Origin of the sequence: Bradyrhizobium sp. CCBAU 45394 (assembly GCF_028128655.1) — a bacterium.
GTDB classification, from domain to species: domain Bacteria; phylum Pseudomonadota; class Alphaproteobacteria; order Rhizobiales; family Xanthobacteraceae; genus Bradyrhizobium; species Bradyrhizobium diazoefficiens.
Genome location: NZ_LBIX01000009.1, coordinates 110,269 through 165,486, shown reverse-complemented (window position 1 = coordinate 165,486; position 55,218 = coordinate 110,269). Strand labels below are relative to the sequence as shown.

57 protein-coding genes (2 of these 57 cut by a window edge) are annotated in these 55,218 nt (G+C 65.3%); 31 read left to right on the top strand and 26 right to left on the bottom strand.

The window, feature by feature from the left end; translation table 11 throughout:
* A protein-coding gene (locus WN73_RS06890; protein ID WP_182872232.1) for an ABC transporter ATP-binding protein crosses the window boundary here: on the top strand, positions 1-1,526 show its 3' portion. Its footprint begins 7 nt before the window's first position; only the last 1,526 of its 1,533 coding nucleotides appear in the window; its start codon lies beyond the left edge, outside the window; its stop codon occupies positions 1,524-1,526.
* A gap of 13 nt (positions 1,527-1,539) precedes the next feature.
* Entirely contained in the window at positions 1,540-2,019 is a 480-nt protein-coding gene (locus WN73_RS06885) for a nucleoside deaminase (protein WP_110116803.1), read from the top strand.
* A gap of 195 nt (positions 2,020-2,214) precedes the next feature.
* Here the strand turns inward: WN73_RS06885 and WN73_RS06880 are convergent, their stop codons facing one another.
* Complete coding sequence (locus tag WN73_RS06880; RefSeq protein WP_097532429.1) at positions 2,215-3,321, bottom strand: hypothetical protein; 1,107 nt, start codon at positions 3,319-3,321, stop codon at positions 2,215-2,217.
* A 583-nt stretch (positions 3,322-3,904) separates the two neighbouring features.
* Here WN73_RS06880 and WN73_RS06875 point away from each other — a divergent pair.
* The 4 genes from WN73_RS06875 (at position 3,905) to WN73_RS06860 (ending at position 8,610) form a co-directional block, all read left to right on the top strand.
* On the top strand, positions 3,905-5,476 hold the full coding sequence (locus WN73_RS06875) for an ABC transporter ATP-binding protein (RefSeq protein WP_011088896.1): 1,572 nt from the start codon (positions 3,905-3,907) through the stop codon (positions 5,474-5,476).
* Complete coding sequence (locus tag WN73_RS06870) at positions 5,460-6,551, top strand: ABC transporter permease (protein WP_271552148.1); 1,092 nt, start codon at positions 5,460-5,462, stop codon at positions 6,549-6,551. Before WN73_RS06875 ends, WN73_RS06870 begins: the two co-directional genes overlap by 17 nt.
* On the top strand, positions 6,538-7,455 hold the full coding sequence (locus WN73_RS06865; protein ID WP_028174404.1) for an ABC transporter permease: 918 nt from the start codon (positions 6,538-6,540) through the stop codon (positions 7,453-7,455). Before WN73_RS06870 ends, WN73_RS06865 begins: the two co-directional genes overlap by 14 nt.
* A 78-nt stretch (positions 7,456-7,533) precedes the next feature.
* Positions 7,534-8,610 (top strand): BMP family ABC transporter substrate-binding protein, encoded by a 1,077-nt coding sequence (locus tag WN73_RS06860; RefSeq protein ID WP_028174403.1) that lies wholly within the window; start codon positions 7,534-7,536, stop codon positions 8,608-8,610.
* 106 nt (positions 8,611-8,716) lie between these two features.
* Here the strand turns inward: WN73_RS06860 and WN73_RS06855 are convergent, their stop codons facing one another.
* Positions 8,717-10,066: an 8-oxoguanine deaminase gene (locus WN73_RS06855; protein WP_271552147.1), complete on the bottom strand. Its 1,350-nt coding sequence runs from the start codon at positions 10,064-10,066 to the stop codon at positions 8,717-8,719.
* Between the two features lie 153 nt (positions 10,067-10,219).
* On the opposite strand from WN73_RS06855, the gene WN73_RS06850 reads away from it, so the two are divergent.
* Genes WN73_RS06850 through WN73_RS06840 form a run of 3 tightly spaced genes read left to right on the top strand, consistent with a single transcriptional unit; the run spans position 10,220 to position 15,187 of the window.
* Positions 10,220-11,047, top strand: a complete 828-nt coding sequence (locus WN73_RS06850) for an FAD binding domain-containing protein (RefSeq protein WP_060908378.1) — start codon at positions 10,220-10,222, stop codon at positions 11,045-11,047.
* The gene (locus WN73_RS06845; protein ID WP_271552146.1) at positions 11,044-13,767 is read left to right on the top strand and encodes a molybdopterin-dependent oxidoreductase; all 2,724 of its coding nucleotides are present in this window, start codon (positions 11,044-11,046) and stop codon (positions 13,765-13,767) included. The genes WN73_RS06850 and WN73_RS06845 overlap by 4 nt, the downstream gene beginning before the upstream one ends.
* Before the next feature lie 22 nt (positions 13,768-13,789).
* Complete coding sequence (locus WN73_RS06840; protein WP_271552145.1) at positions 13,790-15,187, top strand: nucleobase:cation symporter-2 family protein; 1,398 nt, start codon at positions 13,790-13,792, stop codon at positions 15,185-15,187.
* Here the strand turns inward: WN73_RS06840 and uraD are convergent, their stop codons facing one another.
* The 4 genes from uraD to WN73_RS06820 all read right to left on the bottom strand — a co-directional run bounded on the left by uraD (position 15,188) and on the right by WN73_RS06820 (position 17,802).
* Complete coding sequence (uraD, locus tag WN73_RS06835; protein WP_182872236.1) at positions 15,188-16,075, bottom strand: 2-oxo-4-hydroxy-4-carboxy-5-ureidoimidazoline decarboxylase; 888 nt, start codon at positions 16,073-16,075, stop codon at positions 15,188-15,190. It lies immediately after the preceding gene.
* A 7-nt stretch (positions 16,076-16,082) separates the two neighbouring features.
* Positions 16,083-17,018, bottom strand: a complete 936-nt coding sequence (gene puuE / locus WN73_RS06830; RefSeq protein ID WP_011088905.1) for an allantoinase PuuE — start codon at positions 17,016-17,018, stop codon at positions 16,083-16,085.
* On the bottom strand, positions 17,019-17,432 hold the full coding sequence (locus WN73_RS06825) for a DUF3830 family protein (protein WP_028174396.1): 414 nt from the start codon (positions 17,430-17,432) through the stop codon (positions 17,019-17,021). It lies immediately after the preceding gene.
* 91 nt (positions 17,433-17,523) lie between these two features.
* The gene (locus WN73_RS06820) at positions 17,524-17,802 is read right to left on the bottom strand and encodes a hypothetical protein (protein ID WP_179883794.1); all 279 of its coding nucleotides are present in this window, start codon (positions 17,800-17,802) and stop codon (positions 17,524-17,526) included.
* Between the two features lie 2 nt (positions 17,803-17,804).
* Here WN73_RS06820 and WN73_RS06815 point away from each other — a divergent pair, with 2 nt between their 5' ends.
* Positions 17,805-18,242, top strand: coding sequence for a hypothetical protein (locus WN73_RS06815; RefSeq protein WP_231166552.1), 438 nt, complete (start codon positions 17,805-17,807; stop codon positions 18,240-18,242).
* A gap of 1,148 nt (positions 18,243-19,390) precedes the next feature.
* On the opposite strand, the gene WN73_RS06810 is transcribed toward WN73_RS06815, so the two are convergent.
* On the bottom strand, positions 19,391-19,831 hold the full coding sequence (locus WN73_RS06810) for a hypothetical protein (RefSeq protein WP_311995895.1): 441 nt from the start codon (positions 19,829-19,831) through the stop codon (positions 19,391-19,393).
* 302 nt (positions 19,832-20,133) lie between these two features.
* Between WN73_RS06810 and WN73_RS06805 the strand changes: the two genes are divergently transcribed.
* Complete coding sequence (locus tag WN73_RS06805) at positions 20,134-20,382, top strand: DUF2798 domain-containing protein (RefSeq protein ID WP_027546509.1); 249 nt, start codon at positions 20,134-20,136, stop codon at positions 20,380-20,382.
* 89 nt (positions 20,383-20,471) lie between these two features.
* Here WN73_RS06805 and WN73_RS06800 read toward each other — a convergent pair whose 3' ends face one another.
* The 3 genes from WN73_RS06800 to WN73_RS06790 all read right to left on the bottom strand — a co-directional run bounded on the left by WN73_RS06800 (position 20,472) and on the right by WN73_RS06790 (position 23,721).
* The gene (locus WN73_RS06800) at positions 20,472-22,259 is read right to left on the bottom strand and encodes a chloride channel protein (RefSeq protein ID WP_011088910.1); all 1,788 of its coding nucleotides are present in this window, start codon (positions 22,257-22,259) and stop codon (positions 20,472-20,474) included.
* Positions 22,260-22,271: 12 nt separating this feature from the next.
* Complete coding sequence (locus WN73_RS06795; protein WP_271552144.1) at positions 22,272-22,925, bottom strand: class II aldolase/adducin family protein; 654 nt, start codon at positions 22,923-22,925, stop codon at positions 22,272-22,274.
* A 169-nt stretch (positions 22,926-23,094) separates the two neighbouring features.
* Complete coding sequence (locus WN73_RS06790; protein WP_271552143.1) at positions 23,095-23,721, bottom strand: MarC family protein; 627 nt, start codon at positions 23,719-23,721, stop codon at positions 23,095-23,097.
* Positions 23,722-23,865: 144 nt separating this feature from the next.
* Here WN73_RS06790 and WN73_RS06785 point away from each other — a divergent pair, with 144 nt between their 5' ends.
* From WN73_RS06785 to WN73_RS06770, 4 genes are all read left to right on the top strand, one after another.
* On the top strand, positions 23,866-24,435 hold the full coding sequence (locus WN73_RS06785) for a YciE/YciF ferroxidase family protein (RefSeq protein ID WP_097532440.1): 570 nt from the start codon (positions 23,866-23,868) through the stop codon (positions 24,433-24,435).
* A 188-nt stretch (positions 24,436-24,623) separates the two neighbouring features.
* Positions 24,624-25,007, top strand: a complete 384-nt coding sequence (locus tag WN73_RS06780; RefSeq protein WP_011088914.1) for an Hsp20/alpha crystallin family protein — start codon at positions 24,624-24,626, stop codon at positions 25,005-25,007.
* Between the two features lie 8 nt (positions 25,008-25,015).
* Positions 25,016-27,406, top strand: a complete 2,391-nt coding sequence (gene lon / locus WN73_RS06775; RefSeq protein ID WP_271552142.1) for an endopeptidase La — start codon at positions 25,016-25,018, stop codon at positions 27,404-27,406.
* Positions 27,407-27,411: 5 nt separating this feature from the next.
* On the top strand, positions 27,412-27,567 hold the full coding sequence (locus tag WN73_RS06770) for a hypothetical protein (RefSeq protein WP_192816599.1): 156 nt from the start codon (positions 27,412-27,414) through the stop codon (positions 27,565-27,567).
* Positions 27,568-27,638: 71 nt separating this feature from the next.
* Here WN73_RS06770 and WN73_RS06765 read toward each other — a convergent pair whose 3' ends face one another.
* The 7 genes from WN73_RS06765 to WN73_RS06735 form a co-directional block, all read right to left on the bottom strand.
* Complete coding sequence (locus WN73_RS06765) at positions 27,639-27,941, bottom strand: HU family DNA-binding protein (RefSeq protein ID WP_008139488.1); 303 nt, start codon at positions 27,939-27,941, stop codon at positions 27,639-27,641.
* A gap of 344 nt (positions 27,942-28,285) precedes the next feature.
* Positions 28,286-29,518: an acetyl-CoA C-acetyltransferase gene (locus WN73_RS06760; protein ID WP_271552141.1), complete on the bottom strand. Its 1,233-nt coding sequence runs from the start codon at positions 29,516-29,518 to the stop codon at positions 28,286-28,288.
* A 264-nt stretch (positions 29,519-29,782) separates the two neighbouring features.
* Positions 29,783-31,246: a GH1 family beta-glucosidase gene (locus tag WN73_RS06755; protein ID WP_271552140.1), complete on the bottom strand. Its 1,464-nt coding sequence runs from the start codon at positions 31,244-31,246 to the stop codon at positions 29,783-29,785.
* A 161-nt stretch (positions 31,247-31,407) separates the two neighbouring features.
* Positions 31,408-31,815: a hypothetical protein gene (locus tag WN73_RS06750; protein ID WP_271552139.1), complete on the bottom strand. Its 408-nt coding sequence runs from the start codon at positions 31,813-31,815 to the stop codon at positions 31,408-31,410.
* Between the two features lie 61 nt (positions 31,816-31,876).
* Positions 31,877-32,044 carry a hypothetical protein gene (locus WN73_RS06745; protein ID WP_165448169.1) on the bottom strand — a complete coding sequence of 56 codons (168 nt, stop codon included), beginning with the start codon at positions 32,042-32,044 and terminating at the stop codon, positions 31,877-31,879.
* 157 nt (positions 32,045-32,201) lie between these two features.
* Positions 32,202-33,119 carry an SDR family NAD(P)-dependent oxidoreductase gene (locus WN73_RS06740; protein ID WP_271552138.1) on the bottom strand — a complete coding sequence of 306 codons (918 nt, stop codon included), beginning with the start codon at positions 33,117-33,119 and terminating at the stop codon, positions 32,202-32,204.
* Between the two features lie 72 nt (positions 33,120-33,191).
* On the bottom strand, positions 33,192-34,265 hold the full coding sequence (locus WN73_RS06735; protein ID WP_028174386.1) for an alkene reductase: 1,074 nt from the start codon (positions 34,263-34,265) through the stop codon (positions 33,192-33,194).
* Positions 34,266-34,369: 104 nt separating this feature from the next.
* Between WN73_RS06735 and WN73_RS06730 the strand changes: the two genes are divergently transcribed.
* Positions 34,370-35,245, top strand: a complete 876-nt coding sequence (locus WN73_RS06730; protein ID WP_271552137.1) for a LysR family transcriptional regulator — start codon at positions 34,370-34,372, stop codon at positions 35,243-35,245.
* A gap of 84 nt (positions 35,246-35,329) precedes the next feature.
* Here WN73_RS06730 and WN73_RS06725 read toward each other — a convergent pair whose 3' ends face one another.
* From WN73_RS06725 to WN73_RS06710, 4 genes are all read right to left on the bottom strand, one after another.
* Positions 35,330-35,563 (bottom strand): hypothetical protein, encoded by a 234-nt coding sequence (locus WN73_RS06725; protein WP_027546492.1) that lies wholly within the window; start codon positions 35,561-35,563, stop codon positions 35,330-35,332.
* Complete coding sequence (locus tag WN73_RS06720; protein WP_028174385.1) at positions 35,560-35,859, bottom strand: hypothetical protein; 300 nt, start codon at positions 35,857-35,859, stop codon at positions 35,560-35,562. Before WN73_RS06720 ends, WN73_RS06725 begins: the two co-directional genes overlap by 4 nt.
* A 126-nt stretch (positions 35,860-35,985) precedes the next feature.
* Positions 35,986-38,460, bottom strand: a complete 2,475-nt coding sequence (locus tag WN73_RS06715) for a TonB-dependent receptor (protein WP_271552136.1) — start codon at positions 38,458-38,460, stop codon at positions 35,986-35,988.
* A 148-nt stretch (positions 38,461-38,608) separates the two neighbouring features.
* On the bottom strand, positions 38,609-39,967 hold the full coding sequence (locus WN73_RS06710) for a histidine kinase (RefSeq protein WP_271552135.1): 1,359 nt from the start codon (positions 39,965-39,967) through the stop codon (positions 38,609-38,611).
* Between the two features lie 209 nt (positions 39,968-40,176).
* Here WN73_RS06710 and WN73_RS06705 point away from each other — a divergent pair, with 209 nt between their 5' ends.
* Both WN73_RS06705 and fghA read left to right on the top strand, forming a co-directional pair.
* Complete coding sequence (locus WN73_RS06705; protein ID WP_027546488.1) at positions 40,177-40,797, top strand: response regulator; 621 nt, start codon at positions 40,177-40,179, stop codon at positions 40,795-40,797.
* A gap of 77 nt (positions 40,798-40,874) precedes the next feature.
* The gene (gene fghA / locus WN73_RS06700) at positions 40,875-41,720 is read left to right on the top strand and encodes an S-formylglutathione hydrolase (RefSeq protein WP_271552134.1); all 846 of its coding nucleotides are present in this window, start codon (positions 40,875-40,877) and stop codon (positions 41,718-41,720) included.
* Between the two features lie 49 nt (positions 41,721-41,769).
* Here the strand turns inward: fghA and WN73_RS06695 are convergent, their stop codons facing one another.
* A complete protein-coding gene (locus tag WN73_RS06695) occupies positions 41,770-42,339 on the bottom strand; it encodes a DUF3280 domain-containing protein (RefSeq protein ID WP_271552133.1) in 570 nt (189 codons plus the stop codon).
* A gap of 59 nt (positions 42,340-42,398) precedes the next feature.
* Here WN73_RS06695 and WN73_RS06690 point away from each other — a divergent pair, with 59 nt between their 5' ends.
* From WN73_RS06690 to WN73_RS06665, 6 genes are all read left to right on the top strand, one after another.
* Positions 42,399-43,580 carry an ABC transporter substrate-binding protein gene (locus WN73_RS06690; RefSeq protein WP_271552132.1) on the top strand — a complete coding sequence of 394 codons (1,182 nt, stop codon included), beginning with the start codon at positions 42,399-42,401 and terminating at the stop codon, positions 43,578-43,580.
* 191 nt (positions 43,581-43,771) lie between these two features.
* Positions 43,772-44,740, top strand: a complete 969-nt coding sequence (locus WN73_RS06685) for a YVTN family beta-propeller repeat protein (protein WP_028174379.1) — start codon at positions 43,772-43,774, stop codon at positions 44,738-44,740.
* A complete protein-coding gene (locus tag WN73_RS06680) occupies positions 44,737-45,546 on the top strand; it encodes an ABC transporter ATP-binding protein (RefSeq protein WP_110116822.1) in 810 nt (269 codons plus the stop codon). The genes WN73_RS06685 and WN73_RS06680 overlap by 4 nt, the downstream gene beginning before the upstream one ends.
* On the top strand, positions 45,543-46,391 hold the full coding sequence (locus WN73_RS06675) for an ABC transporter permease (RefSeq protein WP_110116823.1): 849 nt from the start codon (positions 45,543-45,545) through the stop codon (positions 46,389-46,391). Before WN73_RS06680 ends, WN73_RS06675 begins: the two co-directional genes overlap by 4 nt.
* The gene (locus WN73_RS06670) at positions 46,388-47,002 is read left to right on the top strand and encodes a hypothetical protein (protein WP_271552131.1); all 615 of its coding nucleotides are present in this window, start codon (positions 46,388-46,390) and stop codon (positions 47,000-47,002) included. The genes WN73_RS06675 and WN73_RS06670 overlap by 4 nt, the downstream gene beginning before the upstream one ends.
* Before the next feature lie 136 nt (positions 47,003-47,138).
* Entirely contained in the window at positions 47,139-47,438 is a 300-nt protein-coding gene (locus tag WN73_RS06665; protein WP_011088933.1) for a copper-binding protein, read from the top strand.
* A 135-nt stretch (positions 47,439-47,573) separates the two neighbouring features.
* Here the strand turns inward: WN73_RS06665 and WN73_RS06660 are convergent, their stop codons facing one another.
* Entirely contained in the window at positions 47,574-48,131 is a 558-nt protein-coding gene (locus WN73_RS06660) for a PQQ-dependent catabolism-associated CXXCW motif protein (RefSeq protein ID WP_028174375.1), read from the bottom strand.
* A complete protein-coding gene (locus WN73_RS06655) occupies positions 48,128-49,009 on the bottom strand; it encodes a substrate-binding domain-containing protein (RefSeq protein WP_038966732.1) in 882 nt (293 codons plus the stop codon). The genes WN73_RS06660 and WN73_RS06655 overlap by 4 nt, the downstream gene beginning before the upstream one ends.
* Before the next feature lie 129 nt (positions 49,010-49,138).
* Between WN73_RS06655 and WN73_RS06650 the strand changes: the two genes are divergently transcribed.
* Positions 49,139-50,065: a quinoprotein relay system zinc metallohydrolase 2 gene (locus WN73_RS06650; protein ID WP_271552164.1), complete on the top strand. Its 927-nt coding sequence runs from the start codon at positions 49,139-49,141 to the stop codon at positions 50,063-50,065.
* Between the two features lie 70 nt (positions 50,066-50,135).
* The gene (locus tag WN73_RS06645) at positions 50,136-50,954 is read left to right on the top strand and encodes a quinoprotein dehydrogenase-associated SoxYZ-like carrier (protein ID WP_271552130.1); all 819 of its coding nucleotides are present in this window, start codon (positions 50,136-50,138) and stop codon (positions 50,952-50,954) included.
* 120 nt (positions 50,955-51,074) lie between these two features.
* Here WN73_RS06645 and WN73_RS06640 read toward each other — a convergent pair whose 3' ends face one another.
* A complete protein-coding gene (locus WN73_RS06640) occupies positions 51,075-51,434 on the bottom strand; it encodes a hypothetical protein (protein WP_038966733.1) in 360 nt (119 codons plus the stop codon).
* A gap of 87 nt (positions 51,435-51,521) precedes the next feature.
* On the opposite strand from WN73_RS06640, the gene WN73_RS06635 reads away from it, so the two are divergent.
* The 5 genes from WN73_RS06635 to WN73_RS06615 are packed head-to-tail and all read left to right on the top strand — an operon-like array spanning position 51,522 to position 55,189.
* Complete coding sequence (locus tag WN73_RS06635; protein ID WP_271552129.1) at positions 51,522-52,502, top strand: ABC transporter substrate-binding protein; 981 nt, start codon at positions 51,522-51,524, stop codon at positions 52,500-52,502.
* Between the two features lies 1 nt (position 52,503).
* Positions 52,504-53,241 (top strand): ABC transporter permease, encoded by a 738-nt coding sequence (locus WN73_RS06630; RefSeq protein WP_011088940.1) that lies wholly within the window; start codon positions 52,504-52,506, stop codon positions 53,239-53,241.
* Positions 53,231-53,971: an ABC transporter ATP-binding protein gene (locus tag WN73_RS06625; protein ID WP_162603703.1), complete on the top strand. Its 741-nt coding sequence runs from the start codon at positions 53,231-53,233 to the stop codon at positions 53,969-53,971. The genes WN73_RS06630 and WN73_RS06625 overlap by 11 nt, the downstream gene beginning before the upstream one ends.
* A gap of 46 nt (positions 53,972-54,017) precedes the next feature.
* Positions 54,018-54,815, top strand: coding sequence for a pentapeptide repeat-containing protein (locus tag WN73_RS06620; RefSeq protein ID WP_271552128.1), 798 nt, complete (start codon positions 54,018-54,020; stop codon positions 54,813-54,815).
* Positions 54,816-54,841: 26 nt separating this feature from the next.
* Positions 54,842-55,189 carry a hypothetical protein gene (locus WN73_RS06615; RefSeq protein WP_182872250.1) on the top strand — a complete coding sequence of 116 codons (348 nt, stop codon included), beginning with the start codon at positions 54,842-54,844 and terminating at the stop codon, positions 55,187-55,189.
* 10 nt (positions 55,190-55,199) lie between these two features.
* Here the strand turns inward: WN73_RS06615 and WN73_RS06610 are convergent, their stop codons facing one another.
* A protein-coding gene (locus tag WN73_RS06610) for a hypothetical protein (protein WP_011088944.1) crosses the window boundary here: on the bottom strand, positions 55,200-55,218 show its final stretch. 191 nt of this gene lie beyond the right edge of the window; the window shows 19 of its 210 coding nt (coding positions 192-210); its start codon lies beyond the right edge, outside the window — the gene reads right to left on this strand; it ends in the stop codon at positions 55,200-55,202.

Here is a 55,218-nt window from a genome sequence, read left to right as displayed (position 1 = left end):
TCGGCGAAACGCCTCCGCCCTCAGGCGCGTTCGGCGTCGACGCCATCGCCATGACCATGCGCTTCGGCGATTTCCTGGCGCTCGACAATGTCGAGCTGAAGGTGCGGCCGGGGTCATTCCATGCGCTGCTCGGCGAGAATGGCGCCGGCAAGTCGACGCTCGTCAAGTGCATCATGGGCTATTACCACGCAACCGAGGGCGACATCATCGTCGGCGGCCGCGAGCAGGCGATCGCCAACCCGAAAGACGCTCACGCCCTCGGCCTCGGAATGGTCTACCAGCACTTCACGCTGGTGCCGGCCATGACGGTCGCCGAAAACCTCGTTCTGGCACGTGACAATGTGCCGGCCGTGGTGGACTGGTCGAAGGAGATGAAGCAGCTCGAGGCCTTTCTGGCGCGGATGCCCTTCAAGGTGCCGCTCTCCGCAAGAGTCTCCGACATCTCGGCCGGCGAACGGCAGAAATGCGAGATCCTGAAACAGCTCTATCTGAAGCGCCGCTTCCTGATCCTGGACGAGCCCACCTCGGTGCTGACGCCGGCGGAGGCGGACGAGGTGCTCGGCATGCTCCGCGACATGGTCGTCAAAGGCGAGCTGACGATCCTGATGATCACGCACAAGTTCCGCGAGGTCATGGCCTTTGCCGACGAGGTCACGATCCTGCGCCGCGGCAAGCTCGCCGGAGCCGGCAAGGTTGCCGAGCTGACGCCGGACGCGATGGCGCGCACCATGATCGGCGCCGAGGAGCTGACGGTGCAGCCGCCGCGCACCGGCGAAGCCGGCCAGGCGCGGCTGGAGCTGGAAAAAATTCGCGCGCTCGACGACGCCGGCGCCATTGCCGTCCATGACGTTTCCCTCACCGTGCGCGCCGGCGAGATCGTCGGCATCGCCGGCGTCTCCGGCAACGGCCAGCGCCAGCTCGTCGAGGTGCTGGCCGGCCAGCGCGAGGCCGAGAGCGGCGAGGTCCGCGTCGCCGGCGATCCCTATCACGCCAGCCGCGAGGAAATGCGGCGCCACAAGATGTCGCTGCTGCCCGAGGAGCCGCTGAAGAACGCCTGTGTCGGCGGCATGAGCGTCGCCGACAACATCGCCTTCCGCGAGTTCGACCGCGCACCGTTCGCCAGCGGCGGCTGGTGGCTCAATCGCAGCGCCTTCCGCAACGACGCCATGAAGAAGATCGGGCAGTACAAGATCAAGACTCGAACGCCCGATACGCCGATCTCGGCGCTCTCGGGCGGCAATGTCCAGCGCGCCGTGCTGGCCCGCGAGCTCGGCGGCGACGTCGAGGTGCTGATTGCCGCCAATCCCTGCTTCGGTCTCGACTTCGCGGCGGTGGCGCAGATCCACGCCGAGATCATGGCGGCCCGCAACCGCGGCGCGGCGGTGCTGCTCGTCAGCGAAGACCTCGATGAACTGCTCGAACTGTCCGATCGCCTCGTGGTAATGTTCCACGGCGAGTTCGTGTATGAAGCACGAACCAGCGAAGCCGATCTCACCGTGGTCGGCCGGCACATGGCGGGACACTGACTGCGGAGGACCGATGGACGGCGCACGCGACGAGCACTTTCTGCGTCTGTCCTTTGCGGTCGCCCGCCGTTCCCTCACCCATGGCAACCATCCCTTCGGCTGCGTCGTCGTCGGTGCGGACGGCAAGGTGCTGATCGAGACCGAGAACGGCTACATGCCCGATTGCGACGGCACTGCGCATGCCGAGCGCCTCGCGGCCACGCAGGCCTGCCGCACGCTCAGTCGCGAGGTGCTCGCAAAGGCCACGCTCTACTCCTCGGCAGAACCTTGTGCGATGTGCGCCGGGGCGATCTACTGGGCCGGCATCGGCCGCGTCGTCTACGGCCTCAGCGAGCACCGCCTGCGCGGCGTCACCGGCAACCACCCGGAGAACCCGACCCTCGATCTGCCCTGCCGCACGGTCTTTGCCAGCGGCCAGCGACCGACGGAAGTCGTCGGGCCGCTGCTGGAGGACGAGGCCGAGGTGCTGCACGACGGCGTGTGGACGAAGTAGCCGCCACCACAAACTCGGAAGCGTAGGGTGGGCAAAGGCGCTCTTGCGCCGTGCCCACCATTTGAATGCAATCGAAGCAGAAGTGGTGGGCACGCTTCGCTTTGCCCACCCTACGGCAGCGTCTTCCCGTAAATACAAATGGCGCCGCACGGGTCATGCGCGGCGCCATCGTTGCAGCTTGGAGTCTTCAGCCGATTAGAACTTCACAGTGATGCCACCGTAGACCGTCGATTCGGTGCAGCTCTTGGTGCTCTGGCCGGTCGCGGCGACCGTGCAGACACCCGCCATGGCGTTGTGGTCGAGACCGAACTTGTTCTGCCAGTAGCGGTAGGCAACCCAGAGGTCGACGAAGTGCGAGTACTTGTCACCCCAGACCGCCTTCGAGGCATCGAAGGTCAGGCGGATCGGTTCGCTGTTCAGCTCGGTCTTGGACTTGGTGCTGAAGATGCCGGTGCCAGACAGCGCGGGAAGGCCGTTCGAGTCGCCCTTCGGTCCGTACCAGCCAGCGCGGCCGCTGATCGACCAGAATTGCATGTTGGGCGGCAGGAAGCCGAGGTCCATGTAGTAGTTGATCTCGACGGCCCAGGTCGGGTTGTAGCTGACATTGCCGTCCGAGTTACACGTCACGCCCGCAACGCCCGGTCCGAACAGGCCGCACTGGGTGAAGGCGTTGTGGTTCGAGAACTCCCAGTACATCAACGGAGCGACGTTGATGTAGCCCTTGTAGGGAAGGTCGAAGGCGAACTGGAGACCGGCGACGACGTCGCGCTTGGCGGGCGCGAGGAAGGTGTTCTCGGTGTTGGCGTCCATGCCGACTTCGAACGAGATGTTGTGCAGCGGCCCCATGGTGAAGGCCTTTGTGTTGAAGATCTCGTTCCAGCCGAAGGTCGAGCGGAACAGGCCATAGATCTCGGTCGCACCCGCGCAGTCGCTGGCGGTGCCGCCGATGTTCACGCCGGGCGCGACGCAAGGGCTGGCGGGGTCATTGTGACCCGACTTGAACATCGAGATGGTGAAGAAGTTGGTGCCGTAGGCCCAGAGGTCGAAGTGGGTGAAGGAGTAGACCTGCTTGGCTGTGGTGCCGTTGATGCTGCCGTCGGGGCGAACACTCCACATGCCGGGGTCGGTGCCCTTGGGCATCCAGGAGAACGTGACGCGGTTGTCGATCACCAGGAAGAACGGGAGGTCGGCCGGCTTCTTGGCAGCCTTGACCGGCAGATCCGCCGCCTGGGCCAGGCCAGAGGTAGCGAGCGTAGCAAGTGACAGCGCGGCGGCTGCAATTGCCTTGAAGCGAAACGACATCCTGAATACCCCCAAGTTTGGACACGTAAAAATGAACGTCCCTTGGGTGCGACACTTGCGCCGATCTCCCGGGGTGAGAAGCCTCAACTTTTTTCAAGGCATGCCGCTTGTTTCGGCAGCCGGTGGCTCTTCTCCGCGGAGTTTTGAGGATTCTTGTGCGCTCCCACCTGCCTGCATGCGGCAAGGCAAGGCGGGCCATTGCCGAACATTCCCGTTTGATTTTGTTCGCCTTTCATGTCGGAGCGAAAGGGCAGACATGATGATCGGCGGCCGTCGTCACGTCGGTCCGCAAATGCATACGCGTGGTGGCGCGACTTTGCTCAACTTCAGGTCAAGCCTGCACAGCCGGTTCCGATTTGGCTTGAACCGTCACAAATTTGCAACAGACGTCACGCGCAAGCCGCGCCCGCAAGGACAGTCCTGAGGCGCTGGAGCACGATCCGCGCACGGCGAGAGCGGCGACTCGCCGTCATCAACCGCCTGCCGAAGCGTTGAGCAAGGGATGACGCTTTTTCACACCTTACGCGGCGGTTCAAACTAGCTCACTATTGAGGCACTTCACCCCATGCAAGCGCATCAGCGAATGTTAGATCCGACGCCTAACGGCCTGCATTCCGGCGAGTCCCCGCTGCTTCAGACGCTCGGGCTCACCAAGCGCTATGGGGATTTCCTCGCCAACGACTCCATCGACATCGATATCTGGCCGAAGGAAATCCACGCGCTGCTGGGCGAGAACGGCGCCGGCAAATCCACGCTCGTCAAGGCGATCTACGGGCTGATCCAACCCAGCGCCGGCGAGATTCGCTGGCAGGGCGAACGAATCGTGCTGTCGGGCCCGTCGGAAGCTCGCAGCCGCGGCATCGGCATGGTGTTCCAGCATTTCTCGCTGTTCGACAACCTCACCGTTGCCGAGAACGTCGCGCTCGGCCTCGATGGGAAAGAATCCTTCAAGGACATGTCGGCACGGCTGGAGCAGGTGTCGAAGACCTATGGACTGCCGCTCGACCCCAGACGCGAGGTCTGGCAATTGTCGGTCGGCGAGCGCCAGCGCATCGAGATCGTCCGTGCGCTGATGCAGGATCCGAAATTCCTGATCCTGGACGAGCCCACCGCCGTCCTGACGCCGCAGGAGGCCGACCAGCTCTTCATCGTGCTGGAGCGGCTGAGGGCCGAAGGCCGCGCCATCCTCTACATCAGCCACAAGCTGGAGGAGGTGAAGCGCCTCTGCGACACCGCCACGATCCTGCGCGGCGGCAGGAAAGTAGACACCTGCAATCCCCGGCTCGAGACCGCCGCCTCGCTCGCGCGCATGATGGTCGGCGGCGAGATCAAGGAGGTCAAAGCGCCCGCCGGCCGCAAGACCACCGTGCCGCGGCTCGTCGTCAACGACCTCTCGCTCGCGCCGAGCGAAGCGCACGGCGTTCGGCTGGAGCACATCTCGTTCGAGCTGAAGGGCGGCGAGATTCTCGGCATCGCCGGCGTCGCCGGCAACGGCCAGGACGAGCTGTTCGCCGCGCTCTCCGGCGAGCGCCTGTCCAAGGACCCCGGCACGGTGGTGATCGAAGGCATCGCCGCCGGGCATCTGTCGATCACGCAGCGGCGCAAGCTGGGTGCCGCTTTCGTTCCCGAGGAGCGGCTCGGTCACGGCACCGCACCGCGCATGAAGCTGTCGGAGAACGCGCTGCTGACCGGGCACGCCGCCAGCGGCATGGTTCATCGCGGCTTCATCGACACCGCCGCGACGCTGAAGACCGTCGATCGCGCGACCGAAACCTTCGACGTGCGCAAGGCCAAGCGCGATCCGGAGGCTGCGAGCCTTTCCGGCGGCAATCTGCAGAAGTTCATCGTGGGACGCGAGATCCTGCGCAATCCGGCGGTGCTGGTGGTCAGCCAGCCGACCTGGGGCGTCGACGCCGGCGCCGCCGCGGTGATCCGCCAGGCGCTGCTCGATCTCGCAACCGCGGGCGCGGCCGTGCTGGTGACCAGCCAGGACCTCGACGAGCTCGCCGAGATCGCCGACCGCATCGCCGTGATGTTCCACGGCCACCTGTCGGCGCCGCTCGCAACAAGCGAAGCGACCCGCGAAAAACTCGGCCTTTTGATGGGCGGCAGCAGCCTGGAGCCGAAGGAGGCCGCGCATGCAGTTGGTGCTTGAGAAGCGCGCCGAGCGCTCCAACACGATCGCTCTGGTCTCGCCGCTGATCGCGATCGGCCTGACGATCGTCACCATGACCATCCTGTTCGCGATCCTCGGCAAGAATCCGCTCCTCGCCCTGCATGCCTATTTCATCGCGCCACTGACCGACGGCTATTCGCTCCAGGAGATCGCGGTGAAGGCGACGCCGCTGGTGATGATCGCGATCGGCCTGTCGCTCTGTTATCTCGCCAATGCCTGGAACATCGGCGCCGAGGGGCAATTCCTGATCGGCGCGGTCGCCGGAAGCTGGATCGCGGTGGAGACGCAAGGCACTGACGCCGGGGCCTGGGTATTGCCGGCCATGCTCGTGCTCGCAGCCGCTGCAGGCGCGCTCTATGCGCTGATCCCGGCGATCTGCAAGGTGAAGTTCGGCGCCAGTGAAATCCTGACCAGCCTGATGCTGGTCTATGTCGCCGACCTCTTCCTTGATTATCTCGTGCGCGGCCCCTGGCGCGATCCGCACGGCTTCAACTTCCCGACCACCGCCGAATTCGATCCGGTGGCGACGGTGCCGCTGCTGATCGAAGGCGGCCGGCTGCATCTCGGCTCGATCATCGCCCTGCTCGTCGTTGCGGCGGCAGCGATCCTGCTCGGACGAACCATCAAGGGTTTCGAGATTCGCGTAGTCGGCGCAGCGCCCCGCGCGGCGCGGTTCGGCGGATTCAACGCCGACCAGCTGATCATCCTGACCTTCGCGGTTTCCGGCGCGCTCGCGGGCCTTGCCGGCATCATTGAGGTCGCGGGTCCCGTCGGGCATCTCCAGCCCGGCATCTCGCCAGGCTACGGTTTTACGGCGATCATCGTCGCCTTCCTCGGCCGGCTGAACCCGCTTGGAATATTAATTGCAGGTCTTTTTCTCGCATTGACCTTTATCGGCGGCGAGCAGGCGCAGATCGCGATGAAGATCCCGTTGGATGTCACCAAGGTGTTTCAGGGCATTCTGTTGTTCTACGTGCTCGCCTGCGACTCCCTCATCCTCTACCGCTTCAAGCTGGTGTTCCCGAACCGACAGGTGGCCAGTGGAACTGGTTGAAGCCATCATCCTTGCGGTGCTCGCCGCCTCGACGCCGCTCCTGATCGCGGCGACCGGCGAGCTCGTGACCGAGCGCTCCGGCGTGCTCAATCTCGGCGTCGAGGGAATGATGATCGTCGGCGCGGCCTGCGGCTTTGCCGGCGCCTGGCTGACCGGCTCGATTCTGGTCGGCGCGCTGTTCGGCATCGTCGCGGGCGCGCTGATGTCGCTGATCTTCGCGCTGATGGCGCTCGGGCTGGCCGTCAACCAGGTCGCAACGGGCCTCGCGCTGACCATTCTCGGCATCGGGCTCTCCGGCCTGATCGGCGCCGGCTTCGTCGGCGAGCGCATCACGCCGGCTGCGCATCTCGCCCTTCCCGGCCTCACCGACATTCCGCTGGTCGGCCGCGTGCTGTTCGGCGAGGACGCCTTCGTCTATTTCTCCATCGCGCTGATCATCGGCGTCTGGTGGTTCCTGTACCGCACGCGGGCGGGCTTGATCCTGCGCGCCTGCGGCGACAATCACGTCTCGGCGCATGCGCTCGGCTATCCCGTGCTGCGCATCCGCACCTTCGCCGTGATGTTCGGCGGCGCCTGCGCCGGCCTTGCCGGCGCCTATCTGCCGCTCGCCTACACGCCGTTCTTCATTCCGGGCATGACCGCGGGTCGCGGCTGGATCGCGCTGGCGCTGGTGGTGTTCTCGTCCTGGCGGCCGGGCCGGCTCGTGGTCGGTGCTTATCTCTTCGGCGCGGTGACCATCCTGCAACTGCACGCGCAGGGCTGGGGCGTCGGCATTCCTTCGCAATTCATGTCGGCGCTGCCTTACCTCGCGACCGTCATCGTCCTAGTCCTGTTGTCCCGCGCGCGCACCGGCGGCTCGACCGCGCCGGCCGCGCTCGGCACCGTGTTCGTGCCTGACCGCTGAGTTTTCATTTCCGCGGCGGGCGCGATGGGGCGCGCACGCTGCGGATCGTGGCTTTCCCCGACTATCTGGAGATTGATGATGAGAAAATCACTTCTTGCGCTGGCTGCCGGGCTTCTGCTTGCCGGAAGCGTCAGTGCCGCCTCCGCCGCCGACAAGCTGAAAGTCGGCTTCATTTACCTCGGCCCGGTGGGCGACCTCGGCTGGACCTACCAGCACGAACAAGGACGCCTGGCGCTGGTGAAGGAACTGGGCGACAAGATCGAGACCACGACGCTCGAGAACGTCCCTGAAGGTCCCGACGCCGAGCGCGCCATCGAGCAACTCGTCCGCGCCGGCAACAAGCTGATCTTCACCACCTCGTTCGGCTACATGGACCCGACGCTGAAGGTCGCCAAGAAGTATCCGAACGTGCATTTCGAGCACGCCACCGGCTACAAGCGCGACAAGAACATGTCGACCTATTCGGCCAAATGGTACCAGGGCCGCTACATCCAGGGCCTGATCGCGGCCAAGATGTCGAAGTCGGGCGTGCTCGGCTATATCGGCTCGTTCCCGATTCCCGAGGTCGTCTCCGGCATCAACGCGACGATCCTCGCGGCGCAGACCATCAATCCGAACATCAAGGTCAAGATCATCTGGGCCAACACCTGGTTCGACCCGGGCAAGGAAGCCGACGCCGCCAAGGCGCTGATCGACCAGGGCGCCGACGTGATCATGCAGCACACCGACTCGCCGGCGGCAATGCAGATCGCCAGCGAACGCGGCAAGCTCGCCTTCGGCCAGGATTCCGAGATGATCAAGTTCGGGCCCAAGACCCAGCTGACCTCGATCCTCGACACCTGGGGCCCCTACTACATCGAGCGCGTCAAGGCCGAGCTGGCCGGCACCTGGAAGTCCGAGGACACCTGGGGCGGCCTCGACAGCCACATGTTCGCGATGGCGCCCTACACCAACATGCCCGACGACGTGAAGAAGATGGCCGAGGATGCCCAGGCCGCGATCACCGCCGGCAAGCTGCATCCGTTCAAATGCCCGATCGTTGGGCAGGACGGCAAGGAGGTCGAGTGCAAGGGCGGCGCCAATCTCGCTGACGGCCAGATCCTTGGCATGAATTTCTACGTCAAGGGCATCGACGACAAGCTGCCGGGCAAGTAGCACGCTTCTTGCATTGCCTGGACCACCTGCTCCTCCCGGAGGAGGTTCGGAGGGGGTAGCCACAAGCACCCGGCACTTGTGGTTGCCCCCTCTTTTTAGTCCGCCCCTATCCCGCCTGCATCGCCCGCGCCGCGGAACTGTGGCGGCGGATGAGATCGGCGACATCCAGTCCCGGAATCGCGCCGTCGATCACGGCCCATTGTCCTGCCACCATGACCCGGTCGGCCCGGTGCGCCCCGCACAGCACCAGCGCGGCCAGGGGATCGCCATGGCCGGAGAAACGCAGCTCGTCGAGCCTGAACAGCGCCAGATCGGCCGCCTTGCCCACGGCAATCTCGCCGAGTTCCGGCCGACCGACACAGGCCGCCGAGCCCTTGGTGGCCCAGCGCAGCGCATCCTTGTGGCTGACCTTCGTCACCCCGTAGCGCGCCCGTTGCAGCAGGAACGCGGCCCGCACCTCCTGCATCAGATTCGACCCGTCGTTCGAGGCCGAGCCGTCGACGCCGATGCCGACCCCGACACCGGCATCCTCCATCTCGCAGACCGGACAGCAGCCGGACGCCAGAAGCTGGTTGCTACAGGCGCAATGGCTGATGGTCGTCCTGGCCTTGCCGAGCCGCTTGATCTCGTCGGCGTTGAAAAAGATGCCGTGGGCGAGCCAGGTCCGCGCGTTGAGCCAGCCGCATTGCTCGAGATAGTCGAGCGGACGGCAGCCATACATCTGCTGGCAGAATTTGTTCTCGTCCTCGGTCTCGGCGAGATGGGTGTGCTGGCGCACGTCGAGCTTGTCGGCGAGATCGGCGGTCGCGCGCATCAGGGAGGTCGTCACCGAGAACGGCGAGCAAGGCGCCAGTGCGATCTGCACCATCGCATCCGCACCGCGCTGGTGATGTTTCGCGACGACGCGTGCGCTGTCGGCGAGGATCGTGTCCTCGTCCTGCACGACGCTGTCCGGTGGCAGGCCGCCGTCGCGCTGCGACAGGTTCATCGAGCCGCGCGTCAGCAGCACGCGCACGCCGAGCCGTTTTGCGACTCCGACCTCGATATCGACGGACTCCTCGAGCCCCGCCGGGAACACGTAGTGATGATCGGTCGTGGTGGTGCAGCCCGACAGCAGCAGCTCGGACATCGCCACGGTCACACCGAGCTCCAGCGATTCCGGCGTCATCCTCGCCCACACCGGATAGAGCGCCCGGAGCCAGGGAAACAGCTCGCGGTCCATCGCCGCCGGCAGCGCCCGCGTCAGCGTCTGGTAGAAATGATGATGCGTGTTGATAAGGCCCGGCAGCACGACGTGTTCGCTCGCGTCGAACACCGCGACATCCGCCGTCGCAGGCACGCCGCCGGCCGGCACGAGCTCGACGATCCGGCCATCCTTCACCACGATCCCGCGCCCGGCGCCGTCGGCGAGGATGGCCAGGGGGTCCCTGATCCAGATCGGCTTTGCGTCGCTCATGATCCTGTTTCTCCCCACATCCGCTGACGGCAGACCTGCAAGGCGGAGGCCAGCCCAATCGCGTTCCCGCTGCGACTTCTTGTTGCGACTTGGCTCTGGTCTTGCAAGACTTTCTCTCGGTACAAATCACTCGATGCAAGCGCTGGCGCAGCCATGGACTTGAATACCATCACAGCCGTAGCCCATCCGCAAACGCGCGCGCAGCTGCCCGTTTGGACGCCAGGCGATGCTTGGCTCGCAGGCGGCACCTGGCTGTTCTCGGAGCCGCAAGCGCAGCTGACGCGCCTGATCGATCTCACCGATCTGAAATGGCCGGCGCTGACGATCACCGAGAGCCATCTCGGCATCGCCGCCACTTGCACCGTCGCGCAGATCGACGGACTCGCCTGCCCGGCCGACTGGCTCGCAGCGCCGCTGATCAGCCAGTGCTGCCGCGCGTTCCTCGCTTCGTTCAAGATCTGGAAGACCGCGACCGTCGGCGGCAATCTCTGCATGTCGCTGCCGGCGGGACCGATGATCTCGCTCACATCAGCGCTCGACGGCGTCTGCACGATCTGGAAGGCTGGCGGCGGCGAACAGAAGATTCCCGTCATCGACTTCGTCACCGGCAACCAGCGCAATCGCCTGACGCCGGGAGACCTGCTGCGGCAGATCGATATCCCGATTGCCGCGCTGAAGCGCCGTACGGCGTTTCGCCAGATCTCGCTCGCCCCGGTCGGCCGCTCAGCGGCACTCCTGATCGGCAGCCTCGATAGCGACGGCACGCTGGCGCTGACAGTCACCGCATCGACGGTGCGGCCGATCCGCCTCACCTTTCACAAAGCCCCGGACGCGAGCGCGGTTCGCGACGCGATCGTGCAGCAGATCACCGATGACCTCTACCACACCGACATCCACGGCAAGCCGCTCTGGCGCAAGCACATGACGCTGCGGCTCGCCGAAGAGATTCGCGGCGAACTCCTGGGGGCAACGCCGTCATGAGCTTCGAGATCAACGGCAAGACGTTTCCGCAGGAGCCGCGCGCCGGCCAGTGCCTCCGCACGTTCCTGCGCGAGCTCGGTCATTTCGGCGTCAAGAAGGGCTGCGACGCCGGCGATTGCGGCGCCTGCACCGTGCTGCTCGACGGCGAGCCGGTGCACAGCTGCCTGATCCCGGCGTTCCGCGCCGAGGGGCGCACTGTGACCACGATCGAGGGCCTCGGCGGCGACCACGGCGCGCATCCGATGCAGCAGGCCTTCCTCGATGCGCAGGGCTTTCAATGCGGCTTCTGCACCGCCGGCATGATCCTGACCTGCGCCTCGCTGAACCAGGCGCAGCGCACCGATCTCGGCGCCGCGCTGAAAGGCAATATCTGCCGCTGCACCGGCTATCGCGCGATCGAGGACGCGCTGCTCGGCAAGATCAACGTCGAGGAGAGCGTCGAGGCCGGCGCCGCCTTCGGCCGCAGCCTTCCGGCGCCAGCAGGTCCCGATGTCGTGCGCGGCAAGGCACGCTACACGTTCGACACGCAGATTGACGGCCTGCTGCACATCAAGCTGCTCCGCTCGCCTCACGCGCACGCCAGAATCACCGCGATCGACAAGTCTGCGGCGCTCAGCGTTCCCGGCGTGCATGCGGTGCTGACGCATGAGGACGCGCCATCGGTGCTGATCTCGACCGCGCGGCACGAGAAGGACTGGATGGACCCCGAGGACACCCGCATCCTCGACGACGTCGTGCGCTTCATCGGCCAGAAGGTCGCGGCCGTCGTCGCCGAAAGCGAAGGCGCCGCCGAGGAAGCCTGCCGGAGGCTCAAGGTCACTTACGAGGTCCTGCCTGCGCTGATCGATCCAGAGCAGGCGATGGCGCCCGGCGCACCCATCATTCATCCCGACCGCACCACCGAGAACCGCGTCGCCGACGCCAGGCGCAACCTTGCGGCTGAGACCCATGGCGAGTTCGGCGATGTCGCAGCAGCACTCGCCACATCCGCCGTCACCTACGAAGCCACCTTCCACAGCCATCGCGTGCAGCACGCCGCGCTGGAGACCCATGGCGGCCTCGCCTGGCTCGACGCCTCCGGCGTGCTCAACGTCCGCACCTCGACGCAGGTGCCGTTCCTGACCCGGCGCGCGCTGTCCGACATCTTCCAGCTGCCCATGGACAAGGTCCGCGTGTTCTGCGAGCGCGTCGGCGGCGGATTTGGCGGCAAGCAGGAGATGTTCGTCGAGGATATCCTTGCGCTCGCCGCGCTGAAGACCGGACGCCCCGTGAAGCTGGAGCTCACCCGCGAGGAGCAATTCATCGCGACGTCGACGCGGCATCCGATGCGGGTCCACATCAAGGCCGGTGCCGATGCCGACGGCAAGCTCACCGCACTCCAGCTCGACGTGCTCTCCAACACCGGCGCCTACGGCAATCACGCCGGCCCGGTGATGTTCCACTCGCTGTCCGAGTCCATCGCCGTCTACAATTGTCCGAACAAGCGGGTCGACGGCTACGCCGTCTACACCAACACGGTGCCATCGGGCGCGTTTCGCGGCTATGGCCTGCCGCAGACGCTGATCGCGATCGAGGCCGCAATCGACGAGCTGGCCGGGCAGCTCGGCATCAGCCCCTACGACATGCGCCGGCGCAACATCGTCAAGCCAGGCGACCCCATGCTGTCGCCGCCGCCATCCGAATTTCACGACGTGCTCTATGGCTCCTACGGGCTCGACCAGTGCCTCGATCTCGTCGAGCGCGCGATGCAGGCGGATGGCCCGCGGCCGGAGCTGTCGCCGGAATGGCTGATCGGCGATGGCATCGCGCTGACCATGATCGACACCGTGCCGCCCGCCGGCCACATCGCGGACGCCATGATCGCGCTCAACGACGACGGCGGCTTCGATCTCACCGTCGGCACCGCCGAGTTCGGCAACGGCACCAGCACGGTCCACCGCCAGATCGCGGCGACGACGCTGGCGACCACCGTCGACAGGATTCGCCTGCGCCAGTCCGACACCGCCCATGGCGGCCACGACACCGGCGCCTATGGCAGCGCGGGCACCTTCGTCGCCGGCAAGGCGACGCATGCAGCCGCCATGCAGCTTGCCACGGACTTGAGGGCGGCCGCGGCCGGCGCCTGGCTTTGCGATGTCGGAAGCTGCGCGCTCGAGGACGAGTTCGTCGTGAGCGGCGTCAGGCGCATGTCCTTTGTGGAGCTTGCGAAGCTTGCGCGCGAACGCGGCCAGCCGCTCGCAGCACAAGGCAATTCCGGCGGCACGCCGCGCTCGGTCGGCTTCAACGTGCAGGGCTTTCGCGTGGCGGTGAACAAGGGCACCGGCGAGCTCAAGATTCTCAGAAGCGTGCAGGCCGCCGACGCCGGCGTCGTCGCCAATCCCATGCAGTGCCGCGGCCAGGTCGAGGGCGGCGTCGCGCAGGCGCTTGGTGCTGCGCTCTACGAGGAGATGGTGATCGACGCGGACGGCCGCGTCACCAACGCCAAATTCCGCGACTACCACCTGCCCTCCTTCGCGGACGTGCCGCGCACCGAAGTCTTCTTCGCCGAGACCTCCGACACCATCGGCCCCTTGGGCGCGAAGTCGATGAGCGAGAGTCCGTACAATCCGGTCGCCGCGGCGCTCGGCAACGCGATTGCAGACGCCACCGGCATCCGCTTCACCGCACCACCGTTCAAGCCGGACCGGCTGTTTCCGGCGCTGCACGATAAATTTGGTTAGTCCTATTTTGGGGGATTCATTCGTGAGCAGCGAGGTCCATCCCGTCGACGAAGTCCTGCCGGTCCCGCGCCTGCTCGCGCTCGGGCTCCAGCATGTGCTGGTGATGTATGCCGGCGCGGTCGCGGTGCCGCTGATCATCGGACGCGCGCTGAAGCTGCCGCCGGAGGACGTCGCCTTCCTGATCAGCGCCGACCTGTTCGCCTGCGGGCTTGCGACGCTGGTGCAATGCCTCGGCTTCCCCGGCGTCGGCATCCGCCTGCCCGTGATGATGGGCGTGACGTTTGCTTCGGTCGGGCCGATGCTCTCGATGGCCGCCGCGCCCGATATCGGCCTGCTCGGCATCTACGGCTCCGTCATCGCCGCCGGCCTGTTCGGCATCGTCGCCGCACCCTTCGTCAGCCGGCTGCTGCCGCTGTTTCCGCCGGTCGTCACCGGCAGCATCATTCTCGTCATCGGCATCTCCTTGATGCGGGTCGGGATCAACTGGGCCGGCGGCGGCCTGTCGACCTTGACGAAGGTCGTCGACGGCGTTGCAGGCAGCTTTCCCAATCCGGCCTATGGGCAATTGCAGGGGCTCGGCATTTCGCTGTTCGTGCTGCTTTTCATCCTCGGCCTGATCAAATGGGGCACCGGCTTCCTCGCCAACGTCTCCGTGCTGCTCGGCATCGTCGCTGGCGCCGTGCTCGCGACCATTCTGGGCGTGATGCATTTCGACAAGGTCAGTGCTGCCTCCTGGGGCGCGCTGGTGATCCCGTTCCGCTTCGGCATGCCGCAATTCCACCTCGTGCCCGTTGTCACCATGTGTGTCGTCATGATCGTGGTGATGATCGAGTCGCTCGGCATGTTCCTCGCGCTCGGCGACATCACTGGCAAGGCGGTCGACCGCGAAGCCCTGAGCCGGGGCCTGCGCGCCGACGGCGTCGGCACGCTGCTCGGCGGCATCTTCAACACCTTTCCCTACACCTCGTTCTCGCAGAATGTCGGCCTCGTCTCCGTCACCGGCGTGCGCTCGCGCTGGGTGACGGTGACGGGCGGCTGCATCATGCTCGGGCTCGGACTGTTGCCGAAGCTCGCGGCGCTGGTCGAGGCGGTGCCGCTGGTCGTGCTCGGCGGCGCGGGCCTCGTCATGTTCGGCATGGTCGCGGCAACAGGCGCGCGCATCCTCACCTCGGTCGATTTCCGCACCAACCGCTACAATCTCTTCATCGTCGCGATCTCGATCGGCTTCGGCCTGATCCCGCTCGCCGCGCCCGGGTTCTTCCGGAACCTGCCTCATGATCTACAGCCGCTGCTGGAGTCCGGCATTTTGCTTTGTGCGGTGGTCTCGGTACTGCTCAACGCCTTCTTCAACGGCTTGGGCGGCGGCGCTGCGGCCGAGGCGGATGCAGCGGCAGTCGCGTCATCCGCACAACATGTTTAGCTAGCTGCCGCGATAGGTCGCGTAGCTCCAGGGCGTGACCAGCAGCGGCACGTGGTAGTGATTTTCCGGCTCGCTGATCGCAAAGCGCAATGGGATCTCGTCGAGGAACGGCGGCTCCGACAGCGGCACGTTGCGCTCGGCGTAATATCTGGCGACGCGGAAGCGAAGCTCGTAGCGGCCGATCGGAAGCGGACGGCCGCCGATCAACGGCTGATCGGTACGCCCATCCGCATTGGTGACGGTGCGCGCGATGACGCGGCTCTCGCCGAGACTCGCAAGCTCGATCAGCTCCACCGGGATGCCTGGCGCGGGCTTGCCGGCGTGATTGTCCAGCACATGCGTCGAGAGCCGGCCGTGCACCTTGAGCTTGTCGTCGGCAACGACGAGCTGGTCGAGCCGCAGCGCCGAGATGCGGCCAATCTCCTCGATCGCACGTCGCGTCTCGGTCTTGGCAATATTGAGTAGCCGCGTCTCGAAGTCGGCCAGCACGGAATCCCTGGTATGGCGGCGCACGCAGACGATGTAGGGGAAGCCGAACTTTTCACGGTACGCGTTGTTGACGCGCTCGAACGCGGCATATTCGGCGTCCGACAGCCGGTCGAGCCCGGCGCTGTTCTGCTCATCGGTCGATTCCGCCGTCAGGCCCGCGGCGCGCTGGGTCTTGTTGGCGAGGTCGGGATGCGCCCGGATCAGCGCCAGCTGCACGTCGGGTTCGGCGCTCTGGATCGCTGCCATCAGCGCGGCGTGCAACTGGGTGATGCCGGTGAATGGCCGCTGCCCGGCGAGCTTCTCCGCAATCCACGGCGAATATTCGACGACATTGGCGAGGGCCGCGACGAAGTCGGCTTTGTCGGCGGCGTTGAGATCGGCGAGCGAGGTTTGCAACATCACACCTTCACCCGATCTCGAAGGCGTCGGCAGCAAGATGCGCGTGCTTGTCGTGCCAGTGCTGCGCGATCTGGAGCCGCGTCGGCACCCAGACGCGTTCGTGCTTGCCGATATAATCCAGGAAGCGGATCAGCCCCGCGGCGCGGCCGGGCCGGCCGGCGAGACGGCAGTGCAGGCCGACCGACATCATCTTCGGCGCGGTCTCACCTTCGGCGTAGAGCACGTCGAAGGCGTCCTTCAGATAGGTGTAGAACTGCTCGCCTTCGGCAAAGCCCTGCGGGTTGATGAACCGCATGTCGTTGGCGTCCAACGTATAGGGAATGATGAGCTGCTTGCCTCTGGCGCCCTTGACCCAATAGGGCAGATCATCGGCATAGGAGTCGCAGAGATAGAGGAAGCCGCCCTCCTCCATCAGGAGGCGGTTGGTGTTGATCGAGGAGCGCCCGGTGTACCAGCCGAGCGGCCGCGACCCCGTCGCCTCGAGGTGGACGCGGATCGACTCGGCGATCTCGGCGCGCTCCTGCGCCTCGGTCATGTCCTTGTGCTCGATCCATTTCAGGCTGTGGCTGGCGATGTCCCAGCCGGACTCCTTCATCGCGGCGACGATTTCCGGATTCCGCTTCAGCGCGGTGGCGACGCCGAACACGGTGGTCGGCCACTTTCGCTCATCGAACATCCGCCACAGCCGCCAGAAACCGGCGCGCGAACCATACTCGAACATCGATTCAATATTGGCGTGGCGCTGGCCCGGCCAGGGCTGCGCGCCGAGCACGTCGGACAGGAAGGCTTCCGAGGCGCGGTCGCCGTGCAGGATGTTGTTCTCGCCGCCTTCCTCGAAATTGACGACGAACTGCACCGCGACCCGCGCGTTGCCCGGCCATTGCGGATGCGGCGGGTTGCGGCCGTAGCCGCGGAGATCGCGCGGGTAGCGGGTATCAGTCACTCAGACTTCCTCGAAGCGGATCGGCAGCGCGCCCTTCCACAGCACGCTCTTGCCCAGCGTCGCCAGATTCTCCAGCCCCGAGGTCACCGTGATGAAGTGATTGCCGGCGAGCTGACCCATCTTGCTCGCGAAGCTCACACCGCCATAGGCCATCAGGATCTCGGTCTCGCTGATGCCGCCGGGATAGAGGATGATCTGGCCCGGCGCGGGATAGCTGGTGTGGTTCTCATAGCCGACGCCGAAATCGAGGTCGCCGAGCGGCATCCACACCGCTTCGCCGCTCCAGCGCACATGGATGATGTGGCTTTCGAACGGCATCGCCTTGCGGAACGCGGCAACGGTCTTGGGCGCCGCCTGCTCCTCGAAACGGGCATCGAAGGTGTAGTCGCCGGCGCGGATAACGAGTTTTCTCATCTCATCTCTCTGGATCGGGAGCCTGAAGGCCCCACGGGGAATTTTCAAGCAAAGAGCATTCCATCGGGCTCCGCGCAAGGGGCGCGGCCCCTCACCTGCGGTCGTAGGACCAGCCGAAAATGCCGCTCCGCCGCGTCTCCGGCTCGGGCTCGGCGGCAGGCGGCGGCGCCTCCTTGAGTTCCGCCTGCGGCGGGGGTGGAGGCGGTGCGGGAAGGTTCTCGCATTTCATCGAGTAGACCAGCTTGCCGTCCGCGGTCCGCCCGATCGGCGCGCAGGGGTCCGGATGCGCCGCCGAACTCTTCGGCGTGAGCTTGACCTGCGCCGCGGCCGGCGAGGCGATCAGGAGAAGGACCAGCAGATATTTCGACATCGTTGTCGCCTGAAAACCAATTCGCCCCATTCAACCGGATTGCCGGGGGCAAGTCCATCGGGCCCAACCGGGCGATTGCCGAATATTTAGCCGGGACCAAAAAATTTGCTCGCTCCATCGTGAAGGCGGCGCCGCTGATATCTGAAGGGGCGCATCGCTATGTCAGCCGCGACGACGAAAACATGTCTCACAGCCGGAGCGTCGTCGCGGGAGAAACAACGATGCAGAAGACCTTCGCCATTCTCAGCGCAACGCTGATTGCCGCCGCCACCATCCAGACCGCCGCAGCCAGCGATCGCCACCACGGCCGCAAGGCGCACCCCGTCCCCATCACCCAGTCGGTGCGCAACTCCAACGCCGCGCTCTGGCCGTCGCAGCCGACGCAGCCCGACTGGTCGCGCTACGCCAACGGCGCCATGTCGGCGCCCGCGGGACGGTGATGCTGGAAGCGTAGTGCACAACTGCTGCAACGTCGTCATTGCGAGGCGCCCTTGCGAGTTTCATCCAGTGCGCGTCAGATCTTCAGCGCTGATTCCAACTCGCAACGACGACGCTAGCAATTCCGTCATCCTGAGGCGCGAGGCTTGCGATGCAAAGCATCGCGAGCGGAGCCTCGAAGGATGAACGGCCGAGGATGCAGCCGGGCCGTCGCCCTTCGAGGCTTGCTCAGCGGCGCGGTTGCGTCGCAGAGCGCGCACCTCAGGGTGACGGTCATAGAGTTTCGTCTGGATCATCAATTTCAGCATCTTGAGCAATAGACACGCCTTCCCGTTCTCGCGGCGCGTTTCGCCCGAGCTTTGCTTCAACTCTCTCCTCTTGAGCCAAGAGGGCGCAGGGAAGGCCGGGTGCCGGCTGGCACCCGCGGTCTGCTGCGCGAAAGCACACGCAGGTAAACCGCACAGCAGCATACAGGTGTAGCCAATCACTCGGCCTTCCCTGCGCAGTGGTTGGACGGCTTATGCCGTGCTCTCCCGGGAGCCGAGTTCGTTCTGGCCTCCCTCACTTTCGCGAAATTCACCGGCACCGCGCCGGTTGACGCGACTGCCGCATTCGCAAGAGCTTGACCGTAGCAACGACGGCCAGGACCACACGGTTTTGCCGTACGTGCGGTTCGCTTGTTCGCCGCAGTTTTCCCAGCCCTGTCGACGGAGCCGGAAACTTACAGGCGAGACGAACCTGACAGCGCCGTTCGTCCGCGCGACACCTCAGGGCTCACGGAGGGCAATCCGCCCTGCCCCTGGCCACTCGCGCCCGACGCTGCCGCGTCCACCGCAAGCCCGGCTCGCGAAAATGACGACCTCATGATCGCCCCTCAAGGATGAGCCGGGATGGGCGACACATACGATAAATCCGAATTTCGGCAAAGTGGAATATTTTCGCGAGATCGGATTGACAGCCGAGCGACACACCCCGGTCTCGGTGGCCCGGATGAGCGACTTGTCCGCCGTAGCTCGAAGAGCGAAGGCGGAAGCGACATCCGGGGTCTTTGCGTGACTGCGGAGCGGCAAAAAGGGGTGGGTTACGCTTTCGCTAACCCACCCCATGGCAATACCTGCGAAGCTGTCCGGCCCGACAGCCGCGTCCGAACTCAATGGTCGTAATTGCCGCAGATGGCCGAGGGGCCTCCACCGGCACAATAGCCCCCAGGGATGTATGGGCCCGGAGGACGGTTCGGCCCCCGGTAATAGTTGGAACCGCCGTAATAGGCTGGACCACCGTAGTAGCCTGGGCCCCGATCGTAATAATAACGATCTTCGTAGTAGTCGCGGCGCCGGCTTTCGGCGATCGCGCCGATGGCCAGGCCGGTCGCCGCGCCCATGATGGCGAGGGCTGCAGCATTCGGTCCGCGGCGATAGTAACGGCGCTTGGCCGCGCTGAAATCGGTGGCGTCGGACACAGCCTGGCCAGCGACGGCCGCCTTGGAAGGAGTCCCGGACGAGACTGCCGCGGACGGCGTCGCGGAGGCCGCAACCAGGGCGAGGCTTGCGAACGCGGCCAGCACCGTATTGCGGCTGGCTGCTGAAGTCATAGGTCCAATCATCTTAATCTTCCTCATTTCTCGCCCAAAGAGACACGTGCAAACGACCTATAACGCGCAAACCACTGAAATCGTTTCATGATCGCGGCAATTTGCCACGCTTTGAACGATTGTAAACCGACTGACCAGATCCAGCTTGAACCACTCAACCTGAGCGGATAATGAACAGCCGCGCCGTTTTGCGGTCGCCGTAAGCGTTCACGTGAACCAACGCATCAACCGACGCCGTCGGGATCGATGCCATTTGCAGGGTTCAACGTGACTGACGCGTCTTTTTCCCTAAGAGAAATCAGATGATTGCGGTTCGCAAACTGCCGGCGCGCTATGCGCCGATCGTGATGCCCTTTGTGCTGTCCATCCTCATGACAGCCGTGGTGTCGGTCATTTCGACGCTTCGAAGCCTCGGCGCAACGCCGGCCTTCCTCGCGACCTGGCCCGGCGCCTGGGCGCTGTCATGGCTTGTCGCCTTTCCAACGCTGCTGATGGTGCTGCCACTGGTCCGCCGGATCGTGGCCTGCGTGGTCGCGTCTCCATCGCAATGATCCGGAAACGCGCCTAGCGGCCTTCCGAAAGATCACGCTCAAACACCAACGTGAAGCGCGATGACGATTCACTCCGATCTCATCCCGCTTTACGACAGCGCCCCGAGCACGCCGCGCGTGGCCTTGTCGATCTCCTCGACATAGCGGCGGCGGGCGAAATTCTCGGTGAGGAAGCCGACCACCTTGCGGCTGTCGGTGGAATCGACCACCGCCAGCATCTCGGCTTCCGCCTCGTCGAACACCGCCATCGCCGACTTCACGTTCATTTCCGGGATCAGCACGATGTCGATCAGGCGGGCGAGCTCGATCACCTGGATGTCGTCGGCGATGGTGTCGAGGTCGCTGGAGAACAGATCGGGCAGCAGGACGAGGCCGATATACTCGTCAGCATTGTTGACGATGACGACTCCCGGCCGCGAACCCAGCACGAATTCGCGGCGTACGGCGGCGATCGTCGTGGTCGACGGCACCTTGCCGACGTCGGAGCGCATCAGCCGCTCGACTGTCAGGTTGCGCAGCCAGCCGACGTCGTTGGCGCTGCGGATGGTCTCGCCGCGCAGATGCAGACGCCAGGTCGAGAAGGAGTGGCCGAACATGAAGCGGACGCAGATCGAGGTGACGATGCAGCCGGCCAGCACCACGGCGGTGACGTCGACATTGCGGGTCATCTCGAGCACGAGGAACGACATCGTCAGGGGACCGCCGACGATGGCGACGCCGAGCGTCGCCATGCCCGTCAGCATCGCCACCAGCGGATCGATCACGAAGTTCGGACTGATCAGCAACAGCACCGCGGAGAAGAACTTTCCGATCAGGCTGCCGACGAACAGCGAAGCGAAGAACAGGCCGCCGCGGAAGCCCGAGGCGAGCGAGATCAGGCAGGCCGTCACCTTCAGGGCGATGATCAGCGCGATCAGGCCGATCGTCATGTCGTGAAAGAGATCGAGCACCATGGCGCCGTGGCCGGCCGCCAGCACCTGCGGCGTGACGATGGCAAAGCCGCCGACGACGAGGCCGCCCATCACCGGACGCAGCCAGACCGGCAGCCAGGCGAACAGGCGCTCGAACATCGGCGAGGAGCGCATCACGGCGATGCCGACGCCGCTGGTGATGAGGGCGAGACCGATCAGTGCCAGGTACTGCTCGACGCCGACGGCGCTGACCTTCGGTATCTCCAGCGAATACGGCGCGCCGCCGAGCCATTGCGCGGTCAGCGCACCTGCGAGCGAGGCCGCCAGGATCGGGGCGGCGCTGCCGACCGAATAGACGCCGACGATCAGCTCGCAGGCGTAGAAGGCGCCGGTGATCGGCGCGCCGAACGCCGCGGCGATCGCGGCGGCCGCACCGCAGCCGACCATCAGGCGCAGATCGTTGCGGCGCAGATTGAAGAACTTGCCGAGCAGCGAGGCGATGCCGGAGCCGATCTGCGTATAGCCGGCCTCGAGGCCGACCGAGGCGCCGCAGCCGTTGGAGATCAGCGTCTGGCTCGACACCACCAGGCTGTCGCGCATCGACAGATTGCCGCCGCGCAGCGCATTGGCCTCGATCGGGTCGACCGCGCTGGAGATCTTCATCCGCCGCCGCGACCATTCCATGATGCCGAGCGCCAATCCGCCGAGCGCAGGCGCGATCAGCGCCGCCCAGGGGCTGACCCTGGCGTTGGCCGACAGGCGGACGTCGACGGGAATGCCGTAGATGACCATATGGGCAATCTGCGCGATCTCGGCCATCAGCGTCACGATGGCGCCGGCCAGCGTGCCGATCACCAGTGCGAGCGGGATCAGGTAGAACTCGTTGCTGCGCAAGAGCGCGCGCAGGCGAACCATGAGGCGGTTCGATCCCTTGCGATCGGCGAGATGTCTGATCCGCACGAACACCTTCTGCCCGCCCTACCCTTCCGACATGCCGTAGCCGGACATGCGCTGGCGCACGCGTTCGATCTCAGCGCTAGAGAGCAGCGGCGGTTTCCCGATCTGGAGGCAGCCGTGATATTGCCGCGCCAGGGTCTCGACCTCGACAGCGAGCCACATCGCCTTGTCCAGCGTCTTGCCGATCGCGATCATGCCGTGATGGTCGAGCAGGCAGGCAAGCCGCCCCTCCAGCGCCCGCACCGCATGTTCGGACAGTTCCTCCGTTCCGAACGTGGCATAGGACGCGCAGCGGATGCTGTCGCCGCCTGCGGCCGCAATCATGTAGTGCACCGGCGGGATCTCCATGCCCATGATCGCCAGGATGGTGCAATAGGTCGGATGGGCATGGACCACGGCGCCGACGTCGGGCCGGGCCTTCAGGATGTCGCGGTGGAAGCGCCACTCGCTGGACGGCTTCTGATCGGGCGCGTGCGAGCCGTCCATCGCCATGAACACGATCTGGTCCGGCGTCATGGCCTCATAGGGCACGCTGGTCGGCGTGACCAGCAGCCCGTCCACATGCCGGACGCTGATATTGCCTGATGTGCCCTGGTTGATGCCGAGCGCATTCATGCGGCGGCAGGCGTCGATGATGGCCTGTCTCTTGGCGAGCTCGTCCACGGTCATCGACATCCCGATTTCATCTCGACTTCTTGGCGATGGGCGTTTGTCAGACCGGAAGTACGTCAAAGCAATATGGCAGCGCAAGCGAAAGCGACCGGACCGCCTGTCGTCTCGCCGGCCGGTCCGGCGCGGCACGAAATAGACCGTGAAATCAACGGATTAACGGATCGTCGCAACCCTACGGCAGGCTCGCCCGGACGGCCGCGATGCCGTTGATCACGAACTGCACGGAATAGGCGGCGAGCAGCATGCCGAGCACGCGCGAAAGCACGGCATTTCCGGTGCGCCCGAGGGTGCGGGCGATCAGGCTCGCGGACAGAAAGCACAGGATGCAGAGCAGGCACACCGAGAGGACGACCGCGATGATGATCGCGAGCCGCGCCCCGTAGCCGGCATCGCCCGTCAACAGCAATGTGGTCGCAATCGCACCGGGACCGGCCATCATGGGGATCGCCAGCGGAAACACCGCGACATCGGACGCGTGCTCCGAGGTCGCCTTGTCGGCCTCGCGGGCCTCGCGATGCGGGCGGTCGCCGAAGATCATCTGGTAGGAGACGCCGAACAGCAGCAGCCCGCCGGCGATCTGGAACGCGGGGATGCCGATCCCGAGCTGGCGCAACAGCCAGTTTCCGACCAGCGCGATCACCACCAGGATCGAGGCGGCGATCAGCGGCGCGCGCAGCGCGATCGTGCGCTTGACCGTGTCGGGCATGCCCCCGGTCGCGGCCAGGAAGGCCGGCGCAAGGCCGACGGGATCGACCACCAGCAGCAGCGTCACGAAGGCGGACAGGGCGAAGTCGAGCATGCGGCTGGGTCTCGCGCGAGGTGGGGCCGCAATCCATAACGGCTCGACGCGGCCTTCGCGAGGAACATTTGCCCTCGCAGAGTCTTGGTCGCGCGAGGATTGAGGAGGGCCTCGCCTTCCCGTGTCGCCTCAAGAGGAGGATTTATGGCCAAACGAGCAAAGAAACGTGCGAACGCGAAAAAGTCCGCGGCGCGCCGCCCGCGTCAGGCGCCGAAGATGTTGAGCGACCTGTTTCTGGAGACGCTGAAGGACATCTATTACGCCGAGAACAAGATCATCAAGACGCTGCCGAAGATGGCGAAGGCGGCTCACTCCAAGCAGCTGTCCGCCGCCTTCAACAAGCATCTGCGCGAGACGCAGGGCCAGGTCAAACGCCTTGACCAGATCTTCAAGATGCTGGGCAAGCCCGCGCGCGGCAAGCCCTGCGAGGCGATCAACGGCATCACCGACGAGGGCGCCGGGATCATGAAGGATTTCAAGAACGCCCCCGCCCTCGACGCCGGCCTGCTCGCCGCGGCGCAAGCCGTCGAGCACTACGAGATCTCCCGCTACGGCACGCTGCGCACCTGGGCCGAGGAGCTCGGCATGCCGGACGCCGCCAGGCTGCTCCAGGCGACGCTCGATGAGGAAGAGGCGACCGATCACACCCTGACCGAGCTCGCCACCTCCGTGATCAACCTCGAAGCGGAAGAAGAATACCGCGCCGCCGCCTGATCGGCGCGCCCCGGCCCAACTGTTGCCTACGACGCCGCGGAACATCTCCGCGGCGTCGCAGCGACTGATTGCAAGGGCCTCCTCGGGTTCGAGGGGACAGGCATGCTCCAAACGCGCGATGCTGGAATTTTGGGGAACCGTCCCCATATCCTCGTTTTCCAACCGCAGCGCCTTCCCCGAGTTTTGCCATGCAACCCAAAAATCCCCTCGACTGGATGCTGTCCGAAGCCCTGGACTCGCTGACCCGCGCCGAACGGCTGCGGCAGCAGTTCGGCCGCCAGGAAGCCTGCTGGGAGCCGCCGATCGACGTGCTCGAAACCGAGCATGAGCTTTTGATCCTGGTCGCGCTTCCCGGCGTCAATCCCGACAATGTCGAGACGGTGATCCATGACGGCGCGCTCGTCATCTCCGGCCAGCGCACCCTTCCGCCGGAGCTTCGCAACGCCCGCATCCACCGGCTCGAGCTGCCGCAGGGGCGTTTTGAGCGCCGCATTGCATTGCCCCTTGGCCGCTACGCCATCAGCCGCTTCGTGATGGACGGCTGCGTCGCGCTGCGCCTCGCCAAATCCTGAGGTCGATCATGGCCACCGAACAGATGAATAACGCACAGACCAATTCCACCGAGTCCGACGTGAAGATCCCCGACGACGCACTGATCATCATCCCCGTGCGCGAGATGGTGCTGTTTCCCGGCGCCATCGCGCCGATCGCGATCGCGCGGCCGAAGTCCGTCGCCGCCGCGCAGCAGGCGCTGCGCGAGCAGCGGCCGGTCGGCATCGTCCTGCAACGCAGCCCGGAGACCGAAGAGCCGGGGCCGGACGATCTCTATCGGGTCGCGACCATCGCCAACATCGTGCGCTACATCACCGCGCCCGACGGCACCCACCACATCGTCTGCCAGGGCGTGCAGCGCGCGCGCATCCTCGACTTCCTGCCGGGGACGCCGTTCCCGGCCGCGCGGATCCAGCAGATTCCGGAGCCGACCACGACCTCGCCCGAGATCGAGGCGCGCGCGCTGAATTTGCAGCGCCAGGCGATCGAGGCGATCGAGCTGCTGCCGCAGGCGCCGCCCGAGCTGGTCGCGATGTTCCAGAGCACCACCGCGCCCGGCGCGCTGGCGGACCTGGCGACGTCGTTCATGGACATCAAGCCGCAGGACAAGCAGGAAGTGCTGGAGACCATCGACCTCTCCTTGCGGGTCGAGAAGGTGTCGAAGCACCTGGCGGAGCGGCTGGAGGTGCTGCGCATCTCCAACGAGATCGGCCAGAAGACCCGCGCCAGCTTCGACGAGCGGCAGCGCGAGGCGATCCTGCGCGAGCAGATGGCGACCATCCAGCGCCAGCTCGGCGAAGGCGACGGCAAGGCGGCCGAGGTCGCCGAGCTGAACGCTGCCATCGCCCAGGCCAAGATGCCGCCGGAGGCCGAGGCGCACGCCAAAAAGGAGCTGCGCCGCTACGAGCGCATGCCCGAGGCCGCCGGCGAAGCCGGCATGGTCCGCACCTACCTCGACTGGCTGATCGAGCTGCCCTGGGCGCTGCCCGCGGAGAAGCCGATCGACATCAAGGAGGCGCGCCGCATCCTGGATGCCGATCATTTCGGCCTGGAGAAGATCAAGAGCCGGATCATCGAATATCTGGCGGTGCGCAAGCTCGCCCCGCAGGGCAAGGCGCCGATCCTGTGCTTCGTCGGCCCGCCCGGCGTCGGCAAGACCTCGCTCGGCCAGTCCATCGCACGCGCGATGGATCGCCCTTTCGTGCGCGTCAGCCTCGGCGGCGTGCATGACGAGGCCGAGATCCGCGGTCACCGGCGCACCTATATCGGCGCGCTGCCCGGCAACATCATCCAGGGCATCAAGAAGGCCGGTAGCCGGAATTGCGTCATGATGCTGGACGAGATCGACAAGATGGGCCGTGGGGTGCAGGGCGATCCTTCCGCCGCCATGCTGGAGGTGCTCGACCCCGAGCAGAACGGGACATTCCGGGACAATTACCTGGGCGTGCCCTTCGACCTGTCGCGCGTTGTCTTCATCGCGACCGCCAACATGCTGGACCAGATTCCGGGTCCGCTGCTGGACCGCATGGAGCTGATCAGCCTCGCCGGTTACACCGAGGACGAGAAGCTGGAGATCGCGAAGCGCTATCTGGTGCGGCGGCAGCTCGAGGCCAACGGCCTGACGGCCGAGCAGGCCGAGATCGAGCCGGACGCGCTGAAGCTGATCGTCAAGGGCTACACCCGCGAGGCCGGCGTGCGTAACCTCGAGCGCGAGATCGGCAAGGTGTTCCGCCATGCTGCGGTGCAGGTCGCCGAAGGCTCGGCTGCGAAGGTCGTTGTGACGGTGAAGGACATCGCCACCGTGCTCGGCCAGCCGCGCTTCGAAGGCGAGATCGCGCAACGCACCAGCATCCCGGGCGTAGCCACCGGCCTTGCCTGGACGCCGGTCGGCGGCGACATCCTGTTCATCGAGGCCTCGCGCGTGCCGGGCCGCGGCGGGATGATCCTGACCGGCCAGCTCGGCGACGTCATGCGCGAGAGCGTGCAGGCGGCGATGACGCTGGTGAAGAGCAGAGCCAGCCAGCTCGGCATCGATCCGCAGCTGTTCGAGAAAAGCGACATCCACGTTCACGTCCCGGCGGGCGCAACCCCGAAGGACGGACCGAGCGCGGGGGTCGCGATGTACACGGCGCTGACGTCACTGCTCACCAATCGCACGGTGCGCAGCGACACCGCGATGACCGGCGAGATCTCGCTGCGCGGCCTGGTGCTGCCGGTCGGCGGCATCAAGGAGAAGGTGGTGGCCGCGGCCGCCGCCGGCTTGAAGCGGGTGATGCTGCCGGCGCGCAACAAGCGGGACTACGACGACATCCCGAAGAGCGCGCGGGACAACCTCGAATTCATCTGGCTGGAGCGCGTCGACGAGGCCATCGCCGCAGCGCTCGAGCCGACCGAGGCCAAGGTCGAAGCGGCGGAGTGAATGCGATGAAGAAACTGCTGGAAAGAGCAAAGAGATCGCGCAAGACGCAGCGGCTGCGCCAGCTGCTCGATCGCGCCATCGACGGAGTTCGCGATGCGCTGGCGGGACCCGAGCCGCGGCTTCAGCCGGTCCCGGTCCGGGTCAAGCGCCGCAAAGGCTGACCCCCTCCGTTTCAGCCCTTGCGGTCGTCGAACATCAAAGGCCCCCTCTTTTCGAGGGGGCCTTTGCTTTATCAGGCCACGGCGTCCTTGGCAGCCTTGACCGGGCGAGCGCGGACGATCTTCCGGGCCGGCTTGGCCTTGAACATCATCTCCTCACCCGTGAACGGGTTGGTGCCCTTGCGTGCCTTGGTCGCGGGCTTCTTGATGACCACGAACTTGGCGAAGCCCGGCACCAGGAACAGGCCGTTCTTCTTGAGCTCCTTGTGACCGACGTCGGTCAGCGTCTCCATGACGCTCTTGACGTCGCGCTTGGAAAGCTCGGTGGCGGTCGCAATCTTTTCGATCAACTGCGATTTGGACATTTGGGCTGGCATCGTGTCTCCTCTGATTCGTTGCCGGTTGCATATTAGACCAACCGGCGAAGGCCTAGAGCCTTCTGCACAGTTATGTCGCGATTTTACGGGCTTTTTTGGCCCCCTGTGGCAAAAAACCCTGCTTTTTAGCTACTTCCGGAGCCGGAGGAGCCTCGGGCAGCGGATTTTACCTTGTTTCAAAGGCCCGCACGCAGCCTTGCTAAAGCTGATTCGCTGCTTTCGACAAGCGACGACCGGCCTCTTTGTGCAAGGAGGGGTGCGTTTCACCCTAGAAAATAAGGGTCGGATTGCACCGCAGCCGCTCCCTCTCCCCGTTTTTGCGGGGAGAACTGAGGAGGCGTCGGCTAGACGCGCTCGATAATGATGGCGGGCGCCATGCCGCCGGCGGCACACATGGTGACGAGGCCGCGCTTCAGGTCGCGCCGCTCGAGCTCGTCGAGCACGGTGCCGATCAGGATCGAGCCGGTCGCGCCGATGGGATGGCCGAGCGCGATCGAGCCGCCATTGACGTTGACCTTGGCGCGGTCGAGCTTGAGGTCGCGGATGTATTTTTCCGCGACCACCGCGAAGGCCTCGTTGATCTCGAACAGGTCGATGTCGTCGATGGTGAGCCCCGCCTTCGCCAGCACCTTGCGCGTCGCCGGCACCGGCGCGTTCAGCATCAAGGTCGGCGAGTCCCCCATGTTCGCCATCGCCACCACGCGGGCGCGGGCTTTAAGGCCATGCGCCTTGGCGTAGGCCGGCGAGGCCAGGAGGATCGCGGCGGCACCGTCGACGACGCCGGATGAATTGCCGGCGTGGTGCACGAAGTCGATGTTCAGATCCGGATATTTCTGCAGGATCAGGCCGCGATAGGTCGTGCCCTTGTCGTCGAGCACATAATCCGCGATCGCGGGAAATGCGGGCTTCAGCGCGCTCAGGCCTTCCATCGTGGTCTGCGGCCGCGGATACTCTTCGTGGTCGAGCGCGAGGCTGCCGTCCTCGCGATGAACCGGCACGAGGCTCTTCTTGAAGTGCCCGTTCGCGGTCGCATGCGCGGCGCGCTTCTGGCTCTCCAGCCCGAGCGCGTCGACGTCCCGTCGCGTGATGCCTTCCATGGTCGCGATCGCATCGGCGCAGACGCCCTGATGCGACTGCGGATGCCGCGCACGCAGGCGCAGATTGCCGCCGTCCATCATCATCGGACCGCCGCCGCGGCGTCCCTCCATCGACATCATCTCGCAACCGCCGGCGATGACGAGGTCTTCGGCGCCCGCCATGATCGAGGATGCCGCCATGTTGACGCTGGTGATGCCGCTTCCGCAGAAGCGGTCGAGCGTCACCGCGCTGGCGCGCACGTCGTAGCCGGCATCGAGCGCCGACATCCGGCCGAGATCGCCGCTTTGTGTTGCGACCTGCGCGCTGCAGCCCCAGACGATGTCGTCGACGTCGGCGGTATTGATGCCGGTGCGATCGGCGAGCGCGCGCAGCACGGTTGCGCCGAGTTGCTGCGGATGAATGCCCGAGAGCGCTCCCTTGCCGGCCTTGCCGACGCCCCGCGGTGTCCGGCAGGTATCGATGATCAGCGCGTCAGCCATTGGCGTTGTCCTCTTGTTATGAGTGTTGAGAGGCGTTGTGAATCAGGGGGAGAGTTGAGTCAATGCGCGGTGCCTCCCCTTCGCCTCTCCCCGCTTGCGGGGAGAGGCCGGATTTTACGCGTAGCGGAAAATCCGGGTGAGGGGGAGCTTCGGCAAGGACGGTGACAGATGGACTCGCGGAGAGTCCCCCTCACCCGGAATTTGCTGCCGCAAATTCCGGCCTCTCCCCGCACGCGGGGAGAGGCGAAGGCACCGAGACCGCAGCTACACCCCCGCCGCGTTCCTCGCGATCACGTTGCGGTAGTAGTTCGCGCTGAGCTTTGGCGTACGGACCTGGGTGTCGAAATTGACGTGATAGAGCCCGAAGCGCTTGCTGAGCCCGAACACCCATTCAAAGTTGTCCATCAGGCTCCAGAGGAAATAGCCGCGCACCGGCACGCCTTCGGCGGTTGCGCGCTGGAGCTGGGCGAGATAGTTGCGCAGGTACATGATGCGGTCGGTGTCGTAGATCTTGCCGTCTGGCGTCACCACGTCGTCACCGGAGGTGCCGTTCTCGCTGATGTAGATCGCATCCGTCTTCCAGATCTTGGCCGCCAGCTTCGGCACCCAGTAGATCGTCTCCGGCGCGACGCGGAGCCAGTCCGAGTTCATGTGCGGAAAGGATTTCGGGATCGGCAGCGGCATGAAGCCGGCGCCCTGGTCGGACGGCACCACATAGTTCTGCGGCGCGTAGATGTTGAGACCGAGGAAGTCGACCGGCGAGGAGATGATCTTCAGCTCCGCGTCGGTGTATTTCGGCGCATTGGCGCCGGCGTATTTCAGGAAGGCCTCGGTGTAGCTGCCGGTCATGATGACGTTGAGATAACCCGCGTTCATCTCGCGTAGCGCGATCTCGGCGGCGCGGACATGCTCGGGCGTGTCGATCGCGGGAACGCAGACGTCGATGTTCTCGGCCGGCCCGATCCTGGTGCCGCGGCGGCCATGGGCGCGCACCGCCTGCACCGCGAGCCCATGCGCGAGCGCGCTGTTGTGCCTGACCTGGTTGACCTCTCCTTGCGGAAGCGTCACGCCGGGCGCATCGATGCCGAGCCCATAGCCGAACTGCACGAAGCGGCCGCTCTCGTTCAGCGTGAACACGTTCTTGACGCGGTCGGTCAGACGCTCGGCGACATAGGCGGCATAGTCGCCGAAGATCTTGCAGGTCTCCGTCGAGCGCCAGCCGCCGAAGCGGTCCTGGAGCGATTGCGGCAGGTCCCAATGATAGAGCGTCATCCACGGCTCGATGCCGTTCTTGAGCAGCTCGTCGACCAGGCGATTGTAGAAGTCGAGGCCCCCGGGGTTCGGCTTGCCGTCGCCGTCGGGAAACACCCGCGGCCATGCGATCGAGAAGCGGTAGGCCTTGCAGCCAAGCTCCTTGATGAGCGCGATATCCTCCTTGTAGCGGTGATAGTGCTCGTTGGCGCGATCCCCGGTCGAGCCGTCCTCGATCTTGCCGGGGATGCGGACGAACCTGTCCCAGATCGAGGCCCCTCGCCCGCCCTCGTTGACGGCGCCCTCGACCTGGTAGGACGAGGTCGCCGTGCCCCAGAGAAAGCCTTCCGGAAAGCCGCTGTCGCGCGAGGCCGCGGCCGCCGGCTTGGCGTCGGCGCCGTCCAGAGGGTTTGCGATTGCCGCCGCGGACAATCCCGCCAGCGCGGCAAACTGGCGACGCGAGACCTTGTCCGACATGTGATGCTGCCCCCGGGATGATGCTGGTGCGGCGGCACAATGACCGGTCGCGGGCGGTTTGAGAAGCGAGCTTTGAGGAAGGCCGGATGCAGAATTGCGCCGCCCGGGGTCGCGACATAAGGATGCGGGCGACCCGGCCGGCCGGCGAAGCGCTCCCGCGATCAGCGCGAGCGCTTGGGAAGCTTTGGAAGCTTGCGGGGATTGAACGCAGGGAGCTGTCCGGCTTGTTCAGGCGCCGCCGGCTTCTGTTCCGTCAGAATGAGCGTTCCATGGAGGATCATTCCCGGCACTTGTTGCGCCGTCGCCGTGTAGGTCGCGATCTTGCCGGGGCAGTGTCCCTCGATGTCCAGCGTGAGTTCATCATCGACGCCGAAGACCGTCGCACGTCCATCGGTATGACGTTTCGTCAACACGGTTGCGGTGAAGCGATCGCCGTCGACCTGGCAGGAGCCGTGATACGTCATCAGGCTGTCACGGCCCCAAATCTGGCCGTCTGCGACATGGACGATACCGGTCCCCTGATCGAGGGGCGTCTTGTACCACGCCGTGTAGGTGCCATCCTTCAGCATGGGAGCAGTCTCCCCTCGTAGTCCCCCGCAAACAATCCGCATGATTAGCGCTAAGAAAGCGTTAATCGCGCGGCCCGTGCCAATCCGGTCGGTCCCTGCGCAGCTCGGCTTCAAGATCCTCGATGATGCTATGAAGCAGACACGCGGCAAGCGGGTCGGTCACTTCCCGTTCCAGATGCCGATAACGCGCGATCCGGGATTCCTGCTCTCTCAACTGGTGCTCTGTCATCAGACGGGCCCTCCGGCAAACCGACGCGCAGACAACCAGACAGTTTCGTTAAAATTTTCGGATCATTTGCCATGGTTTCCGGTCAGTTAAGAGCGACTCGGCGTCAGGCTTTACCCGCGCGCGGCATGCGGCAGTCAGAGCCAAAGACGCACGCCGGTCATGTCCCCGCTCCCTCACCTGCCCGGCCGGCCAACGCGCGGCTGACCAAACGGTCGGCCGCCCCCATGAGGGCGGCCGCATAGGACGGCTCGCTGGCTGTCGGGCTCGGCAGGATGGCCTCCGCCCTGTTGTTGAACATCGCGCCGCTGCGGCCATCGAGGTCGCGCGACACCAATAGCGGGACCAGCCGCGCGGCGTATGTATCCGGCTCGATCATCATGAAGCTGGTCAGCCATTCCACGACGGCGACAAGCGCGCGCGACCCGAGCAGATTGGCGCGGATGTTGGTCCTGACGAAGCCGGGGTTGAGGCCGAAGACATCGACGTCGGGAAAACGCCTGGCGGCCTGAAGGACAAGCACCTCGTTTCCGGACACGGTGTTCGAGTGTGCGGAGAAGCGCCTGTAACCTTGTTCCGAGTTGAGGTCGTCGACATCGGCCTTCTGCTCTGTGCCCGGAAATCCCATGACGAAGATGCGGGGCCTCAGGTCGGTCCTCGTCCGGTCCTTGCCGATACGCGGTGCGATCTCGTTCAGGATGACGAGGCGGCTCAAATAGCTGACGGCAAGATCGCGTTCGATGCCTTCGGGTGTCACCTCGCGTTTGGGGCCGGCCATGATGCCGGTCGTGAAGACGACGATGTCGATGTTTCCGGCGGGCAGCTCGGCGCCGATCCGCCTCGCATCCCGCATCGAGCTCAAATTGGCCCTCAAGAACGTGATGCGCGGCACCTCCTGATCGCGGAAAGTCTGACCGACGACCAGGACATTCGCGCCCTTCGCCGCAAATTGATGACTGAGCGCGCGACCGATGCCGCCGGTGCCACCGATCACCGCGACATTCAGTCCGTTGAGCCGGAGGCTTTCGAGCGGCGGCGGAGTGACATTCTGGCTCTTGTCCAATTCCACGCGTTTCATTGCAGGTCTGCCTTCCGCAAGCATTGATGAAGAACAGCCGCCGCACCACGAATGCGGTGCAGGATCGATGACTCAGACGGCCGCAATCGCGTCCAATGCGGGATAGTCGGTGTACCCGCGGGCGGTGCCGCCGAAGAACGTCGTGCGATCGGCCTCGTTCAGGAGCGCGCCGGATTTCAGGCGCGCGATGAAATCGGGATTTGCCAGGATCATCTGGCCATATGCTTCCAGATCGGCCAGTCCCGCAGCGACGTCGGAGCCGATGCGATCGCGCGGACGCCCCGGCCTGTTCACGATCAGCTTGCCGCGCCACAGCCTGCGCAGATCGGCCAGAAGGCGCTCGTCGCCCTGATGCATGATGTGAAGGTAGGCGAGCGAGAGCTTGTCGAGCTCGCCGACCAGATGGCGATAAAGATCCGGTCCTTCGGCGCCTTCATCGATGCCCCACATCGTGATGCCAGGCGACAGGCGGATCGCCGTCCTGTCCGCGCCGATCTCCCCGGCGATGGCGGTGGCCACCTCGATGGCGAAACGTGCGCGATTTTCGATGGAGCCGCCATATGCGTCGGTTCTTGTGTTCGCGCTCGGCGCAATGAACTGCTGCACCAGATATCCATTGGCGCCATGGATCTCGACGCCGTCAGCCCCCGCCGCAATGGCGTGGCGCGCGGCGTCGCGGAAGTCGGCGACGGTCCGGCGCACGTCATCGGTCGCGAGCGACCGCGGCTGCGGGATATCCTGCATGCCCTTCGGCGTGAAGATCGGCGTATCAGGCGCGATCGCGGACGGGGCCACACCCTGCCGGTGATGCGGCGTGTTATCTGGATGCGACATGCGTCCGGCATGCATGAGCTGGATGAAGATATGGCCGCCCTTGCCGTGGACGGCGTCCGTAACCTTGCGCCAGCCGGCGACATGTGCGGGCGTGTAGATGCCCGGCGTTGTCATGTAGCCCTGCCCGTCATCGGATGGCTGCGTACCCTCGGTGACGATCAGTCCAACCCCGGCGCGCTGCGCGTAATATTCGGCGGCGAGGCCGCCGGGAACGCCATCGGCATCGGCGCGCGACCGCGTCATAGGCGCCATGACCAAGCGGTTCGAAAGCTCAAGTCCACCGATGCGGACGGGACTGAATAGCGAGTTCATGGCGGGTTCCTTCTCGAAGACGACTGAGAAGGGAGATGGACCCTCCACCTAATGGAATAAATACCGTATAATGGATCAGATTGATCCATATATGGGATAATGACATGGAGCTGTTGAACGACATGGCGCTCTTCGTGGAGGTCGTGAAGGCCAGGAGTTTCCGAGGCGCAGCCGCGACGCTCGACATGCCCAACTCGACCCTGTCGCGACGGATCAGCCTGCTCGAGAAGGAAATCGGGTTGCGCCTGCTGAACCGGACGACGCGCAGGGTCGAATTGACCGAAGCCGGCCAGCTCTATTTCGAGCGCTGCAAGCGCATCGTCGACGAGGCGCGACTGGCGCACGAGCAACTCGGCGAGATGCTGGCGCGGCCGAGCGGACTGCTGCGCGTCTCACTGCCGGTGGACTTCGCCAACACCTATCTGGCCCCGCTGATCACCGAATTCGCGCAGCATTATCCCGGTATCGATTTCGAATTCGACCTGACGCCGCGGCGCGTCGATCTGGTTTCCGAGCCGTACGATCTGGCGATCCGCATCGGAGAATCCGCGGCGTCCCACATGATCGCACGGCCGCTCGCCCGCCTGCACGGCAATCTCTACGCCTCGCCGCGCTATCTCGAACTCAACGGCGAGCCGCGCGAACCGGCCGATCTTGCACGCCATCAATGTCTCTGTCAGACGAGGGTGAGCACATGGACGCTGCACAACGGAACGCAAACGGTCGAAGCCGAAATTGCCGGCCGTTTCCACCTCAACAGCGTTGGCATGCTCCGCCGCCTCGCGACGCTCGACATGGGCATTGCTTTCACGCCGCAGGAAATCGTCGCCGACGAAGTCGCATCCGGCCGGCTGCGCCGCATTCTACCGCAATGGCAGGGCTTGCCCATGACCATCTACGCCGTGACCGAGACCAGACTGCTCCCCGCCAAGACGCAGCGCTTCATCGAGTTTCTGCGCGAACGGCTGAGCCGGGGGTAGATCGTGCCGCTCCAACCTCCCGTCTGCAGATCGCGCGTCGAGTTCACGCTTGCGAAAGATTGAGGCCCAAGCGAATCCACGATGTCACGGCACGTCGCCGGCCTTGCGACTCCCGCCGATGCTGTGCGGCTTGTTGAGGAAGAACTCCCGATTGCCGAGAGCGGCCTCCGCGTATTGATCGATCGCGACCTGGATGGCCTCGATGTGCATCCGGCACCAACCTTCGTAGCAAGACAGGCGCCGCGCATGATCGAGCGCCTTCAGGAATTCCGGCGGCTCCTGCATGTCGGAGAAGTAGGTCGGCCTCTCCCCCTTCATGCCCGTGCCACCTCTCGCGGCGGGACAAGACGGCGCTTCTCGGCATGGACGCGCGGCGGCGTCGGCCGCCGGCGGGGAATGAAGAGGCTGGCGACGACAATCGGGTCGGTGTCACCAAGGGCGGCTCGCTCCTGGACGAGCCCGCTCATCACCGTGCGCATCTTCATGACCTCGTGGGCCACGAAAGTGCAGTCCTCGTCCCGGTTGATCTGTTCATGCATGATCGCTTCAGCCTCACGCATGCTGACACGTAACGCTCTGATAACTCTACGGATTTCACTGATGCGGTTGTCCATGGCTCGCTCCCTGGCTGGACGGCCAGCATAAGAACAAATCATGAACATCGTGTCAATCGGCCTAAGGTAGAACAGGTCGGTGCCGACACCCCATGACGAGCCTGGCGAAAGGTCGATCCGCCGAACTCAGAATGTCACCCGCATCCCCGCATAGAACGCGCGCGGCCTTGCCGGGCTCAGCGAGCGCGGGTCGGTGAATTCTGCGCCGCCATTGGTGAAGTTGGGCAAGGCTTCGCGGTCGAAGAACTGTCCGTAGGTCGCGTAACGCTTGTCGAAGATGTTGTCGACCTTGCCATAGAGCTGGATGTTCTTCGCGACCTGGTACGAGGTGTGGAGATTGAACACCGTGTAGGACGGCAGCTTCGAATACTGGTTGGACTCGTCGCCGACGAAATACTGGCTCGAGACGAACAGCGCATTGCCCCCGACTTTCCAGACGTCGGTGACGTTGTAGTCGATGCCGACCTTGACCCGGTGGCGCGGGATCGCGGGAATCTGGTCGCCGGGCAGGACCTGGATGGTCTCGGTCACGGGATCCCTGAACGGACTTTCGGAGCCGAGCTCGAAAGCGTCGAGATAGCGTGCGTCGACGAACGCATAGCTCGCCTGGAACTGGAGCGTGGGCGATTTGATGTTGACCTCGGCCTCGAGCCCCTGACGCCGCGTCCTGCCGACATTGGTGAAATAGCCGAAGCCGGTGCGCCCCACTGCGGGAACGGCGACGATGTCGTCGTAGTTGGTGGCGCGGAACGCACCGACTTTCCATCCGAGCGTACCGATGTTCAGCTCCTTGGTACCGCGGAAGCCGGCCTCCACGGTCTTGGACACGACTTGCTTCAGCGGCGGGTCCGAAACCAGAAACGCCGCGAGCAGGCAGGGCCGGACCGGGTCGGCGCAGCCGAGCTCGAGCGGCGTGGGCACGCGATTGGCCTCGGAATAGCCGGCATAGGCGGTCAGCTCGGGCGTGATCTTGTAGGTGCCGCCGATCACCGGATTGAAGCGGGTGAAGGTGTGATCGCCGTTGAGACTGGTGCCGAGCTGATCCTCCAGCGTGATGCGCGCCACGTTGAAGCGGCCGCCGCCGGTGATGGCGAGCGCATCCGTGACGTTGAACGTGTCCATCGCGTAGAGGCCGTTATATTGATTGACGGTCCGCAGCGAGACCGGACCTGCGACGGTGTCAGGTACGCCTGTCGGTCCCAGGAAGAGGCCGCTACCGCTGACGACGTAGTTTTCTCCCATCGTGCCGATCTCGGCGGTCGCATTGTAGCGCGTGACACTGGCGTCGTAGCTTGTGCCCATCACGAAGCGGTTGTCGTGCCCGAACAGTTGATCGGTGTTGGTGGCCTGCCCCGACACGCCGAAGCTGGTCGACCGTATCGAGCTGCGGTCGATCTCGCCGAGGATCGTTCCCGGCGCAAAAGGATTGGCGAGCTGCACACCGTTGGTACCGTTCGCGGGCGTGGTGTCATTGCCGAAGCAAAGCAGCGTTGGATCCGCACCGCATTCCTGCACATCGGTCGGGTTGCCGTCGACCAGCTTCTGCTCGTATCTGCGCAGATGCGCGGTGCCTTCCAGCGTCCAGGTCGGCGTCGCATCGACCTTTCCGGTGAAATTGAGATAGCCGACGCGGTTGCTTGTGGTCTGCGGCGTCGTGTAGGTCGCGCCCCAATACTTGTCGAGCAGCTCGGCCGGAACGGTGGCGCTGGCCCCGAAATCGTTCTTGGCGATGCCCATGTTGGCGTGGAATTCGCTGTCGCCGGCCTTGTAGCCGACATCGCCGTAGAAGCGACGCACGTCCGATTGGGAGAAATTGCGGAAGCCGTTGTCGTGCAGGCCTTCGAGCGCGGCGTAGACGCCGTAATTCTTGTCGACCTGCTTGCCCCATTGCGCCGAGCCCTGGATGCGGCCGAACGAGCCGCCCATGACGTCGAGCTCGGCCCCCTGATAGGTGAAGCCGTCCTTCATCTGCAGATTGAGGGCCCCGCCGAGCGCGTTGAGGCCGAAGGCGGGATTGTTGGTCACCAGCGTCACCGACCTGATCGCGGCGGTCGGGATCAGGTCCCAGTTGACCGCGTCCGAGAAGGCTTCGTTGATGCGGACGCCGTTCTGGTACACGGCAAGGCCCTGCGGCGTGCCCGTCACAGGCGAGGCAACGAAGCCGCGGAATTCGACATCCGGCTGAAACGGATTGCCGGTGACTTCGGTGATATTTACGCCGGCGATGTTGTCGCGCAGCGCGTCGGTGACGTTGAGCGAGCCGGTCCGCTTGATCTGGTTGGCATCGACGGCGTTGATGGCCGACGGAACCTTGTCGACATCGAGACCCCTGCCGGTGCCCGGCGCGGTCGGGTAGACGTAGATGCGCGTCTTGGGGCTGCTCGACGACGATGCTCCTGCTTGCGCCACCGGCCGCGACGGCACGTTGCGCCTTGTCGTCGCGGGCGGCGGCGCCGTCACCTCGACCGGCGGCAGGTTCTGAACGTTGGTCTCCTCATCCTGCGCAGCCCCGGCAGGGCCCGCAACGACCACCCCCGACAGCAGCCCTGTCGAAACCGAAGCCATCAACAAATGACGCTTGAACCAAAGACGCTTGACCATCCCAGCCTTCCCATCCGTGACCACGGGCTGTTTTGATTTTCGCCGTTTGGTCGAGACGAGTGTATTCGGCAGCAGCTCACGCGCCAGCCACAAAAGATCGGGCAATATCCGCGCCCGTTTTCCCGACCAAATCGGGAATTTTTCCCGATCAGGCCGCCGCCGTCGGCACCAGCGCCTCGACGGTCAGGCCGCCGTCGCCGGAGACGACGTTGAGCGTGCCGCCCAGCGCCAGAATCCGCTCGCGCATGCCGACGAGGCCGAAGCCGAGCTTCTGGCCTGGCTCCATGCCGCGGCCATTGTCGCTAACCCGCACCAGGGCACAGAAGCGGCCATCGCGCGTGAGCTGCTCCGCCGGCTCGATGACGACATTGACCGTGGTCGCGCCGGCATGACGGAACACGTTGGTGAGCGCTTCCTGCACGACGCGGTAGATGGTGAGGTCGGCGGTCTCTCCGGTCGCCCCGAGCCCGGACGCGATCGTGGTCTGGATCGTGACGTCGGGATGCGACTCCCGCCACAGCCGCGACAGCGATTCGAGTGCCTGGCCGAGGCCAAGCTCGGCGAGGCCGACGGGCCGCAGCCGCTCCAGCACGCGGCGGGTGAATTGCTGGAGCGCGTTGATCTGTTCCAGCATGGCGCTGCCGTGTTTTCGCACGGCGTCCGCGCTCGGCGCGCGTCCATCCGCCTGTTTCGCCAGCGCGCTGGCATGCGCGCGCAGCGAAAACAGATACGGCCCGAACTCGTCATGCAGCTCGCGCGCGATCTCCTTGCGCTCCACGTCCTGGAGCGACACCGCGCGCTCGGCGAGCCGCCGCTTGTCCTCGACCGCCTCACCGAGCGTTACCGCAAGATGGTTGAGCTTGGTGCAGATCGCGGCGAGCTCGGGCGCGCCACCCGGCGCGACGCGCGCCTCATAGTGCCCGCCCTCGAGCTCGGTCATCGCCTCCGCCAGCGACTGGAGCGGCGCCAGCGCCCGCCCGACCACCGTCATCATCACCAGGAACAGCGCGAGCGCGATCACCGAGCCGACCTCGAGCTGGGTCACGATGCCGTCCCATATCTCGGCGATCTCGTCGTCCGGATGCGAGGTGATCCGCAGCGAGCCGGGCTTGCCATGGATCGAGACGGGCACGCTGACCGCGGTCTGCTCGGGATGAACCAGGCTGACGAACCAGGCCGGCGGCCCGCGCGTGTCGTCATCGGCGTCGGGCCGGGGCGGCGTCAGCGGGTTCCCGCCGGAATCATGAAGCGCGATGCTGACATGACGCAGCCGGCTGAGATCGCGCGCGATCTGGTTCAGCCTCGCATCCGGATCGGGCGCCTCGTTCAGGTCCGCCACGATCATCTCGATGAACTCGCGCGCGAGCCGGATCACGCTCTGGTCCTCGGCCTGCACCCGCGGCCCCGCCTCCGTGACCTGGCGGCCGATGTTGACGGCGAGCCCCAGCGCCAGCAAGAGCGCCAGCAGCAGGTTGATGCGCGCGCGCAAGGATAGATTTTGCCACATTGGTGTCGCCTGTGCCTCGCGAAGCTTGGCCCGCACCTGTCCGATGACGTTGACAGAGGCGAAGCGCCCGATATCTAATCGAAAGCGTACAGCAATCCCGGCCGGGTTGCATGAGGCGACATGAGACGCGCGTGGCTCTCCTGTCGGTATCATGCGGCGCAAAACAGGCAAGTCCAGTCACAGGGAACGCGCTGTCGCGGGGAACGCCTATGCGCATTCTGATCGTCGACGATCATCCCATTGTCGCCTCCGGCTGCCGTGCCGTGCTGGCCGACGAGGGCGAGATCGAGATCCTGGAGGCCGCCGACGCCGAAGACGGCGAGTGCGTCTTCATTGTCGAGCGCCCCGACCTCTGCGTCATCGACATCAACCTGCCGACCGTCTCCGGCTTCGAGCTGGCGCGCCGCATCCTCGAGCGCGCGCCCGAGGCCCGCATCATCATGTTCAGCATGAACGACGACCCCGCTTTCGCCGCCCGCGCGATCGAATGCGGCGCCAAGGGCTACGTCTCCAAGACCGGCGACCCCGACGATCTCGTCGAGGCGATCCGCACCGTCGGAAGCGGCGGCACTTATCTTCCGAGCGCGATCGCGCGCAGCATCGCCTTCGCCGGGCCGGCACTGGCGCAAAGCCCGCTGTCCAAGCTGAACGCGCGCGAGATGGAGATCCTGCGGCTGCTCAGCGCCGGAAAGAGCCTGTCCGAGATCGCCTGGCTGGTGCAGTCGTCCTACAAGACGGTCGCCAACACCTCGTCGATCATGCGCCAGAAGCTCGGGGTCAAGACCTCGGTCGAGCTGGTGCGGCTGGCGATCGACAGCGGCGTCGCTTGACGCGCGGGCAGCCGCCACAAATTCGGTCACACAAGCGTTGCAATGTTGATGTGGTTAAGTGCCACTGGAGTTAGGGCATGACGATTCAGACTGTCTCGACCAATAAATCCTGCGGCGGCGTGCAGGGCGTATACCGCCATGCGAGCCAGGCGACCGGAACCGACATGGTGTTCTCGGTCTACGTTCCCCCGCATGCGGACGGCGCAAAGCTTCCCGTGGTCTGGTATCTGTCGGGTCTCACCTGCACGCATGCCAACGTCACCGAGAAGGGTGAATTCCGCAAGGCCTGCGCCGAGCTCGGCCTGATCTTCGTCGCGCCCGACACCTCACCGCGCGGGCCGGACGTGCCGGGCGATCCCAACAATTCCTATGATTTCGGCCTCGGGGCCGGCTTCTATGTCGACGCGACGCAGGAGCCGTTTGCGCGCAACTATCGGATGTGGAGCTATGTCACCGACGAGCTGCCGAAGCTGGTCGCCGAGAACTTTCCGGTCGATGCCAGGCGGCAGTCGGTGATGGGCCATTCGATGGGCGGCCACGGCGCGCTGACGGTGGCGCTACGCAACCCGCACCGCTATCGCGCGGCGAGCGCGTTCGCGCCGATCGTGGCGCCGTCGCAGGTGCCCTGGGGCATCAAGGCCCTGACCGGCTATCTCGGGCCCAACAAGGACAACTGGCGCAGCCACGACACCGTGGCGCTGATCGAGGATGGCGCGAAATACTCGGGCTTCCTGGTCGATGTCGGCGATGCCGACAACTTCCTGAAGGAGCAGCTCAAGCCGGAGCTGCTGCAAGCCGCCTGCAGCAAAGCGAGCATCCCGCTGACGCTGCGGCGGCAGGCGGGCTACGACCACAGCTATTATTTCATCTCGACGTTCATGGGCGATCATCTCAACTGGCATGCGGAGAGATTGAACGGGTGAGCTCGCTTTCTCCTCCCCCTCTCCCCGCACGCGGGGAGAGGCGAAGATCTCATGGCTTGCCGTAATTCGGCGCCAGCAACCGGTTGCGGATCAGATAGCTCATCGTGCGGGTCCAGGATTCGTCGGTGTTGCCGCGCATGTCGGCGCTCGCCACCGTGATCATGTTGCCGGTCTTCACGTCGCGCAGGTAGATGTTGAGGTTGATGATCAGGTTCGAGACCTTCTGCACCATGCCGGTGATCTCCAGGTCGGCACCCAGCTGCCCGGCGAGCTTGAGGTCGCAGCCGCCGCAGGCCTGTAAGTTGGCGTGACGGGCGGCGTCCCTGACCGGCGCGATGTCGAGCACCTGGAACCGGCCTGAATCAGCCAGCTCCTTCCGCAGCTGCTCGCTGATGTGATCCAGCCGTACCAGCTCGGGCTTGGAGCCGTAGAACTCGCCGGGCAGGCTGGTGTCGATCAGCTCGAAGTCGAACACGGCGAGCTTCGGCGGATCGGCGAGCGCGACTGAGCCCGTCAACAGCAAAGCGGCGAAACATAGCAGCGCTCGCATGATCGTGATTCCGCCGCCTCGCGTCGCGAGGACGAAATGCGGGGTTGCATGCCCTGACAAATCGGTCATGCTTTAACAGAGACAATTCTCCATCGGCGGTCAAGCCGGGGAGAACGCCTGGAGGAAACATGATCCGATGGTTGGTCGGCCTGATCGGCTTAGGTCTTGCTGCGACGAGCGCGTTCGCGGCCGACCCTGTCATGATCGGCGTCGGCTATCTCGGACTCGCCGGCACCAGATCGACGCTGTCGCTGGTCGAGCAGCCCGCGGAGAATGACGGCGTCGCCGGCGCACGCCTCGCCATCGAGGACAACAACACCACCGGAAAATTCCTGGGCCAGCGCTTTGCGCTGGAAGAGCGCCGCATCAGGGAAGGCGAGGACGCGGTGCCGGCCGCGACCGCGCTCGCAGAGAAGAACGGCTTCATCATCGCCGATCTGCCGGCGGATGCGCTGCTGAAAGTGGCCGACGCCCTGCGCGAGCGCGGCACGCTGCTGTTCAACGCCGGGGCGATCGACGAGCGGCTGCGCGAGGCCGATTGCCGCGCCAATGTCATCCACACCGCGCCGACGCGCGCGATGCTGGCAGACGCGCTCGGCCAGTATCTGGTGTGGAAGCAGTGGAAGCGCTGGCTGCTCGTGGTCGGCTCGCGTGACGAGGACAAGCTGTTCGCCGATGCGCTGAGGCGCACGGCCACACGATTCGGCGCCAAGATCGTGCAGGAGCGCACCTTTGAAGATGCCGGCGGAGCGCGCCGCACCGACTCGGGCGTGACGCTGATCCAGCGCCAGATGCCGGTGTTCACGCAGCAGGCCCCTAGCTACGACGTGCTGGTCGCCGCCGACGAGAGCGAGGTGTTCGGCGCCTATCTGCCCTACCGCACCTGGGATCCGCGGCCCGTCGCCGGCTCGGCGGGCCTCGTGCCGCGCAGCTGGGACGCCGCGCAGGACCAGTGGGGCGCAATCCAGATGCAGAACCGCTTCATCAAGCTGAACTCGCGGCGGATGACGGCGCTCGACATGCAAGCGTGGACGGCTGTGCGGATGATCGGCGAAGCCACCTCGCGCACCAATTCCGGCGATGTGAAAAAGGTCGCAGATTTCATCAAGGGGCCGGATTTTTCGGTCGCCGCCTTCAAGGGCACGCGGCTGACGCTGCGCGACTGGAATCTCCAGCTGCGCCAGCCGATCCTGCTGGTCGACGGCCGCATGGTGGTGTCGGTGTCGCCGCAGGAAGGTTTTCTGCACCAGGTCTCCGAGCTCGATACGCTCGGCTACGACCGTCCGGAGAGCAAATGCAAATTGAAGTGAGCGATGTGATGAGATCGAGCCCTCGCCGCAACGACGCTGCGCCCCCTCTCCCGCTTGCGGGGGAGGGTTGGGGTGGGGGTGTCTCCGCGCACGAGAGCCCCCAAGAGGAGCGAGCCCCCACCCGCATCGCATCTATCGATGCGATGCGACCTCCCCCGCAAGCGGGGGAGGTGAAACCAATCCGCAGCGGAATGTCGCGCATGTGGCGTGTTGGGCTTCTCTCCGGACTGGCGCTCATGACCGCGCCCGCGCACGCCTACATCGCCTATGTCTCGAACGAGAAGAGCAACACGGTCTCGGTGATCGATACCGACAGCTGGACCGTGACCAAGACCATCAAGGTCGGCCAGCGCCCGCGCGGCATCGACTTCACGCGCGACGGCAAGTTCGTGATGGTCGCGGTCGGCGACGACGACACCATCCAGGTGATCGACGCCAAGACGCAAAGCGTGGTGGACAGCCTGCCCTCCGGCCCAGATCCCGAATTGTTCGCCCAGGATGCCGCCGGCAAGATCCTCTATGTCGCCAACGAGAACGACAACACGGTGACCGTGATCGATCTCGAGAAGCGCGCCCGCCTCGGCGACATCCAGGTCGGCGTCGAGCCCGAGGGCATGACCATCAGCCCCGACGGCAAGACGCTGATCAACACGTCCGAGACGACCAACATGGCGCATTTCATCGACACCGCCTCGCGCCAGATCGTCGCCAACGTGCTGGTCGACGCGCGGCCGCGCTTTGCGGAGTTCAAGCACGACGCTTCCGAATTGTGGGTGTCCTCGGAGATCGGCGGCACTGTCTCGATTATCGATCCCGGGAAGCACGAGGTGATCGGCAAGGTCACGTTCGAGATTCCGGGCCTGCGGAAAGAGGCCATCCAGCCGGTCGGCATCGGCATGACCAGGGACGACAAGACCGCCTTCGTCGCGCTCGGCCCCGCCAACCGTATCGCCGTGGTCGATGTCGCGACGCGGAAGGTGACGAAATACCTGCTGGTCGGGCAGCGGGTCTGGCACATGGCGTTCACGCCGGACGAAAAATACCTGCTCACCACCAACGGCGTGTCGAACGATGTTTCCGTGATCGACGTCGCCGCGCAGAAGGTGATCAAGACCATTCAGGTGGGCGAACTGCCCTGGGGCATCGCGATCGCGCCATGACCAGTCCCGCCTCCATCGCCGAGCCGCGCGACAGCGCGCCGAAGCTAGATCCGGCGGCGGTGCCGGCGCTGTCGGTCGACGGCGTCAGCCATGCCTACGGCCCGCGCCGGGCGTTGATGGACGTCTCCTTCAACGTGCAGCCCGCGAGCTTCACCGCATTGCTCGGCCTCAACGGCGCCGGCAAGAGCACGCTGTTCTCGCTCATCACGCGGCTGTTCGGCATCCAGTCCGGCCGCGTCGGCATCTTCGGTCATGACGTCAGCAAGAGCCCCGGCGAGGCGCTGCGGCTGCTCGGCGTCGTGTTCCAGCCGCGCACGCTCGATCTCGACCTGTCGCTGACGCAGAACCTGCTCTATCACGCCGCGCTGCACGGCATCAGCCGCCGCGAGGCGGCCGCGCGCAGCGCCGAACTGCTCGGCCGCATCGGCCTCTCCGAGCGCGCCGGCAGCAAGGTGCGCGATCTCTCCGGCGGCCAGATGCGGCGGCTGGAGATCGCACGCGCGCTGCTGCACCGGCCGCGCCTGTTGCTGCTGGACGAGCCGACCGTCGGCCTCGACGTCAAGGCGCGCGCCGATATCATCAGCCACGTCCGCCAGCTCGTCACCGAGCAAGGCATCGGCGTGCTCTGGGCCACGCATCTGTTCGACGAGATCATGGCCGGGGACGACCTCGTGGTGCTGCACCAGGGCAAGGTGCTGGCGCAGGGGCCGATGAGCCGCGTCGTCACCGAAGCCGGCGCACAGGACGTCAACACCGCCTTCATGCGCCTGACCGGCGCGCAAGTAGTGCCGGGAGGCGGCGTATGAGCAGCATCACCACGCGCGAGGCGCCGCGCGGCTTCTCGTTCCAAGAGTACATGACTTGCCTCACCGGCATCGTCTGGCGCGAGGGCTTGCGCTTCCTGCATCAGCGCGAACGCTTCGTCTCGGCGCTGGTGCGCCCCCTGGTGTGGCTCTTCATCTTCGCGGCCGGCTTCCGCCAGGTGCTCGGCATCTCCATCATCCCGCCCTACGAGACCTACATCCTCTACGAGGTCTATATCGCGCCGGGGCTGATGGCGATGATCCAGCTCTTCAACGGCATGCAGTCCTCGCTCTCGATGGTCTATGACCGCGAGATGGGCAATATGCGCACGCTGCTGGTGAGTCCGCTGCCGCGCGGCTTCCTGCTGTTCTGCAAGCTGCTGGCGGGCACCGCGGTGTCGCTGCTCCAGGTCTATGCGTTCCTCTTGATCGCCTGGTTCTGGGACATCACGCCGCCATCATCCGGCTACTTCACCGTGCTGCCCGCGCTGATCCTGTCCGGATTGATGCTGGGTTCGCTCGGCATGCTGATCTCGTCCGGCATCAAGCAGCTGGAAAACTTCGCCGGCGTGATGAACTTCGTGATTTTCCCGATGTTCTTCGCCTCCTCCGCACTCTACCCGCTCTGGCGGGTGCAGGAGGGCAGCCCTTATCTGTACTATCTCTGTGAGGCCAATCCGTTCACCCATGCGGTCGAGCTGATCCGTTTTGCGCTCTACGGGCAAATCAACTGGATCTCGCTGGCGGTGGTTGCGACCTGCACAATCGTCTTCATGATCGGCGCGATTCTGGCCTATGATCCCTCGCGCGGGCTGGCGCGACGGGGCCCTGCGGGAGGCGAAGGATGAAGGCTCGGACCGTGACCATGGCCGTTCTGGCGCTCGCCGCCGCGAGCACGGCCGCGCGCGCGGCCGATCCGCGCTATCCGGACTGGCCCTGCACGCAGGCGAAAGTGCCGGAGATCTCGCTCGCCGCCGTCTGGGCCGGCCCGGCGCTCGACGATGTCCAGACCAAGTGGAAGGACGATGCCAAGATCAGCGCGCTGGTCTCAAAACTGTCGGCGCGCAAGACGCCGCTGGACGAGGCCGAGAAATCGGTGAAGGAATTCCTGGCCGGCTCCGCCGCTGACAAGACCGCGAACGCAAAGCTCCTCTTCGCCGGCCTGTTCGACACCCTCAACGCCCAGCGCTCGCAGGTCATGAACGGGCTCGAACGGGTCAGCCGCAAGCAGCGCGACGCCGCCGACAAGATCCGCGACGAGACAATTCAGCTCCAGGCACTCCAGGGCGCGACACCGCGCGACGAGGCCAAGGTCGAGGCGCTCAGCAACGAGCTGGTCTGGAAGACCCGCATTTTCGAGGACCGCCACAAGGTGGTGCGGTTCGTCTGCGAGGTTCCGACCGCGATCGACCAGCGCCTGTTCGCGCTCGGCCGTGTGATCCAGCAGGAAATGGAATAGCGTCAACCTCGCTGACGGCTCCGCAGAAGTTCCCGCGATCTCATTGCGACTATTAACCTTTGCCGCGCTATCTGCCGGAACCAAATCGCTCTAGGATGTCTTGTCGATGTGAATCTCGAAATGCCCGGAGGCCTCGATGGGAACCACCAGATTCATCCTCGCAGGCGCTGCGGTCCTCAGCGTGCTCGCATCCAGCGCTTTTGCTGACGACATGACCGGAATGGTCACCAGGATCGACCGTCTCAACGGGACGATCTCGATCCAGCAGACGCAGAAGGGAACGGTCGGCGGGAGCGCAGGCGGCGCCGGCATGCTCCAGGAGTACAAGGCCAAGGATGCCGCGATGCTGGATGCCGTCCATGCCGGCGACAGGGTGAACTACTCTGCGACCGACAATAACGGCACGGGGACGCTGACCAAGCTGCAGAAGCAGTAGGCCTCCACGGCGTCATGGCCGGGCTTGTCCCGGCCATCCACGCCTCGCCCACAGCGCGAAGAACGTGGATGCCCGGGACATAGGCGAGCGAAGCGACGCCGTCCTTCGGACGGCTATGCCCGGGCATGACGGTTACTATTGATCCGGCCGCGGCTCCGGCTGCCCTTCGTCGGTCGGCAATGCCGCGCGCTCCCAGCCGTCGGTGCCATCAGGATACCAGGCGATGTTGGAATAGCCGTAAGCCAATGCACGCCTGGCGGCGTTCCAGGACATCCAGCAGTCGGCCAGGCAATAGATCACCAGCAGCGCGGCCTTGTCGCCGCGCGACGCTTGCGCGAGGCCGCGCTGCAAATAATCGTCCATGGCTGGCGGCAAATTTCCGTAGCCGGTATCCGGCAGCCACAGGCTGCCGGGAATGTTTCTGCGCGGCGCATCGCGCCAGACCGTACCTTGGGGTAGATTTTTCGGCTTCGGCGCGCGCGGCATCACGTCGATGAACGCGCCGCTCTTATCCCGCCAGATCGCCTCCGCTTCGGCTGTGGTGAGCACGCGCGCGCCGGCGAGCGTCGCCGGCACCGGCGCACGGTAATTGTCGGTGCGGTAGCCCTCGGGCTCGAACGGCTCCGGCTGCTGCGCCAGTGCCGGTGCCGCCAGAACGGCGGCGACCAGTGCAGCGGCAACGCGCCGCCTCATGGCGCCTTCTTGGCCGTCTCCGCGCCGAGCGGCCGGTCGCTCTCGTCCAGCAAGGGAACGCCGAAGTCGAGCAGGATCTTGTTGATCTCGCCCTGGTTCTCCTGGATCAGCTTGTTGAGCTGCCGCTTCCAGTTCTGGTCGGCGGGACGCACGCCCATGCCGATGCGATAGACCAGCTTCGGCCCGGTGGTTTCCTTCACCAGCGGCGTGACATGGAGCGAGCCGGCTTTCTTGGCATAGAAGCCGGCCATCGGTCCCCACAGCACGCCGGCGTCGATCTTGCCGGCCGAGAGGTCGTCGATCATCGCCTGCGCGGAATTGTCGAAGCGCGTGTCGATCATCAGCGGATAGGGCTTTGCGTCGCCCATCAAGCCTGCGATCGCCATATTGGTTGCCGGCGGCGTGCCGGCGACGATGCCGACGTGCTTGCCCTTGAGCCTGGTATCTTCGAGCGTGTCGACGTCTTCGAGCCCGCTGCCGGCCTTTGCGACCAGCGCATAGGTCGTGCGGTAATAGGGATTGGTGCCCTGCACGAGGTCGTCGCCTTGCGGGAAACCCATGATGACGTCGCAGCGATGTGCGCCCAGCGTCATCCGGACGAAGCCTGTCGCCTGCGGGAAGAACACGTAGTCGAGCTTCTTGCCGAGCTTGTCGGCGAACAGCTCGGCGAGCTTGTTCTCGAACCCCTCGCCCTTCTCGTTGGAGAACGGCAGATTGCGCGGATCGGCGCAGACCCGCAGCACCTTCGGGTCGACCAGCTCGAACGAGAGGTCTCCGGTCTCGCTGGTCTGCGCCATGGCAACGCCGCCCAGCGCGCAGGACGCAACCAGGCCCCACAGCAAGAACAACCCGCGACGATGTCGTCCGGCCTCCGTCATCGCGCTTCCTCCTCGTTTTGTTTGAATGTTATCCATGCAACGCATGACGCGCCATGTTTTGCCAAACCTTGCGCTGGCTTCCCTTTGTTGCAGTGCAATGCAACAAACCCTTTGAACTGGGGCGGAAAAGTGTCTCACATCGCTTCAATGATCTCTGCCCTGACCCTGCTCGGGATAGCGACGCTAGCACGCACTGATGCAGCCGAATTGCCTGTAAGCGAAGTCGCGCCGGGAATCTTCGTACACTCCGGGACCATTGCCCTGATGACGCGCGAGAACAAGGGCGACATCGCCAATGTCGGCTTCATCGTGGGCACTGACGCGGTCGCCGTGATCGACACCGGCGGCAGCTTGCACGAGGGCGAGGCGCTGTTGGCGGCCGTGCGGGCCCGCACTGAGAAGCCGATCCGCTACGTCATCAACACCCACGGCCATCCCGACCATGTCTTCGGCAATGCAGCCTTCGTTGCGGAAGGAACCAGCTTCGTCGGCCACACTAGGCTGCCGCAGGCACTGGCGACGCGCGGTCCCTACTATCTCGACAATTTCCGTCGCATCATGGGCGGCGGGCTGATCGATCCCGTGAAGATCGTACCGCCCACCCTACTCGTTTCGGACACGATGACGCTCGATCTTGGATCGCGACGCCTGACCTTGCGGGCCTGGCCGGCCGCGCACAGCGACAATGACCTGACGGTGTTCGACGAGACGACCAAGACGCTGTTCGCGGGCGACCTCGTCTTTCTCCGCCACATTCCGGTCATGGACGGCAGCATTCGCGGCTGGCTTGCCCTGCTTAGGGAGCTTGAAGCGGTTCCGGCAATTCGCGTCATTCCCGGTCACGGCCCCGTGAGCGAGTGGCCTGCGGCGCTGGCCGATGAACGACGTTATCTCACGACGATGCTGTCCGACGTCCGCACACTCAACAAGAAGGGCGCGCCGATCCGAACCGCCGCGGACAAGGCCGCTGAATCGGAACGGTCGCACTGGCAGCTGTTCGAGGACTACAATGCCCGCAACGCAACCGCAGCATTTTCGGAAATTGAATGGGAGTAGCGGGCGCGCTACGCTATGCAGGAATGAGCTTCGCGGACCCTGACTGCTTCGTCCGCACGGGACCATGACCATGACGGGATGCATACGCCGCCTGCCCCTGATCGCCCTCCTCCTCGGCGTCGCCTTTGCCGCGCCGACGCAGGCCGAGGAGACCTACGATCCCTGGCCGGGCCTGGTGCAGGACATCTTTAGCAACCGTCCGATGAACGACGGCGCCGACGTGATCGGCATCGAGATGCCGTATCGCGCCGAGGACGCGGCCATCGTGCCGGTGACCCTGCGCAGCAAGCTCTCGCCGGGCGATGCCCGCCGTATCCGTTCGATCACGCTGGTCATCGACCGCAATCCGGCGCCAATGGCGGCGAAATTCGAGCTCGGGCCGGATGCCAATGTCAGCGAGATCTCCACGCGCGTGCGCGTCAACAACTACACCGACGTCCACGCGGTGGCCGAGCTCAGCGACGGCCAGCTCTATGTTTCCAAGACCTATGTGAAGGCCTCCGGCGGCTGCTCCGCGCCGGCGGGAAAGAATGTCGACGAAGCCAAGAACCGGCTCGGCCAGATGCGCTACCGGCAATTCGCGCGCGAGGACGCGCCGGCGAGCCGCGTCCGCGAGGCGCAGATCATGATCGGCCATCCCAACAATTCCGGCCTGCAAATGGACCAGGTCACGCAGCTCTATATTCCCGCCTTCTTCATCAACCAGTTGAAGCTGACGCAGGACGACAGCCCCGTGCTGTCAATGGAAGGCGGCATCTCGATCTCCGAAGATCCCAATCTGCGCTTCACCTATGTCTCCAACGGCGCCAAGCGTTTCCGCGCGGAAGCGAAGGACACGGATGGACATGTGTTTCGGAACGAGTGGGATGTGGAGAAGCCGGGGACTTGATAGTCTCGCCGTCATTCCGGGGCGGTCCGCGGGACCGAACTATGGTGCGCGATTGCGCACCTGAGAATCTCGAGATTCCGGGTTCGATGCTTCGCATCGCCCCGGAATGACGGTGTTAGATCAGAAACACCTCACCTCGGCTTCCGCCTGCGCCCGCCTCAAATCATTCACCGCCGAATTCGCCTGCTCCGACGTGCGAAACTGGACGCCGAGATTGCCGCGCACCTGGGACATGCTGAGCGCGGTCTCGGCGGTGACATAGCGCTCATAGGTGACGATGGACGCCACAACGTCGATCGAGCAGGAACATTGCTCGATCGCGGCCCGTGTCTCGCCATTGGCCTTCATGCAGCCATAGACATATTCCGCGCGCGCCGCCGTCGGATAGTCGTTGGCCTCCTGCGCGCACGCCGTGGACACGGTCGCCGCCAGCACCGCCAATGCGGCGACAATCGGTCGTAGCTGTCCCGCCAGATTCATGAGCGTCCTCCCGCTGGTTGCGATGAAAGCTATGCTATGCGTATTCTCCTGAAAAGCACTCCCTTCGAGGAAACGGCTCACAAGGTGATGAGAGCACTTGGTCGGACATTGGCGCTCGCGGTGACGCTGGCGCTGACACAGGTCGCAAGCGTCCGCGCCGCGGATACCATCCGCCTTGCGGTGCAGAAGACCGGAACATTCTCCTGGGAGCTGGCCGCGATCCGGGCCGGCGGCCTCGACAAGGAAGCCGACCTGTCGCTGGTGGTCACCGAGCTTGCGAGCCCCGAAGCCGGCAAGATCGCGCTGCGTGCGGGCAGCGCCGACATCATCCTGTCGGACTGGCTATGGGTGTCGCGCGAGCGCGCCCTCGGCGCCAAGCTCACCTTCTACCCCTATTCCAGCGCACTTGGCGCCGTAATGGTGCCCGCGGCCTCGCCGATCAAGACGCTCGCCGACCTCAAGGGCCGCAAGCTCGCCGTCGGTGGTGGCGCGATCGACAAGAGCTGGCTGCTGCTGCAGGCGCGGATGAAGCAGGACGGCATCGACCTGAAGTCCGACGCGACCATCGTCTATGGCGCGCCGCCCTTGATCGCCGCCAAGGCGCTTGACGGCGAAATGGATGCCAGCCTCAATTTCTGGAATTTCTGCGCCCAGCTCGAGGCCAAGGGCTTTCGCCGCCTCGCCGGCATCGAGGACATCCTGCCGAAGTTGGGGGCCAAGGGCGCGGTCTCCGCGGTCGGTTATGTCTTCGACGAGGGCTGGGCCGCAAGCCACCGCGATGCGGTGGCGCGTTTCATTGCGATGACCCGCAAGGCCAAGCAGCTGCTGGTCACCTCCGACGCCGCCTGGGAGAAGATCGCGCCGCTCACCGGCACGAGCGATGCCGTCATGCTCAAGACCTACCGTGACCGTTATCGCGACGGCATTCCGCGCCGGAGCATCGCCGACGAGGAGGCCGATGCGCGCGTGCTCTATCGCGTGTTGGCCGAGACCGGCGGCCGCGACCTGGTCGGGCCGGCGGCCGAACTCGACCCCGGCACCTTCTATCATGCAGTCCCCGGAGACTGAGGTGCTGCGTCTGCTCTCGTTTTCCCTATTCCTCGCGACCTGGTGGCTTGCAGCGCTGTTCGTCGGCGGCGCAAAGCTGCCCTCCCCGCCTGCCGTGCTCACCGTCATCATCGCGGAAGCGTCGAGCGGCGCGCTGTTCCTGCATCTCGGCGCCACGCTGGCGCGCGTCGCGCTCGCCTTCGTGCTGGCGATGTCGCTCGGCAGCGCCATCGGCTACCTGATGGGGCGGGTGAAGCTCGCCGACCGGCTCGGCGATCCCTGGCTGATCCTGCTGCTCAACCTGCCTGCGCTGGTCGTGATCGTGCTCGCGTATATCTGGGCCGGCCTGACCGAGGCGGCGGCGATCGCCGCGATCGCCATCAACAAGCTGCCGACCGCCATCGTCACCTTGCGCGAGGGCACGCGCGCGCTCGACCGTTCGCTGGACGAGATGGCGAGCGTGTTCGCGATGCCGCGCTGGCGTGCCTTCCGCCATGTCGTGCTGCCGCAGCTTGCGCCTTATATCGCGGCCTCGGCGCGCTCCGGATTGTCGCTGGTGTGGAAGATCGTGCTGGTCGCCGAACTCCTGGGACGGCCGAACGGCGTCGGCTTCGAGATCGGCGTCGCGTTCCAGCTGTTCGACACGCCGCGGCTACTCGCCTACTCCCTGACATTCGCCGCCGTCGTGCTCGTGATCGAGACCGTGCTGGTGCAGCCGTTCGAGGCCCGTGCAACAAGGTGGCGGCCCCGTGCGGCTTGAAGTCGATATCACAGGCAAGACGTTCAGGAGTGCCGCGGGCGAAACGCACGAGGTGCTGGCCCCGGTCAAGTTCGCGGTTCAATCCGGCGAGGTCGGCGTGCTGATCGGTCCCTCCGGCTGTGGCAAGAGCACGATGCTGCGCATCATCCTCGGGCTCGACCGCGATTTCCACGGGACCGTCGCGCGACCGCCGGAAGCGCGGATCGGGATGGTGTTCCAGGAGCCGCGGCTGCTGCCGTGGCGCTCGGTCGAACAGAATGTGCGGCTTGCGGCTCCAGACATCTCCGAGGCGAAGCTGTCGGAGCTGTTCAGGATCCTGGAGCTGGAAGCGCATCGCAGCCACTTTCCCGGCGAATTGTCGCTGGGTCTTGCCCGGCGCGTCGCTCTGGCTCGCGCCTTCGCAGTCGAGCCCGATCTGCTCGTGCTCGACGAGCCCCTCGCCTCGCTCGACGACGCGCTCGCGGGCCGCCTGCGCGACGAGATCGCGACGCTGGTCGCAAGCCGCCCCGTGATGACGCTGCTCGTCACCCACAGCCTCGACGATGCGGTCCGCCTCGGCGACCGCCTGTTCTTCCTGTCGCCGCAGCCGGCGCGCATTCTGGCGGAGGTGCCCATCAGCATCCCGCGTGGGGCACGCGGCGACGCAGAGATCGCCACGATCAAGGCGGACCTCGTGGCGAGGATCCAGGGCGAACATGGCGGCGAACGCGCCGGGCGTGATGCCTCATAGCCAGCCACGCAACGCGCGTGGTAAACAGGGCCGGTAGCGGAGCCTGATGATGAAGCGAATGGTCGCCCTCATGACGCTTGGCCTCGCTCTCGTCGCGACCATGGCGAGCGCGCAGGACATGATGCGTGACGTCGACCTCACGTCACCCGCGATGGTCTCCGCGGAAATGAGCCGGCAGGAGGTCGAGGCCATCCTGGGCAAAGCGAGCGCCGGGGCGCCGGCCGATTTCACCGGCAAGCGGTTGTCGGGGCTCGATCTCTCGGGTCTCGACCTTTCCACGGTGATTTTCCGTGCGGCACGACTCAACAAGACAAAACTCGCCGGTGCCCGTCTGGATCATGCGATCCTCGATCAGGCGTGGCTGCTGGACGCCGATCTCGCGGGCGCGAGCCTGAAGGGCGCCAACCTGTTCGCCTCGCAAATGGCGCGCGCGCGTCTAGACGGCGCGGACCTGACCGGTGCTCGCATCGCGGCCGACCTCACCGGCGCAAGCCTGGTCGGCGCCTCGATTGCGGATGCGCATCTTGGCGCCGATATGCGCAACCAGTCGATGGGACTCATGCGCGCCGTGCTGCGATCCGCCAATCTGGAACGGCTGAACGCGCGCAACGCCGACCTGTCGCGCGTCGATCTTGAATTTGCCTCCCTCAAGGGAGCCGACCTGACCGGTGCGTCGCTCAAAAATGCTCAGCTCGGCGGCGCCGACCTGACCGGAGCTACCGTCACTGACGCCGATTTCGAGGGCGCTGATCTTACCTCAGCGAAGCTGATCGCGCCGATCGGCCTTGACCGCGCCCGGAATTTCGACAAGGCAAAGAACCGCGAGCGCCTGATCAGCGAATAAAGGCGCGCCTTTGGGAGGATCGGTTGATGCGTTGGTTTCTGGCCTTGATCGCGTTGTTGACGTTTGCCGGCGAAACCACCGCCCAGAGCAAGGGCAAGGGCATCCGGCTCTGGAACCTGACGACGGAGACGATCTCCGGCTTCCAGCTCTCGCCCGCCGGCAAGACCGAGTGGGGACCGAACCAGTGCCTGAACGACAAGGACAAGGAGGTGGACCACGACGAGCGGCTGCGCATCACCGGCGTCGAACCCGGCCGCTACGACGCCAAGGTCAGCTATCCCAACGCGCGGCAGTGCGTCGTCCGCGACATCGAGATCAAGGCCGACGCGGTGTTCTCGATCGCCGACAAGGATCTGAAGGACTGCACGAAATAGGACGGCCGCGTCACGCCTTGTCGTTCGCG

Coding starts and splice junctions, on each gene's coding strand:
- WN73_RS06685 (WP_028174379.1), top strand. CDS start 43,772: ATGTCGCGCATGTGGCGTGTTGGGCTTCTCTCCGGACTGGCGCTCATG.
- WN73_RS06805 (WP_027546509.1), top strand. CDS start 20,134: ATGATTGCGGTTCGCAAACTGCCGGCGCGCTATGCGCCGATCGTGATG.
- WN73_RS06690 (WP_271552132.1), top strand. CDS start 42,399: ATGATCCGATGGTTGGTCGGCCTGATCGGCTTAGGTCTTGCTGCGACG.
- WN73_RS06705 (WP_027546488.1), top strand. CDS start 40,177: ATGCGCATTCTGATCGTCGACGATCATCCCATTGTCGCCTCCGGCTGC.
- WN73_RS06795 (WP_271552144.1), bottom strand. CDS start 22,925: ATGTCGATGACCGTGGACGAGCTCGCCAAGAGACAGGCCATCATCGAC.
- WN73_RS06780 (WP_011088914.1), top strand. CDS start 24,624: ATGCAACCCAAAAATCCCCTCGACTGGATGCTGTCCGAAGCCCTGGAC.
- WN73_RS06875 (WP_011088896.1), top strand. CDS start 3,905: ATGTTAGATCCGACGCCTAACGGCCTGCATTCCGGCGAGTCCCCGCTG.
- WN73_RS06765 (WP_008139488.1), bottom strand. CDS start 27,941: ATGCCAGCCCAAATGTCCAAATCGCAGTTGATCGAAAAGATTGCGACC.
- WN73_RS06850 (WP_060908378.1), top strand. CDS start 10,220: ATGGACTTGAATACCATCACAGCCGTAGCCCATCCGCAAACGCGCGCG.
- WN73_RS06725 (WP_027546492.1), bottom strand. CDS start 35,563: ATGAAGGGGGAGAGGCCGACCTACTTCTCCGACATGCAGGAGCCGCCG.
- WN73_RS06845 (WP_271552146.1), top strand. CDS start 11,044: ATGAGCTTCGAGATCAACGGCAAGACGTTTCCGCAGGAGCCGCGCGCC.
- WN73_RS06620 (WP_271552128.1), top strand. CDS start 54,018: ATGATGAAGCGAATGGTCGCCCTCATGACGCTTGGCCTCGCTCTCGTC.
- WN73_RS06860 (WP_028174403.1), top strand. CDS start 7,534: ATGAGAAAATCACTTCTTGCGCTGGCTGCCGGGCTTCTGCTTGCCGGA.
- fghA (WP_271552134.1), top strand. CDS start 40,875: ATGACGATTCAGACTGTCTCGACCAATAAATCCTGCGGCGGCGTGCAG.
- WN73_RS06750 (WP_271552139.1), bottom strand. CDS start 31,815: ATGCTGAAGGATGGCACCTACACGGCGTGGTACAAGACGCCCCTCGAT.
- uraD (WP_182872236.1), bottom strand. CDS start 16,075: ATGTTGCAAACCTCGCTCGCCGATCTCAACGCCGCCGACAAAGCCGAC.
- WN73_RS06665 (WP_011088933.1), top strand. CDS start 47,139: ATGGGAACCACCAGATTCATCCTCGCAGGCGCTGCGGTCCTCAGCGTG.
- WN73_RS06760 (WP_271552141.1), bottom strand. CDS start 29,518: ATGGCTGACGCGCTGATCATCGATACCTGCCGGACACCGCGGGGCGTC.
- WN73_RS06635 (WP_271552129.1), top strand. CDS start 51,522: ATGAGAGCACTTGGTCGGACATTGGCGCTCGCGGTGACGCTGGCGCTG.
- WN73_RS06715 (WP_271552136.1), bottom strand. CDS start 38,460: ATGGTCAAGCGTCTTTGGTTCAAGCGTCATTTGTTGATGGCTTCGGTT.
- WN73_RS06855 (WP_271552147.1), bottom strand. CDS start 10,066: ATGAGCGACGCAAAGCCGATCTGGATCAGGGACCCCCTGGCCATCCTC.
- WN73_RS06645 (WP_271552130.1), top strand. CDS start 50,136: ATGACGGGATGCATACGCCGCCTGCCCCTGATCGCCCTCCTCCTCGGC.
- WN73_RS06660 (WP_028174375.1), bottom strand. CDS start 48,131: ATGAGGCGGCGCGTTGCCGCTGCACTGGTCGCCGCCGTTCTGGCGGCA.
- WN73_RS06785 (WP_097532440.1), top strand. CDS start 23,866: ATGGCCAAACGAGCAAAGAAACGTGCGAACGCGAAAAAGTCCGCGGCG.
- WN73_RS06675 (WP_110116823.1), top strand. CDS start 45,543: ATGAGCAGCATCACCACGCGCGAGGCGCCGCGCGGCTTCTCGTTCCAA.
- WN73_RS06655 (WP_038966732.1), bottom strand. CDS start 49,009: ATGACGGAGGCCGGACGACATCGTCGCGGGTTGTTCTTGCTGTGGGGC.
- WN73_RS06820 (WP_179883794.1), bottom strand. CDS start 17,802: ATGTCGAAATATCTGCTGGTCCTTCTCCTGATCGCCTCGCCGGCCGCG.
- WN73_RS06695 (WP_271552133.1), bottom strand. CDS start 42,339: ATGACCGATTTGTCAGGGCATGCAACCCCGCATTTCGTCCTCGCGACG.
- WN73_RS06720 (WP_028174385.1), bottom strand. CDS start 35,859: ATGGACAACCGCATCAGTGAAATCCGTAGAGTTATCAGAGCGTTACGT.
- WN73_RS06810 (WP_311995895.1), bottom strand. CDS start 19,831: ATGACTTCAGCAGCCAGCCGCAATACGGTGCTGGCCGCGTTCGCAAGC.
- WN73_RS06825 (WP_028174396.1), bottom strand. CDS start 17,432: ATGAGAAAACTCGTTATCCGCGCCGGCGACTACACCTTCGATGCCCGT.
- WN73_RS06735 (WP_028174386.1), bottom strand. CDS start 34,265: ATGAACTCGCTATTCAGTCCCGTCCGCATCGGTGGACTTGAGCTTTCG.
- WN73_RS06730 (WP_271552137.1), top strand. CDS start 34,370: ATGGAGCTGTTGAACGACATGGCGCTCTTCGTGGAGGTCGTGAAGGCC.
- WN73_RS06745 (WP_165448169.1), bottom strand. CDS start 32,044: ATGACAGAGCACCAGTTGAGAGAGCAGGAATCCCGGATCGCGCGTTAT.
- WN73_RS06615 (WP_182872250.1), top strand. CDS start 54,842: ATGCGTTGGTTTCTGGCCTTGATCGCGTTGTTGACGTTTGCCGGCGAA.
- WN73_RS06870 (WP_271552148.1), top strand. CDS start 5,460: ATGCAGTTGGTGCTTGAGAAGCGCGCCGAGCGCTCCAACACGATCGCT.
- WN73_RS06740 (WP_271552138.1), bottom strand. CDS start 33,119: ATGAAACGCGTGGAATTGGACAAGAGCCAGAATGTCACTCCGCCGCCG.
- WN73_RS06880 (WP_097532429.1), bottom strand. CDS start 3,321: ATGTCGTTTCGCTTCAAGGCAATTGCAGCCGCCGCGCTGTCACTTGCT.
- WN73_RS06790 (WP_271552143.1), bottom strand. CDS start 23,721: ATGCTCGACTTCGCCCTGTCCGCCTTCGTGACGCTGCTGCTGGTGGTC.
- WN73_RS06885 (WP_110116803.1), top strand. CDS start 1,540: ATGGACGGCGCACGCGACGAGCACTTTCTGCGTCTGTCCTTTGCGGTC.
- WN73_RS06755 (WP_271552140.1), bottom strand. CDS start 31,246: ATGTCGGACAAGGTCTCGCGTCGCCAGTTTGCCGCGCTGGCGGGATTG.
- WN73_RS06680 (WP_110116822.1), top strand. CDS start 44,737: ATGACCAGTCCCGCCTCCATCGCCGAGCCGCGCGACAGCGCGCCGAAG.
- WN73_RS06710 (WP_271552135.1), bottom strand. CDS start 39,967: ATGTGGCAAAATCTATCCTTGCGCGCGCGCATCAACCTGCTGCTGGCG.
- WN73_RS06770 (WP_192816599.1), top strand. CDS start 27,412: ATGAAGAAACTGCTGGAAAGAGCAAAGAGATCGCGCAAGACGCAGCGG.
- WN73_RS06670 (WP_271552131.1), top strand. CDS start 46,388: ATGAAGGCTCGGACCGTGACCATGGCCGTTCTGGCGCTCGCCGCCGCG.
- lon (WP_271552142.1), top strand. CDS start 25,016: ATGGCCACCGAACAGATGAATAACGCACAGACCAATTCCACCGAGTCC.
- WN73_RS06640 (WP_038966733.1), bottom strand. CDS start 51,434: ATGAATCTGGCGGGACAGCTACGACCGATTGTCGCCGCATTGGCGGTG.